Source organism: Nocardiopsis xinjiangensis YIM 90004 (assembly GCF_000341145.1).
Taxonomy (GTDB): domain Bacteria; phylum Actinomycetota; class Actinomycetes; order Streptosporangiales; family Streptosporangiaceae; genus Nocardiopsis; species Nocardiopsis xinjiangensis.
Genome location: NZ_ANBE01000004.1, coordinates 56,729 through 114,399, shown reverse-complemented (window position 1 = coordinate 114,399; position 57,671 = coordinate 56,729). Strand labels below are relative to the sequence as shown.

The following is a 57,671-nucleotide window of genomic DNA, read 5'->3' as shown; positions in this document are numbered from 1 at the left end:
TCCCTGGGTGGAACCACCTACCCTCTGCCCTCGCCCTTCATCGTCATCGCCACCCAGAACCCGGTGGAGTCCGAGGGTGTCTACCCTCTCCCCGAGGCCCAACGCGACCGCTTCCTCATGAAGGTCGACGTCGGCCACCCACGCGCCCACGAGGAGATGGAGATCCTGCGGCGGATGTCGACCACACCGCCCACCGCCCACCAGGTCCTGGACCCGGTGACTCTGAACGAGTTGCAGGCCGACGCCCGGAAAGTGCACGTACACCAGCTCATCTCCGACTACGTGGTCCGCCTGGTCATGGCCACACGCGAACCGGAGAACCACCAGATGCCGGACCTGCGCCAGGTGCTGGAGGTGGGCGCCAGCCCGCGCGCCAGTCTGGGTCTGGTGTCCGCTGCACGGGCGCTGGCGCTGCTGCGCGGGCGCGACTACGTCCTTCCCGACGACGTTCGCACGCTCGCACGCGATGTGATCGCCCACCGCCTGGTGCTGACCTTCGACGCCCTGGCCGACGGCATCACCGCCGGTCAGGTGGTCGAACGCATCTTGTCGACCGTGTTGGCGCCACGGGTGATCTGGGACGAGCCACCCAGCGGGGAGAGCGCCTCCTTCGCACCATCGAGGTGAGCGGCGTGAGACCACCGGCGGTCGGCACCGACCCAAGGCTGCGCGCGGCGCTGCGCCGGCTGGACCTGAAGATCGTGCACCGGTTGGACGGGCTGCTGCACGGGGAGCACCTGGGGTTGCGGCTGGGCCCGGGTTCGGAGGCGGCCGAGGCACGCCTGTACCAGCCCGGTGAGGACGACGTGCGGAACATGGACTGGGCGGTGACCGCACGCACCGACGCTCCTCATGTGCGCGATCTGGTCGCCGACCGGGAATTGGAGAGCTGGACCCTGCTGGACCTGTCGCCGAGCATGGACTTCGGCACGGGTACCCGTTCCAAGCGCGAAGTGGCCGTGGGGGCGATGGTGGCCGCCAACCTGTTGACCCAGCGGGTGGGCGACCGGTTCGGGGCACATTTCCTGCACCGGGGCGCGATCCGGCGCTGGCCGGCCCGTTCGGGCAAGGAGGCGCTGTTGTCGTTGCTGGCGACGGTGGCGGCCGCGCCCACGGGAGACGTGCACGAGCCCGACCCCAGGCAGGCCACACTGGCCGAGGCGCTCACCGACCTGGCGCGCACGCGGCGCAGGCGGGGGCTGCGGGTAGTCATCTCCGATTTCCTGGACACCCCGGCCTTTGGCGGTGAGGTGGCGTGGGAGCGTCCGTTGCGGCAGCTGTCCTCGCGCCATCAGGTGTTGGTCGTGGAGGTCCTGGACCCTCGGGAGTTGGACCTGCCCGAGGTGGGGGACCTACCGTTGCGCGATCCCCGCACGGGACGGGTGCGCGACGTGCGGCTGACCCGTGCGGTGCGGCGGCGCTACCAGGAGGCGGCCGCGGCCCAGCGTGAGGCTGTCAGTGGTGCGCTGCGGCGCTGCGGGGTTCACCACATGCAGCTGCGCACCGACCGGGACTGGGTCCTGGACATCGCACGTTTTGTCCGCCATCAGCGGCGCACCGCTCACCATTTGGCCCGGCACACCCCGGGGGCGCCGCGGTGACCGCTGGTGGGACGAGCACGACCCGAACGAAGCACGGGGGGCTCCGGTCATGACCTTTCTCGAACCCCAGCGGCTGTGGTGGCTGCTGATCGTGGTCGCGGTGGTGGCCGCTTACGTGCTGGCCCAGCGCCAGCGGCGTCGGTACACGGTGCGGTTCACCAATCTGGAACTGCTCGACCAGGTGGTCCCGCACCGGCCCGACGTGCGGCGCCACGTTCCGCCGGCGCTGTTCGCGGCGGCGCTTGGGGTGCTGGTGGTGGCGCTGGCCCAGCCGGCGATGCCGGTGGAGCAGCCGCGGGAGCGGGCCACGATCATGGTGGCGGTGGACGTGTCGCTGTCGATGGCGGCCAACGACATCGAGCCGGACCGGTTGGCCGCGGCCAAGGAGTCGGCGCAGGGGTTCGTGGACACGCTGCCCGAACGGTTCAACGTGGGGCTGGTGTCCTTCTCCTCCACGGCGACGGTGGTCTCCTCCCCCACCCATGACCACCAGGCGGTGCTCTCCTCGGTCGAGAACCTGCGTCTGGGGCCGGGCACGGCGATCGGTGAGGGGGTGTTCGCGTCCTTGGAGTCGATCCGGGGCTTCGACGAGGACTCTCAGGAGGATCCTCCGCCGTCGGCGATCGTGTTGCTCTCGGACGGGGAGAACACCAGTGGCCGCGACATCGCGCAGGCCTCGGCGGTGGCGGCCGAGGAGGAGGTCCCGGTCTCCACGATCGCCTTCGGTTCGGGGGCGGCGATGATCGAGATCGATGGCTACCAGGTGCCTGCCGACATCGACAAGGAGGCGTTGCAGGGGCTGGCCGAGGACACCGGCGGGCACTTCTACGAGGCCGAGAGCGAGAAGGAGCTCAACCAGGTCTATGAGGACATCGGCTCGTCGCTGGGCACCGAGGTCGTGCACGAGGAGGTCGTCACCCGTTTTGTGGTGGCCGCGATCCTGTTGTTCCTGAGCACCGCGGTGACCTCGCTGCTGTGGTTCCAGCGCATGCCCTGACCAGCAGATCCGACCACGGTCGCGGCACGGATAGGCTGCCCCGCGGGAGGCGGGTGCGGGCCGAACAGGTCCTCACCGTCCGCCCCGTGCCACCGTCGAGCTGAGCACCACACCGACTCGGACCGGCCCGGCGGCCCCTCCCCGGTCTGCTCCCGTGTCCGGCCGTGGTCGGGGGCGAAGGCCCGTCGAGAGGATTCTCACCACGAGCCGCCCAGGGCCTGTGCCCCTCGGCCCGGCCGCTCCCTGGGAACAAAGCGGATCGGGCACCGATGAGCAGGGCTTTCGCCTGCTCCGGCGGATACCCGGGAAGCGTCCGGCATGCGTTGTGTACTAGCGTTGCAATGTTTTGTCCTGCCCATCCATAGAGGAACGATGCCGAACAACCCCGCACCCCCGGCAGCGATCTGCTTCGACCTGGACGACACTCTCATCGACGACGCGAGCGCGTCCTCGGCGGGACTGCGCGCGGTCATGGAGCGGATCGGCCACCCCGACTTCGGTGCCGCACGCACCCTGTGGGACGTCCAGACCGAGGTCTCCTTCGGTGCTTTTCTGCGCGGAGAGCTGAGCCTGGACCAACAGCGCAGGGAACGGATCCGGGCCCTGGCCGTCCAGGCCGGGCACTCGGAGATCTCCGACCACCACTGCGACGAGCTCTACCGTCTCTACCTGGAGACTCACCAGAGCTCCTGGCAAGCCTTCCCCGACGCCCATCCCGCCCTGCAAGCCCTGGGCTCGGCAGGTCTCCGCCTGGGCGTGGTGACCAACGGCCCCGAGCAACTGCAGCACCCCAAGCTGCAGAGCTTGGAGTTGATCGGTTACTTCCACACCGTGGTGTGCGCCGACACTGCGGGCGCGGGCAAGCCCGAGCCCCGCATCTTCGAGCTCGCCGCCCAGCGCCTGGGTGTGGACCCTGCCGACTGCTGGCACGTGGGTGACCAGGTCTCGGCCGACGCTGTGGGTGCCGTGGCCTCGGGGATGCGCCCGGTCCTCATCGACCGCCTGCGCCGCCCCGTGCCCGAGGGCCTGACCACCATCGGTTCGCTCGATGAGCTGGTCTCCATGCTCGGGGTCGCCGGCCCCGCCCCCGCGGGGACACTGTGACGTCCCACCCCCACGGGGGGACGGCGCGGCGGGTGACCGCACACCTGATCACCGCGGGCACGCACGGACCCGAGCTGCGCGGCGAGCGTGTGTTGTTCGGCCAGGACCCGGCCACGCTGGTGCGCGAGCGCAACGGTCTCGCGCACCAGGCCCCGTTGACCACGGTGGACGTGATCACCGAAGTGGTGCCGCGTCCGGGTGGGCATCGGTTGCACATCGACCGGATCGTCTTCGCCGAGCCCGCCCATCGCCACGCCTGGGCCGAGCTGGCCGGGTCGGCGGACCTGCTGCCCGGGCCGGCTGAACTGATCGCCGAGGAGGAGATCGAGGCCGACGGGAGCGGGCGTCCGCGCCTGCGCCGTTTCGCTTCCTACGGCATCGTCACCGACCCGGCCGGGCGCATCATGCTCAGCCGGATCGCCGAGGGTTTTCCTGCGGCCGGCACCTGGCATCTGCCCGGCGGAGGGGTCGACGACGGCGAGGACGCCCGCACGGCCCTGCGCCGCGAGGTACTGGAGGAGACCGGGCAGCAGGGCGTGGTCGGTGAACTGATCACCGTGGCCAGCCACCGGCGGGCCGTGCAGGCCGGGACCGACATCTACGCCGTCTGGGTGTTCTCGCACGTGTTCGTGCCCGAGCCGGTTCCCGCACAGGTGCTGGAGAGCGGTGGTTCCACCTGCGAGTGCGGGTGGTTCTCCCCCGAGGAACTCTCGGAGTTGCGCCTGTCCACGACCGCGCGGCGCGGGCTGGAGTTCTTGGTCGGCCACCGCCCCTGAGCGGGGCCGCGCAGCCTCAGTTCGGACGGTGGCCGAGGCGGTCACGCACCCACCACAGGCCCATTCCGCTGCCCAGGAGCACTGCCCCCAGCCCGATCACGGGCAGGGGCAGGCTGCAGACCAGCACCACACAGCCCACGAGTCCGCCCAGGGGGGCCATCAGGGGCGGGCGGTTCTCCTCCGGGCCCAGGCGCAGCGCCGAGGCGTTGGTGATGGCGTAGTAGACCAGCACCCCGAAGGCCGAGAAGGCGATGGCCGAGGTCAGGTCACCGACCAGGACCAGGGCGATGACCACCCCTGCCACGGCGAACTCGGCGCGGTGGGGTACCCCGAAGCGCTCGTGCACCCTTCCCAGGGCGCGGGGCAGGTGCCCGTCGGCTGCCATGGCGGCGGTGGTGCGTGAGATCCCCAGCAGTAGTGACAGCAGTGCGCCCAGGCTGGCCGCGGCGGCGCCGGCGACCATGACCGGTGCCAGCACGGGCAGGCCCGAGACGAGGACGGCGTCGACCAGCGGGGCCTGGCTGGTGATGAGGCTCTCCCGACCGAGCACGATGAGCAGTCCGGTACCCACGACCATGTAGACCGCGAGCACGGTGGTCAGGGACAGGTTGATGGCGCGGGGGATGGTGGTGCGCGGTTCACGGACCTCCGCGCCCAGGGTGGCCACACGTGCGTAGCCGGCGAAGGCGAAGAAGATGAGCGCGGCCGAGCCCAGGAGCCCGAAGGAGCCGGGCCAGGGTCCCAGTCCCTCGACCTCGGCCACGGCGGCCAGGCGTCCGCTGAACAGCATGGCGACCACGGCCGACGCCAGGGTCGCCAGCACGGCCAGCACCAGGATCTTGACCACCAGTGTGGAACGCCGGATACCTCGGTAGTTGAGCGCGGCCATGACCACGACCGCGGCCACCGCGGCGGGTTTCTCCCAGCCGGGCAGCACGTAGTGGGCGAAGGTCAGGGCCATGGCGGCGCAGGAGGCGACCTTACCCACCACGAACGCCCATCCGGCCAGGAATCCCCACATTTCACCCAGGCGTTCGGTGCCGTAGACGTAGGCCCCGCCCCACTCGGGGTGGCGGGCGGCGAGCCGCGCCGAGGAGACGGCGTTGCAGTAGGCGACCAGTCCGGCGATGGCGATGGCGACCGGGAGCCAGGCCCCGGCGCCGACCGCGGCCGGTGCGAACACCGAGAACACCCCGGCACCGAGCATCGCGCCCGCACCGATGGCGGCGGCGTCGATGGTGCCCAGGCTCCGGTGCGGTCTGGCCTGCGGTCCGGAAGAGGTGGTCAACGGGGTCTCCTTGTGTGGTCAACCCCGGGGCGTGCCTCCGGGGCGGCAACGCACTCACGCCCGTTCCGGCCGGGCCGGTCGGGGCCGTGTGGTGCCTCGTGCCCGTGGGTGGGTGTGGCGGGTCCGTCTTCCGAGTGTGCCCGATGGCGGTGACCAGCAGGTGCTGCCACCGGGTCCTGCAGGTGTCGGGGGTCGGACGCCGACGGCGTGGGTCCAGGCCATGGACATGGTGGGAGGGTCCCCCGCCTCCACTGGGGCGGGGCACCCTCCCGGTGCCGTGTGCGCACCCGGCGCGCTCAGGTGGGGCGCCAGGGGTTGCCGGTGTTGTCGTTGATGTCCTCGGCTGCGACCTGACGGAGCTGTCGTGACAGGTCGGACAGTGCACGTGAGACGGCCAGTTCCTCACCGATCTCGGGTGCGTCGAAGTCGTACGGGTGCTTGCGTGCCATCCCGTGCCCGCGCAGTGCGGTGCCGTCGTCGGCGACGATGCCGACCTCGGCCCAGGTGTGCGCGCTCTCACCCTCGTTCTCCTCGGCGACGACGACGTCGACATCCCAGCGCTTCATCGTCTGCATGGCATCGGCCCCCTCACGCGTAGCGGACTGCTCTTACCCCCATCTTCCTCATAATCATGGACATTCCATCCTTATTGGCAGTTCGTTTCCGCACCGCTGTGAGGTTTTTGCCAGGGGTGCTCCACCGGCTTCTGCTGATAGCGTCACGGCGTGGCCCAGCACTACTTCGATCCCGACCCCGACAGCGCCAGCCGGCCCTCGACCGCCGACCTGGTCCTGCCCGATGTGCACATGCGTCTGTACACCGACCGCGGGGTCTTCTCCCCCGAAAAGGTCGACCTCGGCACCCGCGTCCTGTTGGAGAGCGTGCCCGCCCCGCCCGCGGACGGGCGCCTGCTCGACCTGGGCTGCGGCTACGGCCCCATCGCCCTGACCATGGCCTCCCGGGCTCCGCGGGCCCAGGTCCTGGGTGTGGACGTCAACGCCCGCGCCGTGGCACTGGCCCGCCACAACGCCGTTGAGCACGGGCTCGACCACACGCGTTTCGCCGTCGTGGCCCCCGAGGCCGGGCTCGCCCTGGAGCAGGGCCCGCTGCCCGAGGCCGTTCCCGAGCCCACCGCCGAGGAACTCCAGGGCCCTTTCGACGCCTTGTGGTCCAACCCGCCCATCCGCGTGGGAAAGGCCGTGCTGCACGGGATGCTGCGCACCTGGCTGGGCCGGCTGTCGGAGGAAGGCACCGCGTACCTGGTCGTCCAACGCCACCTGGGTGCGGACTCCCTGCACAAGTGGCTGACCGAGCAGGCCTGGCACGTGGAACGCACCGCCTCACGCGCCGGCTACCGCGTACTGGCCGTCCGACACGGCACATCCTGACCGGGGCGGCATCGCATCTGATGTGTCCGGCATCATAGATGCACGTCAGCCACCCGCCCGGTAATCTGTTTCGCACAATTTCGTCGCCGGCACCGCCGGCACCTGATCCATCGAGGAAGCGTTGAGCTCGCAGCTGCGTCCCACGGACGTCAAACGCCTGAACCGCCAATGGCGCAGGCGCACCGAGGGGCGGCTCGCCCTTCTGGTCGAATCCGTCACCCAACCCTTCAACCTGGGATCCATCCTGCGTACCTGCGCCACTTTGGGCGTGGACCACCTCTGGCTCACCGGCAACAGCGCCGATCCCGAGGACCCCAAGGTCGGCAAGACCGCGCTGGGCACCTCCGCCAAGATCGACCACACCCGCCTGGCCACCACCGGGCAGGCGCTCGAGGCCGCCCGCGCCGACGGGTTCGAGGTCGTGGCCCTGGAGCTGGCCAAGAACGCCGTGCCCCTGCACGCGGCCCCGTTCGAGGGCGATGTGTGCCTGGCGGTGGGCGCGGAGGACCACGGCTGCTCCCCAGCCCTGTTGTCGGGGGCCGATGCCATCACCTACATTCCCCAGATCGGCCGGGTCGGATCGCTCAACGTGGCAGTGGCCACCGCGATCGCCCTGGCCGAGATCCGCCGCCGCGAATGGGCCGGTTTCGGCGACGAGGCCGACGCCCCCGTCGGCACCTGAGGGGCGGACGGGAACTTTTCGCCCGTCCCTGACGTCTTTGACTTCACATGGACCACTCCAGACACACACCCGACGCGCTACAGCGCAGAGAGAGGCATAGTGGACCCGTCTCGAAGTATCGGCAGCATCCCGCAGGGATGCTGCGACCCCGAGTCCGACGAGCCCCCTTCTCGGAGGGGCACGCACCGAGACCCTGACCCCGCCGGATGCGGGGCCCTCCCCCGTATGGCGGTGCGTGCCCGATGATGAGCACCATTCTGTACATGCTGCTGGGAATCGTCGTCGTACTGCTGCTCATCGCAGCAAACGGTTACTTCGTCGCCCAGGAATTCGGCTACGTGGCTGTCGACCGATCCCGCCTCCGCGCGAAAGCAGCGGCAGGGGACAAGGGCGCCGAACGAGCCCTGGACGTCACCAAACGCACATCGTTCATGCTCTCCGGTGCCCAACTCGGCATCACTGTCACAGGGCTGCTGGTCGGCTACGTGGCCGAGCCCATGCTCGGACGGGGCATCGGGGAACTGCTCGGCGTCGCCGGCGTACCGCTGGGTACCGGCGTGGCCATCGGCACCGTCACCGCGCTCCTGGCCTCCACAGCCGTGCAGATGGTCTTCGGAGAACTCTTTCCGAAGAACCTGGCCATCGCGCGGCCCGAACCGGTTGCCTACGCTCTGGCCCTCTCCACCCGTCTCTACCTCAAGCTCTTCGGACCCATCATCTGGTTGTTCGACCAGTCGGCGATCCTGCTGCTCAAATCAGTACGCATCACGCCGGTGGAAGACGTCCAACACGCTGCCACACCGCGTGACTTGGAGAGCATCATCGCCGAGTCACGGCAGTCCGGTGACCTGACCGACGAGTTGTCCACGCTTTTGGACCGCACGCTGGACTTTCATGAGCGCACCGCCGAGCACGCCATGATCCCGCGCCCGGAAGTCACCACCGTGGAGGGCCGCGAGCCGGTCGACCACGTGGTGGAGCTCATGGCCTCCGACCACTCCCGTTTCCCGGTCATGGGCGAGGGGGTCGACGACATCGTGGGCGTGATCTGCTTGCGCGACGTCCTGGCCTCGGGAGAGCGGGGCCTGGCAGGGGTCCAGGTCCGGCAAATCGCTCGGGAGACCGTCATGGTCCCCACCTCCCTGCCCCTGCCCGTGGTCCTGGACCAGCTGCGTGAGGCCGGTGAGGAGTTCGCGTGCGTGGTCGACGAGTACGGCGGCCTGGCCGGGGTCATCACGACCGAAGACCTGGCGGAGGAGTTGGTCGGGGAGATCGCCGACGAACACACCCCCGACGAGGAGACCGCCGCACCCCTGGAGCGGGAGGGCAGCTACCTCATTCCGGGGGCACTGCACGTCGACGAGGTCGAGCGCCTCATCGGACACGACCTGCCCGAGGGCGACTACGAGACCATCGGCGGTCTGGTCATCCATGCTCTGCACCGCCTGCCACAGGTCGGTGACCGCGTCGACCTGGCACTACCGCGTCCAACCAGTGCTCACGAGGGTGACCCGGACATGGCCTTGCGGATGCTCGTCAACGCGGTCCAGCGCCACGTGCCCCACACGGTGGAGCTGCGCTTGCACGAGATCGAGAACGGTTCCCAGGAGGTGCACGCATGAGCGAGATGAACATCTGGGTGGCGCTCTTCCTGACCGTGCTCATCATCGCTCTGAGCGCCTTCTTCGTGGCCATCGAGTTCGCCCTCGTGGCCGCACGCCGCTACCGGTTGGAAGACTCGGCCCGAGACAGCTTCGCGGCCAACGCGGCTCTGAAGAGCGCCAGGGAACTGTCGCTTCTGCTGGCCGGTTCACAGTTGGGCATCACCCTGTGCACCCTGGCTCTGGGGGCCGTGTCCAAACCTGCCTTCCATCAACTGTTGGAACCGCTGTTCGGACCGCTTCCCAGCGCATTGGGGTACACGCTCTCCTTCGTGCTCTCACTGGTCCTCGTCACCTTCCTGCACCTGGTGGTGGGGGAGATGGCTCCCAAGTCCTGGGCGATCTCTCACCCGGAGAAGTCGGCGACGCTGCTTGCGGTGCCCATGCGGATCTTCATGTGGTTCACCAGACCGGCCCTGAAGATACTCAACGGCTGGGCCAACTGGTTGCTGCACCGGTTCGGGGTCGGGGTCGTCGACGAGCTCACCAGCGGGCACGCCCCGGAAGACGTGCGCGAGCTGGTCGACCACTCGGCCAAGGCCGGGGCGCTGACCCCCGAACGCCGCGACCAGCTGGCCACGGCTCTGGAGGTCAACTCCCGGCCCTTGAGCGAGATCATCACCCCGCGCGAGGAAATCGCATGGGTACACCCCGACGACGACGTGGAGCGCATCAAACGGGTCTCGCGTGAGTCCACGCACTTGCGTCTGGTGGTGACCGAACCGCACGAGAGCGTCCCCGTGGGGGTCCTGCACGTGCGGGAGGCGCTGACCAGCCCGGCGGGCACCACGGCCGCGGACCTGATGCGCCCGGTACTGACGCTGCCGGCGACCACACCGATGTACTCGGCGATGAGCATCATGCGTGACAGCCGCAGTCACCTGTCGTTGGTGGAGCAGGAGGGCGACCTCATCGGTCTGGTCACCCTGCAGGACATCCTCGACCGGCTGTTGCTGTTGGAGACCGCGGTCTGAGGTAGGAGGCTTCTCCGGGAACAGGGGGCGGAGGGGGCCGTACGGCTCTCCTCCGCCCCTTTCTCCCGGTCGGGGCACGTGCCCCGCCCGGGCAGAGCGCTCCGAGTCGGTCCCGCCCTGCAGGGCCCGGGCACGGCGAAGGGCCGGACACGCACCAGGCGTGCCCGGCCCTTGGACCGACAGGGCTCTCCTAGGCGGCCTTGGCCGTCAGGTTCACCTCGATGTTGCCGCGCGTGGCGCGGGAGTACGGGCAGTTCTGGTGAGCGTTCTCCACCAGCTTCTCGGCGGTGGCCTGGTCCACGCCGCCGATGGTCACGGTCAGGTCCACGGCGATGTCCAGCCCGTCATCGGACTTGCCCAGGCCGACCTGGGCATCGACGGTGGACTCGCCGATCTCGGTCTTGGACTCACGGGCGACCTTGCGCAGGGCCCCGTGGAAGCAGGCGCCGTAACCCACGGCGAAGAGCTGCTCCGGGTTGGTGCCGGGACCGTCGTCGCCGCCCAAGCCCTTGGGCACGGACAGGTCGACCTCGAGGCGGCCGTCGTCGGTCTTGCCGTGGCCCTTGCGGCCCTCGCCGGTGACGGTGGCGTTCGCGGTGTACAGGGTCTGTGCCATCAGTGCCTCTCTCAGCCCTCTGCGGGGCCTTGTCTCATCGGTGTGTTGCCGTCCTGTGCGGGCCGGGCGCGTTCTGCCCGGCCCTCCACCGCCCGGGTGAGCGCATCCAGGCTCTCCTGCAGGACACGGGCCCGTTCGGTGGACAGTTCAGTGGCGCACAGCAGGGCATCGGGAACGCTGTGCGCGTGCTCGCGCAGGCGGGCTCCGTCCTCGGTCACGGCGACCATGACCACCCGTTCGTCCTCGGCGGCGCGCTCGCGGGTGAGCAACCCTGCCCCCTGCAGACGGCGCAGCAGGGGCGAGAGCGTGCCCGAGTCCAAGTGCAGGGCGCGGCCGAGTTCCTTGACGGTCAGGGAGCCGCGTTCCCAGAGCACGAGCATGACCAAGTACTGGGGATAAGTCAGCCCCAGCTCCTCCAGAAGCTCCCGGTAGAGCCCGGTCAGGGCCCTGGAGGCGGTGTAGAGGGAGAAGCACAGCTGGTTGTCCAGCGCGAGCCGGTCGGTCCCGGTGTCCTCGTCCACGGATTCCCCCTCTCCCCGGTCTTCCTTCACGCTAACAAAGACTGGTTGCACGCAACAAGGTTGCGGGCAACTTGATTGGGGCGGCGGGTCCCCCGCCCCCTCGGCGAAGGACCCGGTGGCCCGGTCAGAGGAAGCGCACCCCCTGGGCCAGGGGCAGCTCACCCCCGTAGTTGACCGTGTTGGTGGCCCGGCGCATGTAGGCCTTCCAGGCGTCCGACCCCGATTCGCGCCCGCCGCCGGTCTCCTTCTCACCCCCGAAGGCACCGCCGATCTCGGCGCCCGAGGTGCCGATGTTGACGTTGACGATGCCGCAGTCCGAACCGGAGGCCGCCAGGAAACGCTCGGCCTCGGCCTGGTCCTGGGTGAAAACGGCCGAGGACAACCCCTGGGGCACGTCGTTGTGCAACCGCACCGCCTCCTCGAAGGTGCGGTAGGTCAGCACGTACAGGATCGGCGCGAAGGTCTCCCGGCGCACGATGTCGGTCTGCTCGGGCATACGCACCACGGCCGGCTCGACGTAGTAGGCATCGGCGGCCTCCTTCTCCAGACACCGCGCCCCGCCGGCCAGGACCCGGCCGCCCTCGGCCTCGGCCTGTTCCAGGGCCGACCGCATCGCGCTGTGGGCGCGCTCTGCCACCAGCGGGCCCACCAGGGTCTCCTCCTGGTAGGGGTCACCGATGCGCTCACGCAACTGCCCGTAGGCGTTCACCACACGCTCCACGAGCTGATCGACGACGTCCTCGTGCACGATGAGCCGCCGGAGCGTGGTGCAGCGCTGCCCTGCTGTACCGGCCGCGGCGAACACACTGCCGCGCGCGGCCAGGTCCAGGTCGGCCGAGGGGGTGACCACCGCCGCGTTGTTGCCGCCCAGCTCCAACAGGTACCGGCCCATACGCTCGGCCACCTTCGGCGCCACCGTGCGGCCCATCTCGGTGGAACCGGTCGCCGACAGCAGTCCCACCCGCTCATCGTCGACCAGGGCTTCACCGACCTGGGCGTCGCCCAGCACCAGACGGTGCACATCGGCGGGGGCACCCACGTCCTCGGCGGCACGCTGGAGCAGAGTGTGGCAGCCCAGCGCAGTCAACGGGGTCAGCTCCGAGGGTTTCCACACCACCGTGTTGCCGCACACCAGCGCCACACAGGTGTTCCACGACCACACCGCCACGGGGAAGTTGAAGGCCGTGATCACACCGACCACACCCAGCGGGTGCCAGGTCTCCATGAGCCGGTGGCCGGGCCGCTCCGAGGGCATGGTGCGCCCGTACAGCTGCCGGGACAGCCCCAGGGCGAACTCGCAGATGTCGATCATCTCCTGGACCTCGCCCAGCGCCTCGGAGCGGATCTTGCCGACCTCGATCGTGACCAGCTCGGCCAGATCGGCCTTGTGCTCGCGCAGAAGCTCACCGAAGCGGCGCACGAGTTGGCCGCGCTCGGGAGCAGGGGTCTCGCGCCAGGTGGAGGCGAAGGTGTCCTGGGCCGTGCCCACGGCACGCCCGGCCGACTCGGGGGTGTCGCGCTCGACGGGGAACAGGTACTGCCCGGTGATGGGGGTACGGGCCATGCCGGCCGCTCCGACCGGTTCGGGCAGCCGCTCCAGGCCGCACCGCTCCAGGGCGGTACGCGCCCGCTGCGCCAGGACCTCGGTCTCGGGGAGGGCACCAGTCTGCATGTGTTTCTCTCTCCGTTGAGAGGGACGGTGGTCACACCACACCCTGCCAAGTCCGGGCCCGCCGGTCCAGACCTGGACCCCGCGCGATCGAAGCTCCCCTCTTCCCGCCCGGGGCCGCGTTCAACCGCGCTCCGGGGCCGCGGCGGCGTTAGGCTGGCCGGACGGACCTCGAGGGCCACCCGCGCCCCGGCCAACCCCCGATCCCGCCCCCGACACCAGTCTGCGACCCCGTGCACCACGACACCACGACCGAAGAGGCCCGCGCCGATCTGCCCGAACCCCGTCGGCTGTTGGCCCGTTCCGGTTTCGCTGCGGCCGAGCCCCTGTTCACCGCCGATCTGAGGGACGCCCAGGACCCGGACCAGGCCCGCGAGGTGGTGGCCGCGCACGGGTCGCGCCTGTGGACCGAGGCCACCCGCACCGGCGTGGACGGACTCGATGACCGTCCCCTGTACTGGGCCCGCCTGGTTCTGGCCTCGCGGCTGCGCGCCTGGCGGCCCTCCTTCCCGCTGGAGGCCGACCGGCGCGCGGAGCTCATGCGGGTTCTGGAGGTGGAGTCGCGCGGGATCACCGACCTGGACTTCCCACCCGGCGAGCGGTGGGTGCGTGTGGTCGTGACCGGGTTCGATCCCTTCCACCTGGAGGATGACCCGGCCTGTTCCAACCCTTCCGGGGCCGCGGCCCTGGACCTGAACGGGTGGACCTTTCCCGTGGGACGGCACACCGCGGTGGTGCGTACGGCGATCTTCCCGGTGCGCTGGGGCGATTTCGACGAGGGTCTGGTGGAGGAGGCCCTGGCCGGCCAGCACGAGCGCGCCGAAGCGGTCCTCACCCTGAGCCGTGGACGGTCGGGCCGTTTCGACCTGGAGGTGTGGAACGGGGCCCGGCGCGGCGGCGGGGCCGACAACCTGGGGGTACGGCGCAGCGGACCGATCCCGGTTCCGGACGGTCCGGAGTGGACCCGCACGTCGCTGCCCACCGGAAACATCGCCGAGGCCGCCCCGGGACCCTTCCCTGTGGTGGTCAACACCCACGTGACCGAGGGCGAGCCCGCGGTCGAGCGACCCGAGGGCCCGACCCCGGGGTCGGTGGCGGTGCGCGGTGGCGGCGGCGACTACCTGTCCAACGAGATCGCCTACCGCAACACTCTCCTGCGTGACCGCGGCGGCCACGACCTGCCGGCCGGGCACGTGCACCTGCCCAAGGAGCAGGGCCCGGAGGTGCTGGCCCAGACCCGCGCTCTGGTGGCGGCGGTGGCCGAGGCGGCCCTGCCCCAGTGACACGCGGGGCCTCCGGGTCCGCGGCACGTATCGACACGCGGTCCTGTTCCGGGAGTGGACCGGGAACGATGCCGGTTCCGGGTGCCTCGTCCACGGGACGGGGCCTGCGCACCGCGCGGAATCCGGGGTTCGGGTATATCTGACAATCCGGAAATTTCTCAGGCAATAGACAACCCAGAGTAGCCAAACGGTTGCGTACGATTCACACTCGCCGCCCCTGCTCCGGTATGGTCCCCCCGTGATTGACACCTCACTGCGCCGAAAGTTGTCCGTCACCGTTGCCGTCGGCCTGCTCCTGACCTCGGGTTGCCAGGGACCGGAGGAGGCCCCGGCACCCACAGATGCGATCCGGATACCGCTGGATTCCTTCGCCGGGGTCGCGGTCGAGTCCATGACGATCGAGGCCGGGCACAGCACCGTGAGCTACAGCTACCCGCGCGTGGCCGCCTCGCACCCGCTGATGTCGGAGATGCGCACCCGGATGGCCGAGCGCCGGACGGAGTTCCTGGAAGCACTGCCCGACAAGGGCAGTCCCGAGTTGCGACAGGACGCGAGTTTCCTGGCCGTCTCATCACAGGTGGTGGGCGCCCGGATCACCTCCGAGGTTTCCTCGGGTGTGCAGAAGGATTCGGAGAACCGGACCCTGTGGTACGACGCGTCTTCGCAGGAGGTACTGCCCTGGACGTCCCTGTTCACCGACGAGGCCGCACTGGAACAGGCCCACTTGGCCGTGGTCCGTGTCCTGCAGGAGGAGCACGACGTTCCCCTCCAGCAGTTGCCCGGACTGCTCGGTGAGGTCGCTTCCCGCGCCGACGGTGCGCAGGCCACCGAGGAGGCCGCCACCGAGGAAGGCGGCTCCTCCTCCGGGGAGAACCAGGAGGTCTCCTCCCTCGAGGAAGAATCCCGCGACCTGTCCGATCCCGAGCAGGCCGCCGAGGTCGCCCAGGACTGGGCCGGGTCCCCTCTGGAGGACCTGGCCTTCAGCGCTGCCGGCGGCCTGGCCGTGAACATGGCCCCGGGCGAGGTTCCCCAGGCCTCCGGCGGGGAGGAGGTCGTGCTGTCGGTGGAGGCCGGGTCCGTCGAGGGGTTCGTCTCCGAACTGGGTTTCACCGCACGCGACGCCGCGCTGGGCAACCATGCCGAGGACGGGGCGGAGTTCCCGCTGGAGGACTCCTTGCCGGAGGAGGGCATCGGTATGGACTGCGCGCGCCTGAAGTGTGTGGCGCTGACCTTCGACGACGGCCCGGGCGAACACACCGGCCGCCTCATGGACATCCTGGCCGAGTACGATGCCCGGGCCACCTTCTACGTGCTGGGCCGACTGGTGGGCGAGTTCCCCGAGATTCTGCAGCGCATGGACGCCGAGGGCCACGAGCTGGGCAACCACACGTGGAAGCACGACGACCTGGCCGACATGTCGGCCGAGCAGGTACGCGCGGACATCACCCGCACCAACGAGGCCGTGCGGGAGGTGACCGGCTCCGAGCCGCCCACGATCCGCCCGCCCTACGGGTCGTTGAACGACACCGTCAGCGGGGCGGTCGAGCAGCCGCTCATCCTGTGGGACGTCGACACCCAGGACTGGCAGAGCAGGGACAGCGGCAAGGTCGCCGACCACGCGCTGGCGCACTCCGAGACCGGAAGCGTCGTGCTGCTCCACGACATCCACGAGCAGTCGGTGGAGGCCGTCCCGGAGGTCTTGGAGGGCCTGCACGAGCAGGGCTACCACTTCGTGACCGTCACCGAGCTGTTCGGGCTGGACGGCATGGACTCGGGTGAGGTGCTCACCGACGCACGGATGGGTTGAACCGATCCGCGAAGCGCCCGCGATCCGCACTCGGCTCGCGGGCGTTTCGTGTGTTCGCCCCGGCCAGGGTTGAGTGGCGAGGGTGTCGCGCTTCCCACTCCGCGGACGTGGGACCGGTCACCACGCATGGGGTTCGCGTGACCTACAGTACAAACGTGAACGTTACAACATCGATACCCAGAATTGGGTTTGCTGCTACTTCAACTGTGTTGCTCGCCGGTGGCCTGCTCCTGGCCGGTCCCGGTGCCGCCTCCGCGGACACATCCGCGGACGCGCCCGAAGGGCCCGATTGCTCCGTGGACAAGTGCATCGCGCTGACCTTCGACGACGGGCCCGGAGCCTACACCGACCTGCTCCTGGACACCCTGAACGAGCATGAGGCCGCAGCGACCTTCTACGTGCTCGGCTCCAAGGTCGCCGACAACACCGGGACTTTGCAGAGGATGTCCGCGGAAGGTCATGAGATCGGCAACCACACTTGGGACCACCAGGACCTGACCGAACTGTCCTCTCAGGAGATCCAGAGCGAGCTCCAGCGCACCGACCAAGCCATCACCCGGGCCACCGGGGAGGAGCCCGGGACCGTGCGCCCGCCCTACGGCGCCCTGGACCAGACCGTGCGCCAGAGCGTGAACCAGCCCATGCTCCTGTGGGACGTGGACACCCGCGACTGGGAGAGCCTGGATTCCGCTCAGGTCACCGACGCGGCCGTGCAGGAAGCTGCCGAGGGCAGCGTCCTGCTCTTCCACGACATCCACGCCAGCACGGTCGAGGCGATCCCCGGCGTGCTCCAGGAGCTGGAGAAGGACGGATACGAGTTCGTGACCGTCGAGCAGCTCTTCGACGGACACTCCATGGAGTCGGGCTCGGCCTACAGCAACGCCCGCGGACCCTTCACCGAGGACCCGGCGCCGCAGACCGGGGCCCCGGCACCCCGGACCGAAGAGCCGACGGCGCAGGCCGAGGACACGGCACCGAACCTGCAGGAACCGAGACCCCGGCCCGAGGGGCCTGCACCGCAGACACAGACCGAGGCGCCGGTCCGGTGAGGGAGCCGTCTCAGAGCATCTTGCGCAGCAGTTTCTCCTTGAGGTCGTTGATGGGCGCGTAGGCCAGACGCATGGTGTCCATGGCCAGCGACTTGTCCAGCACCGACTTCATGTTGGAGAAGGTGTCGATGGAGGCGTTGGAGTGGTAATCGCCCATACCGCTCTCGCCCACACCGCCGAAGGGCAGATCGGGCACGGCCAGGTGCGCGATCGGCAGGCCGAAGGCCAGTCCGCCCGAGGAGGTCTCGGTGGTCAGGCGGCGCTTGGTCTCGGCCGAGTCGGTGAAGGCGTACAGCGCCAGGGGCTTGTCGCGCTCGTTGACGAAACGGATCGCCGCGTCCAGGTCGGGCACGCGGATCACCGGCAGGACGGGCCCGAAGATCTCCTCTGCCATGACGGGGGTGTCGGGTTCGACGCCCCCGAGCACGGTCGGTGCGATGTAGAGGTCCTCGCGGTCGGTCTGTCCGCCGGTGACGACCGTTCCGCTGCCCAACAGCACGTTGAGACGCTCGAAGTGGCGCTCGTTGACGATGCGGCCGAAATCGGGGCTCTTCTGGGGCTGGTCGCCGAACATCTCGGTGATGGCGGCCGCCAGTTCCCGCTCCAGAGCATCAGCGGTCCCGCCGACGGCCAGCACGTAGTCGGGGGCCACGCAGGTCTGGCCGGCGTTGGTGTACTTGCCCCAGGCCAGGCGGCGTGCGGTGGTGGCCAGATCCACGCCGGGTTCGACGATGGCCGGGCTCTTGCCGCCCAGTTCCAGGGTCACGGGGGTCAGGTGCTTGACCGCCGCCGACATGACGATGCGGGCCACCGCGCTGTTGCCGGTGTAGAAGATGTGGTCGAAGCGTTCCTCCAACAGCGCGGTGCTCTCAGGGATACCGCCCTCGACCACGGCGATGGCCTCGGAGTCGAGGTAGCGCGGCAGCAGCTCGGCCAGAGCGCCGGAGGTGGCCGGGGAGAGCTCGCTGGGTTTGAGCACGGCGGTGTTTCCGGCAGCGATCGCCCCCACCAGGGGCGCCAGCGACAGGTTCACCGGGTAGTTCCACGGCGCGATGACGAGCACGGTACCCAGGGGTTCGCGGACCGTGCGGGCCTTGGCCGGGGCCAGGGCCATGGGCACACCCACACGTTTGGGGCGCAGCCACGAGGCCAGGTGGCGCAGCGTGTGGTCGATCTCGTTGATGACAAAACCGATCTCGGTGGTGTGCGCCTCCACCGGGCTCTTGCCCAGATCCTGCTTCAGGGCACGCTCCAGGACCGGGCGCTCCTCCACCAGCATGCGGCGCATCTGGCGCAGTTGGGCGCGGCGCCATCCGAGGGGTTTGGTGTGGCCGGAGGCGAAGGTGGCGCGCAGGCGGGCCACGGTCGGCGGAATGTCGGTGGCCAGTGTCAGTGGCTCGCTGGGGGCATCTGCTCGAGTCATGAACCGATGGTAAACGAAAGTGTTTCGTTTCCAACCCCCCGCAGGGACACGCATAAGATTTCCCCTTGACTTCCTCCCCACGCCTCAAAGCAGGGGATTGCGGGAAACACCTACCGGTGGTTCGAGGCTTGCGCCTCCTCACGGGTCGCCCCGTGGCCTTCCTGCTTCGACACCGACCGCCCCGTCCGGGAGGACTCCCGTTGAGGTCTCATACCGGCTCCACAGGCAGATACCGCCAGCCCGGCGGCCTTGATGTTGATCGCCGCGTTCACATCACGATCATGGGTGATACCGCAGCCGCACGTCCATTCGCGCACGTTCAGCGCCAGCGTGCTGTGAAGAGCACCGCACGCCGAGCACAACTTGGAGGAGGGAAAGAACCGGTCCACGGTGACCAGCTCCCGCCCGTACCAGGCGCACTTGTACTCCAGCATCGTGCGCAGCTCGGCCCAGGAGGCGTCCGAGATCGCACGGGCGAGCTTGCCGTTCTTGACCATGTTGCGCACGGTCAGGTCCTCGATCACGACCACTTGGTTTTCGCGGACGAGTCGAGTGGTGAGCTTGTGCAGGAAGTCCTTCCTGCGGTCGGTGATACGGGCATACACCCGGGCCGCCTTGACCCGGGCCTTGTCCCGGTTCGCGCCGGCCTTCTGCTTGCGCGCCAAGGAGCGCTGGGCCCGGGCCAGCCTCTTTCGGTCGCGGCGCTCGTGCCGGGGGTTGCTCACCTTCTCCCCCGTGGACAGGGTCACCAACGAGGCGATGCCGGCATCCACACCCACCGCACTCTCGGCCGGGGTGTGGGGGTCGATGGTCTCTTCGCACAGGATCGACACGTGCCAACGTCCGGCGGAGTCCTGGGACACCGTCACCGTCGAGGGCACCGCGCCCTCGGGCAGCGGCCGCGACCACACGATGTCCAACGGCTCCGACATCTTCGCCAAGGTCAGCTGCCCCTGCCGATACTTGAACCCCGACCGGGAGTACTCCGCCGAGGCCTTGGACTTCTTGCGGGACTTGAACCGCGGATACCTGGCCCGCTGGTCGAAGAAGTTGCGGAACGCGGTTTGCAGATGCCGCAACCCCTGCTGCAGCGGAACGCTGGAGATCTCGTTCAAAAACGCCAGGTCGGGGTCTTTCTTCCACTCCGTCAGCGCGGCCGAGGCCTGGTTGTAGTTGATTCGCCGCTGCTCGGTGAACCACGCAGACGTCCTGGCCGCGAGGGCGCGGTTGTAGACCAGGCGCACGCATCCGAAGGTGCGCGACAGCTCCGCCGCCTGCGCATCCGTGGGGTAGAAGCGGTACTTGAACGCCCGCTTCACCGTGTTCCCAGTCATACTCACATTCTACAGTACGTTTTTGTAACCCACATCAGGAAGGAGAAGGGCGTTTCCTTCCCACGGCTGAAGCCGGGGGCTCCACGCCCAACAACACGATGACCACCGAGCACCTCCCGGAGGCCGACCCCGTCTCCACCCGGGGACGGCCGCGCGACACCACGCGCGACCGCGCGCTGATGGAGGCCACCCTCGCCGTCCTGCAGACCCACGGTTACAGCGGTCTGACCACCGCTGCCGTGGCCAAGGAGGCCGGGGTCTCCACCGCGACCCTGTACCGGCGCTGGCGCTCCAAGGAACACCTGGTCGTGGGCGCCGCCCGGACCTGGACCGAGGACCTGGGCCCCGACCACGACACCGGAAGCCTGCGCGGCGACCTGGCAACCCTGCTGCACGACAAGGCACGCGCCCTGCAGGGCCCCTCCGGGCGCCTGCTGCGTGCCGTGCTCGGCGAGGCCGCCCACAACCAGGCCCTGGCCGACGTGCTCTTCGCCGACTTCGTGCTGCCCCTGCAGGAACGTGTCTCGGCCCTGTTGCAACGGGCCGCCCAACGCGGTGAGATCGCTCCGGTGGAAGAACCGGACGTGGTCGGAGAGATGATCATCGGCCCCATGGTCAGCCACACCTACCTCATCCCCCACACCCCCGGCCCGGGCCCCGGCCCCGGGCCGCAGATGGCCGACAAACTCCTGCCCTACCTCCTGCGCGCCCTGGGCGCCCACGTCTGAGAGCCTTCCCCCGCTTCCGGACACGGTGGCCACGCCCCGGCCCGACCGTTGACCGCGCCCCCGGTCGCTGGCAGCGTGACCGGCGTGGGCCGGCCACGACGACCGAACGGGGACCACCGTGCACGATGAGCGGCGGCTGAACGAAGCACGACTGGACCGGGTACTGACCGAGCGCATCTGGCCCGCGGTGCACACCCGAACGGCTCCCCTGGACGTAGCGCGCTGGGACGCGCCCGGCGAACCGGTCCCCGCCGCCGAAGGGATCGCCGCCTCCTACACACCCGCCCGCGTCGGCCAGGCGTGGGGCCCGGCCTGGGGCACGACCTGGTTCCGCCTGCGCGGGCGCGTGCCCGAGACCTGGGCCGGGCAGAGGGTGGAGGCTCTGGTCGACCTCGGCTTCACCCCCGCCACCCCCGGCTTCCAGGCCGAAGGGCTCGTCCGGCGCCCCGACGGCACCGTCGTCAAAGGGCTCAACCCCCGCAACGCCTGGGTGCCCGTCACCGGCCGGGCCCACGGCGGCGAGGACCTGACCCTGCATGTGGAGGCCGCCGCCAACCCGCTCATCCTGGGCCATCCTCCCTTCCGTCCCACCGACCGGGGTTCCGGGCGCGGGCCCGAGGACGAACCGCTCTACCGGCTCGCCCGCGCCGACCTGGCCGTCTTCGAGCACCAAGTGTGGGAACTGGCCCTGGATCTGCAGGTCGCCGGCGACCTCATGCGCGAACTCGAGATCGGCGACCCTCGCCGCTGGGACCTGCTGCGCGCCCTCGAACGCACCCTGGACGCCCTGGACCTGCAGGACGTACCCGCCACCGCCCGGCGTGCCCGCGCGCTCCTGGCCCCGGCCCTGGCTTCTCCCGCCGCGGCCGGCGCCCACCGCGTCTCGGCCGTCGGGCACGCCCACATCGATTCCGCCTGGCTCTGGCCGCTGCGCGAGACCGTGCGCAAGGTCGTGCGCACCAGCGCCAACGCCCTCTCCCTGGCCCGCGAGCACCCCGGGTTCGTGTTCGCGATGAGCCAGGCCCAGCAGTGGTCCTGGCTCAAGGACCACGAACCCGACCTGTTCGCCCAGGTCGCACAGGCCGCCCGCGAGGGACGACTCGTCCCTGTCGGCGGCATGTGGGTGGAGTCGGACACCAACATGCCGGGCTCTGAGGCCCTGGCCCGCCAATTCAGTTTCGGAAAACGCTTCTTCCGCGACGAACTGGGCGTGGACACCCAGGAGGTGTGGCTGCCCGACTCCTTCGGCTACTCCGCTGCCCTGCCCCAACTGGTGCGCCTGTCCGGCTCGCGCTGGTTCCTGACCCAGAAGATCTCCTGGAACCGGACCAACGCCTTTCCCCACCACACGTTCTGGTGGGAGGGCCTGGACGGCTCGCGCGTGTTCACCCACTTCCCACCGGTGGACACCTACAACGCCGAACTCACCGGCGCCGAGCTCGCCCACGCCTCACGCACCTTCCGCGACAAGGGCGGCTCCTCCCACTCCCTGGTGCCCTTCGGCCACGGCGACGGCGGCGGCGGGCCCACCCGCGAGATGCTGGGCCGGGCCGCGCGCCTGCGCGACCTGGAGGGCTCGCCCCGGGTGCACATCGAACGCCCCGAGGCCTTCTTCGCCCGCGCCCACGAGGAGTACCCGCAGGCACCGGTGTGGTGGGGCGAGCTGTACCTGGAGTTGCACCGGGGCACCTACACCAGCCAGGCCGCCACCAAGCAGGGCAACCGCCGCTGCGAGCACCTGCTGCGCGAGGCCGAACTGTGGGCGGCCACCGCAGCGGTACGCACCGGTGCGGCCTACCCCTACGAGCAGCTCGAGGAGCTGTGGCGCACGGTGCTGCTCAACCAGTTCCACGACATCCTGCCCGGCACTTCCATCGCCTGGGTGCACCGGGAGGCCGCCCGGTCCTACGCGCGGGCCGCCGAGGAGCTGACCGCTCTGGTCACCGCAGCCCAAGATGCTCTGGGCCGAGGCGCCGGTGAGGACCAGGAGGTCCTGTTCAACCCCTGCCCGCACCCGCGCGAGGGCGTCCCGGCGCTGGGTGCCCTGCCCCTGGACCGGGCCCGTCCGGCCGTCCCGGTCCAGGTCGCCGAGTCCGAGGAGGGCTTCCTCCTCGACAACGGGCTCCTGCGCGTGCGGGTGGACGGGCGGGGCCTGCTCACCTCGGTGCTGGATCTGGTCCAGGGACGCCAGGCACTGGCGCCGGGCCAAGTGGGCAACCTGCTCCAACTGCACCAGGATGTGCCCAACCAGTGGGACGCCTGGGACGTGGACGCCTTCTACCGCAACACCGCCGTGGACCTGGCCGAGGCCGACTCCGTCGAAGCGGTACGCGCCGAGGGGGACGAGCACGCCGGCGCCGTGCGTGTGAGACGGTCCTTCGGCCGCTCGCACCTGAGCCAGGTGCTCACGTTGCAGGCGGGCGCACGGCGCCTGGACGTGGAGACGGTCGTGCACTGGTACGAGCGGGAGAAACTGCTCAAGGCGGCCTTCCCCTTGGACGTGCGCGCGCACGAGTCCTCCTGCGAGATCCAGTTCGGGCACGTCAAACGTCCCACGCACACCAATACCTCTTGGGACGCGGCCCAGTTCGAGATCTGCGCGCACCGGTGGGTGCACGTGGCCGAGCCGGGATACGGGCTGGCGGTGCTCAACGACTCCACCTACGGCCACGACGTGACCCGCGACGTGCGCGAGGACGGCGGGACCACCACGACGGTGCGGCTGTCGCTGCTGCGCGCCCCGCGCTTTCCCGACCCCGACACCGACCAGGGCGAGCACCGGTTCGGCTACGCGCTGGCCCCGGGCGCCGGCATCGAGGACGCGGTCCGCGAGGGCTATCGGATCAACCTGCCCCGGCGGCGGGCCACCGGCGGTGCCGTGGAGCCGCTGGTGAGTGTGGACGATCCCGGGGTGGTGGTGGAGTCGGTCAAGCTCGCCGACGACCGCTCCGGCCACGTGGTGGTGCGCCTGTACGAGGCGCGGGGCGGGCGCGCGAGTGCGACGCTGCGGGCCCATGTGCCCGTGAGCGGTATCGAGGCGGTGAACCTGCTCGAGGAAGGATACGAGCAGGCCCCGGAACTGGACGTGGACCTGCCCGGCGGTCCCGGCGCCCCTCAGGGCGGGACCGCGGTGTTCTCCCTGCGGCCCTTCCAGATCCTGACCCTGCGCCTGAGGCGCTGACCATGCGGGTGTCCGGACCTGCGGGCGACGCGCCGACAGCGCTCCGCCGCCACTGTGCGGGCGCGCCCGACACGGATGATGGTGGAGCACAGGCCCCGACCGCCGAGACCGTGAGGGAACCCGCATGCCCAAGCATGATCCGCAGCGCCCGCTGACCCTGCACATCGGCCGGGACGAACTGGTCCTGCGCCGGCGCTACGAGGTCCTCAGCATCGCCAACGACATCCTGATCGCGCTCTGGTTCATCGTCGGCAGCATCCTGTTCTTCTCCCCCGACCTGACCACCGCCGGAACCTGGTGCTTCCTGGCGGGCAGTGTGGAGCTGCTGATCCGCCCGATGATCCGGCTCACCCGTCAGGTCCATGTCCGGCGTGTCCAGGACAAGGGCTCCGGTTCCGGGCTCGCTCCGGGCTCCTCCCAGGATTTCTGAGCGGCTCGGGCGGGCGCCCGATGGGGGCTCGGCGCGGGGTCTGCTCGCCCGCAGGGCCGGCGTGCCAAGGCGTTACGCTTCCTGCGGTTGCCCCGACCTGCCTGGAGAGAGCATGTTCACCGGCCTGAGTGCCTTCCCCTTGACCCCGTTGGAGGAGGACCGTTTCGACGAGCGCGCCTACGCCGGTCTCATCACCCGCCTGGTCGAGGCGGGTGTCGACTCGATCGGCGCGCTGGGATCGACCGGTTCCTACGCCTATCTCGACCGCCAGGAGCGTTTCCGAGTGGCCCGGGCCACCGTGCGTTCGGCGGCGGGGACGCCGGTGATCGTGGGCATCGGGGCCTTGCGTACCTCTCAGGTGCGGGCCTTGGCCGAGGACTCCCAGGAGGCCGGCGCCGCCGGCGTGCTGCTGGCCCCGATGAGTTACCAGGCGCTCACCGAGGACGAGGTGTTCGGGCTCTATAAGGACGTCACCGCGGACCTGTCGGTGCCACTGGTGGTCTACGACAATCCGGGCACGACGCACTTCACGTTCTCTCTCGAGCTGTATGCGCGTATTGCGGAGCTGCCGAACGTGGCCGCGATCAAGATTCCTCCGGTCCCGCTGGATCCGGCCGCCGCCCGCGACCACGTGGCCGCGATCGCCCGGGTGGTCCCCGAGCACGTGCGTATCGGTGTCTCCGGTGACGGCAGCGCCGCCACCGGGCTGAACGCCGGCTGCCGGACCTGGTTCTCCGTCGTGGGCGGCACTGTGCCCGGCGCCGCGGTACCTCTGGTCCGTGCCGCCCAGCAGGGCGCGGCCCGGAGTGCCGTGGCCGAGTCGGTGCGGCTGCAACCGCTGTGGGACCTGTTCGCCGCCCACGGGAGCCTGCGCGTGACGGCGGCGATCGCCGAACACCTGGGGCTGGTCGCCGCGCGCTGCCTGCCCCGCCCGGTCCAAGGGCTCACCACGGTCCAGCGCTCACGGGTGGTCCGTGTCTTGGAGGAGTTGCACCTGACTCCGCGCTGTTCGTGAACACACCCATCTTTCATAATCGCCATACTGAGATACCATCGCCATATGGTGATGAATAATGCGAGCGGATGCGTTGCCCCGCCCGAAGGAAACAGCGCTGCCGAAGCCCTCTTCCACAGCCTCTCCGACGGCACCAGACTGACCATCGTGCGCCGCCTGGCCGAGGGTGAGGCACGAGTGGCCGACCTGATGGCCCAGCTCGGGCTGGCCCAATCCACGGTCTCCAAGCACGTGGCGTGCCTGCGCGACTGCGGCCTGGTCAACGGCCGCCCCGAGGGACGGCAGGTGTTCTACTCCCTGGCTCGGCCCGAACTGCTGGACGTGCTTTCGGCCGCCGAGACGGTCCTGGCCGCGACCGGCAACGCGGTCGCGCTGTGCCCCAACTACGGGACCGACAGCCGAACCGCGACGACGAGGCAGGAGCGGCGCGGTGAGTGAGGCGTGCGGCTGCAGCGGCGGCGAGCCCAGCACAGGAGAAGAAGACGAAAGACACGAGCCGGAAACGCTGTGGCAGGTGGGCGAGATCCGATTCGCCGCCGTGGCAGCACTGCTTCTGCTGGCCGGCTACGGCGCAGGCTGGGCCGGGGCCCCCGACCTGGCAGAGCTGGTGCTGCAGGCCGCCGCACTGGCCGTCGCGGGATGGACGTTCATCCCCTCCGCCGTGCACAGCTCGGCCCAGGGCCGGATCGGCGTGGGCACCCTGATGAGCATCGCCGCCATCGGTGCCGTGCTCCTCGGGGAGGTGGGCGAGGCCGCGATGCTGGCCGTGCTCTACACCATCGCCGAAGGGCTGGAAGAGTACTCCGTGGCCCGCACCCGGCGTGGCCTGCGCGCTCTGCTCGACCTGGTCCCCGACCAAGCCGGTGTGCTGCGCGAGGGTACCGAGCAGCGCATCGACCCGGCCGGCCTGGTCGTGGGCGACACGCTGGTGTTGCGTCCCGGTGAGCGTCTGGCCACCGACGGCCGTATCGCCTCCGGGCACACCAGCCTGGACACCTCCGCCATCACCGGCGAGTCCGTTCCCCTCGAGGCCGGCCCGGGTGAGGAGGTGTTCGCCGGATCCGTCAACGGCACCGGCGTCCTGGAGATCACGGTCACCAGCACCGCGGCCGACAATTCCCTGGCCCGCATCGTCTCCATCGTGGAGGCCGAGCAGGCCCGCAAGGGCGCCGGCCAGCGCCTGGCCGACCGTGTCGCCAAACCCCTGGTGCCCGGTGTGATGGTCACCGCCGCGCTCATCGCCGCTCTGGGAGCCCTGTTCGGTGACCCGCTGACCTGGGTCGAACGCGCCCTGGTCGTACTGGTGGCCGCCTCCCCGTGCGCCTTGGCCATCTCCGTTCCCGTCACCGTGGTGGCCGCTGTCGGCGCCGCCTCCAAGCACGGCATCCTGGTCAAGGGAGGCGCCGCGCTGGAAGCCATGGGCCGCATCAGGACCATCGCACTGGACAAGACCGGCACCCTGACCCGCAACCGTCCGGCCGTCATCGAGACGGCACCGGCTCCCGGGGCCTCGACCGAGGAGGTGCTGGCGGTGGCCGCCGCGCTGGAGGAGCGCAGCGAACACCCGTTGGCCCGTGCCGTCCTTGCCGCAGCCCCCGTTCCGGAACGGGCCGAGCAGGTCGAAGCGCTCCCGGGTGCCGGTCTCACCGGTAGGCTGCACGGTCGCCGCGTGCGACTGGGCCGACCGGGGTGGATCGCCCCCGGCCCCCTGGCCGAGGACGTGGAACGGATACAGCACACCGGCGCCACCGCCGTCCTGGTCGAAGACGACGGCGCGCTGTTGGGCGTCATCGCGGTGCGCGACGAACTGCGCCCCGAAGCAGGCGAGGTCCTCACCTCCCTGCGCAGCGCGGGCCACCGGGTCGTGATGCTCACCGGAGACCATCAGGCCACCGCCACGGCCCTGGCCACCGAGGCGGGCATCGACCCGGACGACGTGCACGCCGAACTGCGCCCCGAGGACAAGTCCCGCATCGTCGGCCGGCTGCGCGCGCACGGCCCGGTGGCGATGGTCGGCGACGGGGTCAACGACGCTCCGGCCCTGGCCACCGCCGACCTGGGGATCGCCATGGGAGCGATGGGCACGGACGTGGCCATCGAGACCGCCGATGTGGCGCTGATGGGCGAGGACCTGCGCCACTTGCCCCGGGTCCTGGCGCACGCCCGGCGCTGCCGGGCGATCATGTGGCAGAGCGTGGGGTTGTCTCTGGCCCTCATCATCGGTCTGATGCCCCTGGCGCTGCTGGGGGTTCTCGGGCTGGCCGCGGTCGTTCTGGTGCACGAGGTGGCCGAGGTCGTGGTCATCGGCAACGGCATCCGTGCCGGACGCACCCGCAAACTGGGGGTGGACGTAACCAGCACGCCCGCAGCACCCGAGCCGCAGCGCTCGACGGCATGAGAGGGGACGGGGGGAGAGGAAGGGTCCTCCTCCGAAGCGAAGGTCCTCCCGAGGGGCTTCGGAGGGCACGGCGATCAGCAGGCTTCGGCACGCGCGGGCCGGTGGCCGGGCGCGAGAAGCGCCCGCACCGGTCCTCCGATGCGGGCGCTCGTGGTCACGGGCGAAGAAACACCGCGCCGACAGGAGCTGGCGTGGTCCCGAACGGGGCCCTGCTCCTCACCCCCGGCCGGCTCAACGGGCGGGCAGGATCCGCCCGTGCACCCGGCCGAAGTGCACCCGGGCCCCGTCCGGACCGGGCGCGGTCGCGGTGATGGTGACCTCGTCACCGTCCTCCAGGAACGTGCGCTCGCTCCCGTCGGGCAGCGTGATGGGGTCCTTGCCGCTCCACGTCAGTTCCAGGAGACACCCGCGCTGCTCGGGTTCGGGGCCGCTGACCGTGCCGGAGGCGAACACGTCGCCGGTGCGCAGGCAGGCCCCGTTGACGGTCATGTGCGCCAGCTGCTGGGCCGCGGTCCAATACATCGCCGAGAACGGCGGGCTCGCCACCCGGTGCCCGTTCAGGTGCACCTCCAACTGCAGGTCCAGCCCCCAAGGCTGGGAAGCCCTCAGGTACGGCAGCGGCTCGGGGTCCTGCGCGGGCTGGGCCACCCGGGCTGCTTCCAGGGCCGCCACCGGCACGATCCACGGCGAGACCGAGGTCGCGAACGACTTGCCCAGGAAGGGCCCCAGCGGTACGTACTCCCAGGCCTGCAGGTCGCGCGAGGACCAGTCGTTGAGCAGGAACACCCCGAAGACGTGCTCGGCGAAGGAGTCCACCGGGACCGACTCACCCATCGGGCTGGGCGTGCCCACCACGAAGCCGACCTCGGCCTCGATGTCCAGGCGCGCCGACGCACCGAAGACCGGCGCGTCGGTGCCCGGGGGTCTGCGCTGGCCGCTGGGGCGCACCACCTCGGTGCCCGAGACCACCACGGTTCCGGCCCGGCCGTGGTAGCCGATCGGCAGGTGCTTCCAGTTGGGGGTCAGCGGCTCCTGCTCGGGCCGGAAGATGCGTCCCACGTTGGAGGCGTGGTACTCGGAGGCGTAGAAGTCCACGTAGTCGGCGACGGTGAAGGGCAGATGCAGCCTCACCGAGGAACGCTCCACCAGGTGCGGGCGCACCGTCTCCTCGAAGCCGGGGTCGGTCAGCCAGGTCTGCAGGGCCCTGCGCACCTGGTCCCAGACCGGGCGCCCGGCCCCCATGAGCGTGTCCAGGGAGGGGCCCTGGACCAGGTCGGCGAAGGGTGCGCCCGCGGCGCGGGCGGCAGCGCCCAGGTCGAGCACGTAGGTACCGATCGCCACACCGGTGCGGCGGTCGCTGCCCTGGATGTCGGTGCTGAACACACCGTAGGGCAGGGTGGCCAGGCCGAACTCGGCGTCCGGCGCCAGGTCGAGCCAGCTTTCGGGCATCAGGATGTCGCTTTCGTGTGTGGGTGCTCAGGGTGTGGTCGTCGGCAGCGCGCCGAGGACCACCAGGTCCTCCAGCGGCTCGGTGATGCTGCACGTGCCGAAGGAGTGGAAGGTGGCCCGCACCTGCTCGGCCCGCTCCCCGGTGATGCGGGAAGCAGCGCCGGCCAGGACCGGCCCGTCGCGTTCGGCGAGCACCGCCTCGGCCTCGGCGGCCGTGGCCCCCTCCAGCAGGGCGGAGGTGGCCAGCAGCACGTTGAGGAACCCGTGCTGCTCGAACCCCTCGGGGGTGGTGTGGCGTACGGCGTGGTGCAGCCCGGCGGTGCACTTGAAGGAGGCTCCGGCACCGACGGTGGCGTGCAGGTTCGCGGCGAGTTCGGCCTCGCCCGGATGGGCCTGTGCGACGACACCACCGGTGCGGAACTTGGCGTGGTGGCCGGTGCCGGCGAGTTCGGCCAGGTCGTGGGGGACCTGGCCCTGGCGGGAGATCTCCACGTAGGCGCTCGCCCCCGCGGGCAGGTGGCGGGCCAGCGCCTCGGTCACGTCGCCGACCCCGCCGGGCGCGGCGGCCACTTCCAGCCCGACCAGGCGCAGGCGCGCGTCGTCGGCGGCGGCCACGGCCTCAGGGACGGCCTCGGCCCCGCCGGGGACGGTGACCACGGTCTCCAGCGGCTCGTGCTCGCCCTCCTCCCGGTCCAGCAGTGTGCGCAACTCGGCCACACGCGCGTCGGAGACCAGGAAGGGGCCCACGTACCGGGCGCGGTGCCCGGTCCGGTGTTCGCGGTGGGCGGGCAGGGCCTGTCCCAGGGGCGCGTTGCCGGGCGGAAAGAGCGCGGCGTCGTCGAAGAGGCCCCGGTACAGCAGCGCACTCATCGGTTCTTGTTCCCTCCGGCCCAGGTCCATGCGTAGGCCCCGTCGTCGACGGCCCGGCCCCCCTCGCCCAGGTCCAGCGGGCGGAAGGTGTCGACCATGACGGCGAGCTCGTCGAAGGCCTCGGCTCCGATGCTGCGCTCGTAGGCGCCGGGCTGGGGGCCGTGGGAGTGCCCTCCCGGGTGCAGGGAGATCGAGCCCTGCCCGATACCCGAACCCTTGCGGGCCGAGTAGTCGCCGCCGCAGTAGAACATCACCTCGTCGGAGTCGACGTTGGAGTGGTAGTAGGGCACCGGGATCGCATCCGGGTGGTAATCGACCTTGCGGGGCACGAAGTTGCAGATGACGAAGTTGTGGCCCTCGAAGACCTGGTGGACCGGCGGCGGCTGGTGCACCCTGCCGGTGATGGGCTGGAAGTCCTCGACGTTGAACACGTACGGGTACAGGCACCCGTCCCAGCCCACGACGTCGAAGGGGTGGGTGGGGTAGGTGTAGCGGGTTCCTGCGATACCGCCGGGGCCCTGGCCGCGGTGCTTGATGAGTACATCGACCATCTCGCCCTCGGCCAGGAGGGGTTCGGTGGGCCCGCGCAGGTCGCGTTCGCAGTAGGGGGCGTGCTCCAGGAACTGGCCGTAGCGCGACAGGTAGCGCTTGGGCGGGGCGATGTGGCTGCTCGCCTCGATCGCGTAGGCGCGCAGGGGCTCCTCGCCTGTGGGCACCCACCGGTGGGTGGTGGCCCGCGGGAGGAGGACGTAGTCGCCGGGGCCGGCCTCCAGCACCCCGAAGACGGTTTCCACACGGGCCCGGCCGGACTCGATGTAGACGCATTCGTCGCCGGTGCCGTTGCGGTACAGCTGCGAGGGCGCCCCGGCGGCCACGTAGGAGATGCGCACGTCCTCGTTGCCCAGCACCAGGCGCCGCGACTGCACGGCGTCGGCCGACTTCCACTCCTGGCCGGAGAAGAGGTCGTGCAGTTTCAGATGGCGCGGGATCAGCGGATCGTTGGGGGTGCGGGTCTGCTCGGGTACCTGCCACTGGGCGGCGTCGGCGATGGCCGAGGGGATCGCCTTGTGGTACAGCAGCGAGGAGTCGCTGGAAAAGCCCTCCTCCCCCATGAGCTCCTCGTAGTAGAGCCCGCCCTCGGGGTTGGGGTGCTGGGTGTGTCGGGTCCGGGGCACGTTCCCGACCTGGCGGTAATAGGCCATGGTTGCCTTTCTTCCTCGTGCCGTGAGCGCTTTTCAGGAGGTGGTGGTGCGGGCACCGGCGGTGCCCTCGGCGGGGGAGCTCTGCGGCGGAACGGGGACCGTTCCCAGAGCGGTGCGCACGGCGGTGTGTACGGCCGCTGGGTCGGTTCCCCGGACCACGGCGGCGATGTGGGCGTCGGGGCGCACCAGCCACACCTGCCCGGTGCGCGGTTGCAAGGCACGGTCCAGGGCGCCGTCGGTGTCCAGGTCGCTGATGCGGTATGCGGCCACGGGGGCGGAGGTGGCCCGCTCGGCGGCGGTGCGTACCACCTCGGTGAAACGCTGCCCGGTGGTGCCTTCGGGGGTGGGGCCCAGCAGGAGGGTCAGGCCCTCGCGCAGCAGCGGGCGCAGCCGTCCGGGTCCCCGGTCCGTACTCACGGGTACGTCGGGCACCAGTACACCGGGGCAGGGCGTGGGCATCTGCCCGCGCGGGGGCCGGCCGCCGAAGGGCCGGTCGGGGCAGGGGGTGGTCAGGCCGGAGTCGGTGTACCAGAAGGGTTCGGCCAGGCGTCCGGAATCGACCCGGTGGTGGTAGGCGGGGTCGGTCACCGCACGTTCCAGGACGGTGGTGCGCACCCGCTGTTCCTCCTCGTCGCCGGGCACGAGGAAACGCATGGTGGCGCTGGTGACGTCGGCGTTCTCCAGCGCGGCGGCGTGGCGTTCGGTGTGGTAGCTCTCCAGCAGGTTCTCCCCGCCCCACCCGCCTTTCACGTAGGCGATCTTCCAGGCGGCGTTCTCGGCGTCGCAGACCCCGGAGTTGAGGCCGCGCGCGCCGAAGGGCGCCACCAGGTGGGCGTTGTCGCCCAGCAGCAGGACCCGGCCCACCCGCATGCGGTCGGCAACCCGGGTGTGGAAGCTGTAGACCGAGCGCCAGACGACCTCGTAGGGGACCTGGCCGATGATCTGGCGGATGCGTGCGTCCAGGCGTCCGTCCTCCTCCTCGGCCTTCAGGTCGAAGTCGGCCGGGACCTGCCAGTCGATGCGGTAGACCGAGCCGGGGCAGGGATGGATGAGTACCTGCCGTCCCGGGTTCCACTCGGGGTCGAAGTAGAAGCGGCGTTCGTGCTGCCAGCGCCCCAGGTCGGCCCGGATGTCGCAGATGAGGAAACGGTCGTCGAAACTGGTGCCCTCGAAACCGACCCCCAGTGCCTCGCGCACCACGCCGCCGTGTGCGCCCAGGCAGGACAATGCGTGGGAGCCGCGCAGGCGCACCGGCCCCCGGGGGCCCCGGCAGGTGACCTCGACGCCGTCACCGTCCTGGTCCAGGGCGGTGACGGCGTGGTTCCACAGCACTTGCACCCCGGCCTGTGCCAGGAGCGGGTCCAGGACCTCTTCGGTGCGCGACTGGGAGATGTTGACGAACGGGGGCAGGTGGGAGGCGCCGGGGTCGCTCAGGCGCAGGCTGAACAGTTCGTGGTCGCGATAGAAGGTGCGGGCGGTGTCCCAGGTCAGGCCTTCCCGGGCGATGCGGCCGGCGCCGAGCCACTCCCACACGTCCAGGACGTCGCGCTGTTGGCAGATGGCTTTGGATCCCACGGCCTCGCGGCCGGGGCGTTCGTCCACGACCACGACGGAGAGACCGCGCCGGGCCAGCAGCAGGGCGGCCGTCTGGCCGACCGGTCCTGCGCCCAGCACCAGGACGGGGTCGGTGGTGTGGGGGGCGGTGGATGGAGCGGGGGGTTCCATGGTGGGCTCCGTTCGGCGGGGGCGCCCCGTACGGGCGCGGACGGACGCTGAAGACAGGTCAGCTCTGGAGCTGCTCCCAGACCTGGCGGTCGCGCTCGGCGGTCCAGATGGCGGGCCGCTCGATGCCGGAGAACTCGTCCCAGAGCCGGGAGACGTCGAAGGGCAGGCAGTGCTCGAAGATGGGCCAGTGGCCGTAGTCGCCGACCAGGGCCGCGTGGGTGGCGTCGAAGGCTTCCTTGAGGGTGCCGCCGCGCTCGTGGACGGCACCGACCCGGTCGATCATCACGTTCAGGAAGTTGCGGGTCTGTTCGATGGCGGCGTCGACCTCGGCGCGGCCGCGGCTGACGGCCCCGCGTCCGCCCACGAGCATCTGCGCGCCCAGGGCCTTGACGCGGTCCAGGGTGTGCCCAGCCCAGTCGTGGTGGAAGGCGTCGCCGGTGTAGAGGGCGGCCTGGGCCTCGACGAGGTCGCCGGCGAAGAGGATCTTCTGTCGGGGCAGCCAGGCCACGATGTCGCCCTCGGTGTGGCCGCGGCCCAGGTACTGCAGGACGAGTTCGCCCCGCTCGCCCCCCAGGTCGATGGTGGTGCGGTCGGCGAAGGTCTGGGTGGGCCAGGTCAGGCCGGGTACGGAGTCGGCGTCCTTGGCCAGGCGGGGCATGCGTCCGAACTCGCTCTCCCAGTCCTCCTTGCCGCGTTCGCGGATGAGGTCGTGGGTCTTCTCGTGGGCCAGGACGATGTCGGCGTCGAAGGCGCTGGCGCCCAGCACACGCACGGCGTGGTAGTGGGACAGGACCAGGTAGCGGATGGGTTTGTCGGTGTGTTTGCGCAGTTCGGTGAGCCACTCGCGGGCGGCGACAGGGGTTGCCAGGGCCTCGAAGGCGACCAGGAAGTCCTCCCCCTCGATGGCACCGATGTTGGGGTCGCCCTCGGCGGTGAGCGCGTAGACGCCGTCGGCGAGCACTTCGAGGCTCTGTTGTTTGGTGTCGGTGTCGGCGGAGGAGGCGAACGGCTTGGTGGCCATGGTCGAAGGACCTCTCACTCGTCGCGGGCGGCTGCCGCCACCCAAATGATCAAATGTTTGATGAATCTGACCGTAACGTGGGCCACGCCACACGACCAAGAGGCCCGACCAGGTACTTCCGTGATACAGATCACACAATAGCGAGGCAAGGCGGAACACTCGGGCCGGCGACGCGCCCCGGCCGCACATGGGTGCAGGAACGGGGACCCCTCGTCACCACCCCGGCCACGAACCGCCTCCCTCGGCCCGCACCGTCCCCCCGGCAACAGAGCCTTGCGGCTTTAAGGTGAACCGGTGACCCACGAGAGCGCTCCCCCGGACGAACTGACCTTCTGGTCATTCGTGGACTTCGCCGTGCGCAAGGCCCGACAGGAATTGCCCGCGGTCGACACCGACGCCATGCGCATGGCCCTGACCCTGAGCCGGGCCAGCAGCATGGTCATCTACGACCTGGAGTCCACCGTCCACCGACCCCGCGGGCTCACCTGGCCGGGCTTCCGTGTCATCTTCGCGCTCTGGCTCGCCGGGCCCATGGAGGCCAAGACCACCGCCGATATCTCCGGAACGAGCCGGGCCGCTCTGTCCGCGCTGCTCAACACCCTCGAACGCGACGGTCTCGTGGTGCGCGAACGCGCCAGCCACGACCGGCGCGCCCTGCAACTGAGCCTGACCGAAGAGGGCTACGGAGCCATCCTCGGCGGGTTCCGGGCCCACAACCGCCGCGAGAGCGCCTGGGCCGAAGCCCTGGAACCGCACGAACGCACCGAACTGGTACGCCTGCTCAACAAACTCATGGCCGGCTCCACCGACGCCAAGGCCAAGTTCCGCAGCTGACCCCCGGGGCCCGCCCCGGCCACGGCAGGACCTTGAGCCCCCACACGAGGCTTGCGACGATGCTGCCCATGCACCCAGCTCTGCACCGGGCCCGCGCCCACTTCACCCCGCGCGGCACTTACCTCGACACCGCTTCCCACGGCCTGCTGCCCCGGGCCGCCCGACAGGTCCTGGACGAACACACCGAAGCCGTGGCCACCGGAACCTTCCGGACCGCCGACGGGGACGCCCCCACCGAGGAAGTCCGCGCCACCTACGCCCGCCTGACCGGGGTCGAACCCGACCAGGTGGCCCTGAGCACACACGTGTCCCAACTCGTGGGCACCATCGCCGCCTCCCTGCCGCAAGGGGCCCGGGTACTCGCACCCGAACGCGAGTTCGCCTCCGCCGTGCAGCCCTTCTCCCGCCACCCCGGCCTGACCGTGCACGAGGCGCGCCCCTGCACGAACTGGCCGAACACGTGGGCCCGGCCACCGCACTGGTGAGCGTCTCGGCCGTGCAGTCTTCCGACGGCGCCCTGGCCCCCTTGGCGGACCTGGCCCGGGCCTGCCGCGAGCACGGGGCCCGCCTGCTGGTGGACACCACCCAGTCCGCCGGATGGCTGCCCCTGCCGCAGGTGCCGATCGACTACACCGTCTGCTCCACCTACAAGTGGCTGCTGGCCCCGCGCGGCACCGCCCTGCTCACCGGCACCCGCGAGGCCCTGGCACAGCTGCGACCCCTGGCCCCCTCCTGGTACGCGGCCGAGCACCCCTGGAAGAGCCTCTACGGTGCCGGCGCACCGCCGGCCACCGACGCCCGCCGTCTGGACCAGGCCCCCGTCTGGGGCGCGGCCCTGGCCCTGGCCCAGAGCCTGCGGGTGATCGAGGAGACCGGACCGGCCGTGATCGGCGCCCACAACGTTGCCTTGGCCGACCGGTTGCGCACCGCCCTGGACCTGGAACCGGCCGACTCGGCGATCGTCTCGCTACCGGTCTCGGAGCGGGCCGCCACCCGGGTCGCCGAGGCCGGTATCGCCACGGCCTCACGCAATGGGCGCATGCGCGTGGCCTTCCACCTGTACAACACCGACCAGGACGTCGATCACCTGCTCACGGCGTTGCGGTGACCCTCCGGGGGCCGATCGCGCGAACAAGCGCCCGGCCCCGGATCGATGTCCGACTCAGAAGATCAGACCGCAGATTGCCGGATCGGACCGCGACAAGGCGGTGTCCAGGCGCGTGACCGTGCCGGGGGTGTGCTCGGAGATCAACCCCGCGCGCAACGGGCCCAGGAGCGGGCGCTGCCCCAGGTGGGCCGCGCCCAGATGGGACACGTCCAGCGACACGTCCGGGGCGGCCTCGGTGGTGTCTACTTGCGCGCCGTCGGGCCCGCCCTTGACGTGCCAGGTCCCCGCGTTCCAGGGGGCGTAGCGGTCGGTGACCTCCAGGACGGCTTCGAAGGGCACCGCGTAGGTACGTTCGGACAGCGCCGCAGGCACGTCCACCAGTCGGACCCACAGAGAGTCCACCAGTGTGGTCTCCAGACTCTGGTGGTCCAGGACCAAGTGCTCGAGCGGGTCGTCCTGAGCCAGCCAGTCGAACTCCACCCGGGTGATGAGGTCGAAGGAGAACAGGTGCTCGTACAGGGCCGTGTGCGCGGCCGGGGTGAGGGCCACCGCCTCCTGCACGTGCAGCACACTCCTGGAACCGTGGACGGACCAACGGCGTTCGGCCCGGTGCAGCGCATAGCCCACCGGCCCGTCGGCCCCCTGGACCACCGAGACTCGCAGCGGTCCCTTGCCGCCGCGCTCGGCCGGATCATCCTTCAGGAGCCGGTCCCACCACGCCTGGTCCCGGGCGAACCGGCCCAGCTGGGTCCGGGCCACTCGGCCGAAGACCTCCTCCACCGGGGCGCGGGCCGCCTCGGGACGTTCCAGCTCGACCCACAGACCAGGGTCCCTGGGCGCGTCGGCGCGTAGCCCCGCGTGGTGCAGATCGATCGCGCCCTGGACCTCGGTGACGGCGAGCCCGAACCCGTAACGCCCGTAGATCCCGCTCTCGGAGGCCCACAACGCGGCATAATGCTCACCTGTGGACCTCAGGTCGGCCAATTGGCGGCGCATCAGCGCGCTGAGCACCCCTTGCCGCCGACGCGTGGGCCAGACCCCCACCCCGGTGACGCCGGCGACGCGGCGCACCCCACCGGGCAGGGCCATGTCGAAGGCGTGGGAACGGGTGCTGCCCACGATGGCGCCGTGTTCGTCAACGGCAGCCAGGATACGGCCGTACCCGTTGCGTTCGGGGAAGTGGCGCAATCGTGCGCCGACCTCCTCGGGCAATTCCGGGGCGATCATGGCGGCCAACACCACCTCCGCCACATCGGGGAGTTCGTCGCGGTCGATGCCGCGCACGGTCCAGGGACCGGCCGTTTCGGGTGTGGGCATGGTGGTTTCGGTGCCCGCGCGGGCACCGGCCTCCTCGTCTCTACGGGGGCGGGGTGTGCTCAAGGGTCGGTGCCACAGCAGGGGCGGCCGGCGTGGAGCGGTGTCGGAACACCCGACGGTACCGGGCCCGTGGAGGCGACCACGGAGCGATGGAACCAGGTCGGGTCCCGGGGCGGCCACCGATTTTTCCGCCCGGGCCCGGACCGGTCAGGCATAACGGGCCCGTGCCGGGGAAGACACCGGCCTGTGACGAACCCACACCCCTCCCCCTCCCCCTCCGGCCCACTCGTCCTGGGCGTGGACGCGGGCGGCACCAGGACCCGCGCCCTGGTCGCCACCCTCTCGGGCCACCGCCTGGGCGAGGCCTTCTCCGAGGGCGCCAATCCCAACTCCCACGGTGTAGAGCCGGCGGCCCAACGCATGACCGAGGCCGTGGCCGGGGCCTTGGACCGGGCCGGCCCCGGAGCGCGCCAGGCCTTGGCGGCAACCGCGGTCGGTCTGGCCGGGGTCTCGGCCCTGGCCGAGGAAGCGGTACGCGCCCGCATGGAAACCGCCCTGGGGCAGGCAGGAGTGGAAGCCGATGCGGTCTTCACCGGCGACGACGAGGTGGCCTTCGCCTCGGGCACCTGCGAACCGGACGGGGTGGTACTCATCGCCGGGACCGGAGCGATCGCCGCCCGCATGCAGGAACGTGCGCGCACCCGCGTCGCCGACGGCCTGGGCTGGCTGGTGGGCGATGCAGGGTCGGGGTTCTGGATCGGGCACCGGGCCGCCCGCGCCGGCGCCCGGCAGTTGATGGCCGGGCACGAGGCGGGGCCCCTGACCCGGGCGGTGGTGGCCCACGCCCTGCCCGAAGGCGAGGCTCTGGCCCCGCGCGAGCGTGCGCGCGCCCTGGCGCGGGCGTTGACGGCCGCACCGCCCATCGACCTGGCAGAGCTGGCACCCCTGGTGAGCCGGGCCTGCGAACAGGGTGATGCCTCGGCCGCACACATCGTGGCCCGGGCCGCCGAGCACCTGGCCGGCTCGGTGCGGTCGGTGCGCGAGAGCGGTGAGCGCACCCCGGTGGTCCTGGCCGGCGGGGTCCTGGCCCACTCGGGGCCGGTACGCGCGGCGCTGGTGCGCGAGCTCTCCCCCGAGGCACCGGTGGTCACAGCCGGGTGCACGGCCGGAGGAGCGGCCTGGACAGCGGCCCTGCGCGCGGGTCTTTCGCCCGGCGACCGACACACACACGCGGCCTTCACCCAACCGAGCTCCCCCGAGCACGGCCCCGTGTGAACGCCCCGGCCCCGGCCCCGGTGACACGAGAGGGATGGTTTGCCGGGTGCCCTTTCAACGCCTACGGTGTACTTGGTTAGGCTAACCTAACCATGAGCCTGGAGAAGGGAACGCCGTGGCCGAGCAGAAGCCGCGCAAGAGGACCGTCCACACCGGAACGGTCGAGTCCACCGAGCGGCTGACCCCGCACATGGTGCGCATCGTCCTGGGCGGCAGGGGCCTGGACCGGTTCGACACCGGCGGCCACAGCGACAGCTACGTCAAGCTCTTCTTCCCCGAGACCGGGGACCTGAGCACCGCCGACCTGGAACACACCCTCAACCACGGCCCCCGCGCGCAGTGGCCCACCACCCGCACCTACACCGTCCGCCACTGGGACCGCCGGCAGCGCCTGCTCACCCTCGACTTCGTCACCCACGGCGACACCGGCCTGGCCGGGCCCTGGGCCGAGGCCGCACGCCCCGGCCACACCCTGCACTTCACCGGCCCCGGCGGCGACTACACTCCCTCCCCCGAGGCCGACTGGCACCTGCTCGCCGGCGACGAGAGCGCCCTGCCCGCCATCGCCGCCGCCCTGGAGAACCTGCCCCGGGGCGCCGCCGCCCACGTCTACCTCGAGGTCGCCGGCCCCGAGGAGGAACAGGCCCTGAGCACCGGCGAAGGCGTCCACCTGCACTGGCTCCACCGCGGCAGCGGCGTCGTCGGCTCCGCCCTCGTACCGGCCGTACGCGCCCTGGACTTCCCCACCGGGCGCGTACACGCCTTCGTGCACGGAGAAGCCAACGCCATCCGCGACCTGCGCCGCCTGCTGCGCATCGAACACGCCCTGCCCAAGGAATGGCTCTCGGTATCGGGATACTGGCGCCTGGGCCGCGACGAGGACACCTGGCAGTCCACCAAGAGCGAATGGAACCGCAGCATCGAGGACGAGGAGCAGGCCGCCCTGGCCGCCACCGCCGACTGAGCCCACCGGCGCAGCACACGCCCGCCGCCCCTGCCCCGGGAACCGGCGGGCGCCGCGCCCTCCTCAAAGATCCAACTGGTCCAGCGCCGACAGGTACCCCTCGGAGAAGGTCGGGAACTGGAACACCGCGTTGCGCAGCGTCTGCACCGGGATCTGCGCCCGGATCGCCAACGCAGCGGTGTGGATCCACTCCGAGGACAACGGCGCGAACGCCCACGCTCCCACCAGCACACCCGAGGAGCGGTCCGCGACCAGCCCCATCCTGGCCCTGGGCTCGGAAGCGTAGGTCCAGGGACGGGCCAACTCCTCGGTCAGGTCCACCTCCGCCACCACCGGGTCCAGCCCCCGCTCACGCGCAGCGGCCTCGGTCAGACCCGCCGCGGCCACCTCCGGGAAGCTGAAGACCACCCGGGGTATCCCCGTGTAGTCGGCCCGGTGCTCACGGCCGAACATGTTGTCGGTCACCACCCGCGCCTGGTACTTGGCCACGTGCGTGAACATCGCCTGCCCGGTCAGGTCACCGACCGCCCACAGGCCCGGCGCCAGACGGCAGTGCTCGTCCACCACCGGAAGGCCCCCGCCGGTGTCCACCCCCACCTCGTCCAGACCCAGCCCCTCGGCCCGGGGACGGCGCCCGGCGGCCAGCACCACCACATCGGTCTCCACCCGGGTGCCGTCGTCCAGGTGCGCGACCACCCCGTGCCCCTGGCGGGCCACCGAGGAGACCTGCGTTCCGGTACGCACGTCGATCCCCTCGTGTGCGAACTGGTCGGCGATCAGCTCACACAGACGCGGGTCCTCACGGTCCAGCAGACGCTCGCCGCGCTGGACGACGGTGACCCGGGCGCCCAACGCCGCCAGGAACTGGCTCAGTTCCACACCCACCGCGCTGCCGCCGACCACCACCGCCCGCTCGGGGATGGACTCCAGCGTGGTCGCCTCACGGTTGGTCCACACCACGTCCGGGCCCAACTCCGACAACCCCTCGATCGGGGGCAGCACCGGCTCGGACCCGGTCGCCAGCACCACGTGGTCCGCGCTCAACTCGGTGCCGTTGACCACGACACGCCAGGGGTCGCGCCCCACCAGACGGGCCCGGCCCTTGAAGACCCGCACACCCAGGTTCCGGTAGTCGGCCACCTGCGCCGAGTCGTCCAAGTGGCGGATCATGCCGTCGCGGTAACCGCGCAGACCGTCCCAGTCCAGTTCGGGCCGGGAGAGTCCGGCCGCCCCGGCCGCTTCCCGTTGCGCCTCCGGGGCCCGCAACAGCACCTTGGAAGGGATACACGCGTAGTAACCGCACTCGCCCCCGATCAGGTTGCTCTCGACCACCGCCACGTGTTGGCCCTCACCCAACAACCGCGAGGCCACCGACTCACCACCGGGCCCCATGCCCACCACGATCGTGTCCAGGTGTTCCATCGCCTGCCCCCTCGCATGTTCCGTGTGCCGCGCTGCCGATCGATGGTCTCCTGCCCGGCCTTGGGACCAGGAATGCGACACGGGCCCCGCCCGCCCCCTCCACCCCGCGCCCGGCCCCCTCCGGCAGGACGCACCCTCTCCTTCAGCGGCGTTCACATCTGCGGGCATGGTGTACTTGGCGCTGATCGCCCTTGTCGTGTCGTTGGAGAAAAAGAGGGGGGAGCGCCGCCCCGGCCCAGACGCATGTCCACTCAGAACATCATCCTCGTCCTCGACCTGATGGGTGTCTTCGCGTTCGCGCTGGACGGAGCCCTCACAGGAATCCGCACCGCGCGCGTGGACCTCGTCGGCGTCATGGTGCTGGGCGTGACCACCGCTCTGGGCGGGGGCATCATCCGCGATCTCCTGCTCGGCCAGACCCCCGCCACCTTCCAGGACTGGCGCTACATCATCGTCGCCCTGGTCGGCGCCACCCTGGCCTTCTTCCTCAGCAGCCAACTACGGCACCTGGCCACACCGATCCAGCTCTTCGACGCCGCCGGCCTGAGCCTGTTCGCCGTCATCGGCGCCACCAAGGCCATCGAGGTCGGCTTCGGCCCCCTGCAGGCCGTCCTGCTGGGCACGATCACCGGTGTGGGCGGCGGCACCATCCGCGACGTGCTCCTGAACCGGATCCCCGTGGTGCTCAGCGCCAACTCACGCCTGTACGCCATCCCGGCGTTGCTGGGCGCCGGCGTGGTGGTGCTCTCCGACACCGTCGGCCCGGGCTCGATCTGGTTCGCCGTCGTCGGCGCCCTGGTGTGCTTCAGCGTGCGCGTTCTCTCCCTGCGCTTTCGCTGGAACGCCCCGCCCCCGCCCGGAGCCACGCCGGTCTGAGCCCCGCCGGGGTGAGTGGTGTTCGTCGGCGAGAGCGGAACAGCCCGGGCCAAGGGGCGGACCGCACACCTCGAGGCGCCCCACCCCAACCCAGGCCATTGGGCTTTTCCCATACGGTGAGGGGCTCTGCTGTTCCAGTGGGGCACCCCGAAGTTTTCCGGGGCACGAAGTTTTCCGGACCATCCACCGCCTGCCCCGCCACGACCGGGAACCGGCCCGCGTCGACGGCCTAACCCGGCCCCGGCGCCCGGGCGGCGACCTCGCGCAGCGTCGCGACCATCGCCGGGACCGGTTCGGGCGGACGGCGCCGGTGCACCGCGTAGATCTCCCGGGCCGGTGAGACGTCACTGAGCGGGCAGCTGACCCACCCCCCGCCCCGGGCCGCCCCCAGGATCGACTGCGGCACCAGCGCCACCCCCACACCGGCCTCGATCAGGGCCAGCGCCACCTCGTAGTCACGGGTCTCATAAGCCACCGACAGACGCACCCCCGCCTCGGCCGCGGCGGTGTCCAGACTGATGCGGTTGTGGATCCCGGGCGCCCCGCAGATCCACTCCTCCTCGGCCAGATCGGCCAACGACAGCCGGCCGTCCGCCAAGGCATGGCCCTGGGGCGCCACTGCCAACAAGGGATCGACCAGGACACGTTCACGGTGCAGCCCCGAGGCGGACGGCAACGGTACCCCCGGATAGCGGTGGGTGATGAGCAGGTCCAGCTCACCGGAGGTGACCTGACCGTGCCCGCCGGGCGGTTCGACGTCGAACAAGGACAGGCGCACGTGCGGGTGCTCGTTACCGAACAACGCCAACGTCTGCGGAAGCAGGACCTTGCCCGCACTGGCGAAGGCCCCCAACGAGAGCTGGCTGGGTTCCCGACCGCCCACCGCGCGCACGGCCCGTTCGGCATCGCGCAATTCGCCCAGCACCCGTTCACCGCGCTCGAGCAGCACCTGCCCGGCCTCGGTCAGGGTCGCCCCGGTACGCCCGCGCTCCACCAGCAGGGCCCCCACTTCCCGCTCCAGCTTGGTCAGCTGCTGCGAGAGCGCAGGCGGGGTGTAGGACAGGCGTTCGGCGGCCGCGGCGATGGATCCGGCATGGGCGACCTCCACCAGCACACGCAACCGGTTGGCGTCGATCACAGCAGCCCTCCGACAAACAAACCTTGATGCAAAGCAAAGCTTAATGAAGTTTAGTAGAGGCAACTTTATGTTAATCATCAGTAGCGGCACAGTGGAAGCATGAGCCCCGAGACCGCACCCACCATGCTTGCGCCCACAGCCACCGACGTGCGCGCCGCCGCCGAACGCATCGCCCCCTATGCCCGCCGCACCCCCGTGATGCGCACCGAGATCGACGGCCGTCCGCTCACCCTCAAGCTCGAACACCTGCAGCTGACCGGTGCCTTCAAACTGCGCGGAGCCCTCAACGCCCTGCTCGGCGGCCCCCGGACCGACCACGTCATCACCGCCTCCGGCGGCAACCACGGCCTGGGCGTGGCCACCGCCGCACGACTGCTGGGCAAACACGCCACCGTCTACGTGCCCGAGACCGTGCCCGAGGCCAAGGCCGTCCCCCTGGCCGAGACCGGCGCCCACATCGTGCGTGTGGGCGAGCACTACGCCGAGGCCGCCGAGGCCGCCCGCGCTCACGCCCAACGCGAGAACGTGCGCTACCTGCACGCCTTCAACGACCCGTTGGTCGTGGCCGGTCAGGGCACCATCGGCCTGGAGGTGGCCGCCGACGCACCCGAGTGCGACACCGTGGCCGTGGCCGTGGGCGGGGGCGGGCTCGCCGCCGGGGTCCGTCTGGGCGCCGGCCGGCGCCAGGTCGTGGGTGCCGAACCCGAGGGCTGCCAGAGTCTGCACGCGGCCCTGTCCCACGGCCATCCCGTGCAGACCCCCGTGGACTCGGTGGCCTCCTCCGCCCTGGGTGCGGCCACTCTGGGCGAGGTGCCCTTCCAGGTCCTGCGCGAACACCCCATCACCCCGACCCTGGTCAGTGACGCCGAGATCGTGCACGCCCAGCAGCGCCTGTGGTCGGACCTGCGCATCGCCACCGAAGCAGCCGCCGCCGTTCCCTTCGCCGCCTGGCTGGCCGGCCGGGTCCCCGGAGAGAACCCCTGCCTGGTGGTGTGCGGGGCCAACGCCGACTGGCGCCCCACCGACTGAACCGCGCCCACGGATCGGCCCTTGCCGCGCCCTTTCCACCGGACCACCACGGCCCACGCCGGTGGTGATCGGTCCCACGGTGTTTCAACCCGGGAAAAAGAGCACAGGGACCAGTAGAGGGGGCCGGCATCATCGGTTCGGGCGACAGAAGCCCGACCAGCGCGTTTCGAACCGCACACACGCGTTTCCCGGCCTCCCCGCAGAGGGGGGTTCCCGTGACCAAGAACATTTTTGTCCTCGGCCTCGACGACCACAACCACGCAGCGCTGCACGCACTGCCCGGGGACCACCGCTTCCACCCGCTGCTCGACCTGGAGCAGCTGACCCGGGGAGAGCTGGACATGCCCGCGCTGCTCGCCCAGGCCGAGCACCAACTGGACACCTTCGACGGCACCGTCGACGCCGTCATCGGCTACTGGGACTTTCCCGTCAGTTCCCTGGTGCCCCTGCTGTGCGAACCACGCGGGCTGCCCCACGCCCCGCTGGAGGCCATCGTCCGGTGCGAACACAAGTACTGGAGCCGGCTGGAACAGCGCATGGTGGTGCCCGAGGTCGTCCCGGGCTTCGCCGAGGTCGACCCCGGCTCCCCGCACATCCCCGAGGGGCTCACCTACCCGTTGTGGTTGAAGCCGGTGAAGGCCTTCTCCTCCGAACTGGCCTTCCGTGTCACCGACGACGACGGGTTCCGCGAGGCGATGGAGGAGATCCGCCAGGGGGCCGGCCGCGTCGGAGAGCCCTTCCAATGGGTCATGGACCGGGTGCGACTGCCCGCGAAGGTGGCCGAGGCCGGCGGGACGTCCGGGCTGGCCGAGGAAGAGGCCCAGGGGCGCCAGCTCACCGTGGAGGGCTACGTCCACGGGTCCAAGCCCTACATCTACGGCGTCATCGACTCCGACTGCTACCCGGGCACCTCCAGCTTCCTGTGCTACGAGTACCCCTCCAGGCAGCCCAACGAGGTCCGCGAGCGCCTGATCGACTTCACCGCACGGGTCATCTCCCACGTGGGACTGGACAACACCGCCTTCAACGTCGAGTACTTCTACGACCGGCAGAAGGACTCCCTCATCCTGCTGGAGATCAACCCCCGCCACTCCCAGTCGCACTCGGCCCTGTTCGAGAGCGTGGACGGCAGAGCCAACCACGATGCGGTCCTGCGCATCGCGCTGGGCGAGGAGCCCGTGCACAGCCGCAACGGACAGTACGCGTTCGCGGCCAAATGGTTCCTGCGCCACTTCACCGACGGCTTCGTGCGTTCGGTCCCCTCCCAGGAAGAGATCGAACGCATCCGGCAACAGATCCCCGGGCTGCACGTGGAGATCACCGCCCGGCCGGGCCAGTGGCTCTCCGACCTGCCCGGACAGGACAGCTACAGTTTCGAGCTCGCCGACGTCTTCGTGGGCGCGAGCGGCCCCGAAGAAGCCGAGCGCATGTACCAGGAGTGCAAGGAAGCGCTCCGCTTCGACATCCAGTACGCCGACCACAACTGAGCACGAGGGGGCCCGACCATGCGAACCGTGGACACACTCCCGCGCCAGATCCGCGAGGACGAGTACATCCGCATCCCGATGAGCGACGGGACCCATCTGGCCGCACGTATATGGCGCCCGGTGGACAGCGAACAGGCCCCGGTACCAGCGATCCTGGAGTTCATCCCCTACCGGCGCCGCGACCTGACCGCACAGCGCGACTCCATCCACCACCCCTACATGGCCGGTCACGGCTACGCCTGCGCACGCGTGGACCTGCGCGGCACCGGTGACTCCGAAGGGGTGCTGGAGGACGAGTACCTCGAACAGGAACTCACCGACGCCGAGGACGTCCTGGCCTGGCTCGCCGACCAGCCCTGGTGCGACGGCAACACCGCGATGATGGGCATCTCCTGGGGCGGGTTCAACGCCCTGCAGGTGGCCGCGCGCCGACCCCAGAGCCTGGGCGCGATCGTCACCGCCTCCTCCACCGACGACCGCTACTCCGACGACGTGCACTACATGGGCGGATGCCTGCTGGCCGACAACCTCTCCTGGGCCTCCACCATGTTCGCCTACAACTCCAGCCCGCCCGATCCCGAACTGGTGGGTGAGCGCTGGCGGCAGATGTGGCACGAGCGGTTGGAGCACAGTGGCCTGTGGCTGGACGCGTGGCTGCGCCACCAGCGCCGCGACGGCTTCTGGAAACACGGCTCGGTCGCCGAGGACCTGGGCGCCATCGACGTACCCGTCATGGCTGTCAGCGGGTGGGCCGACGGCTACTCCAACTCCGTCTTCCGTCTGATGGCCGGCCTGGACGTGCCCCGACTGGGCCTGCTGGGCCCCTGGTCGCACAAATACCCGCACCTGGGCAAGCCCGGTCCCGCCATCGGCTTCCTGCAAGAGCTGGTGCGCTGGTGGGACCGCTGGCTCAAGGGCATCGACAACGGCGTCATGGACGCGCCGATGCTGCGCGCGTGGATGCAGGACAGCGTCGCTCCCTCCACCGAGTACGAAGAACGCCCGGGCCGCTGGGTGGGCGAGAACACCTGGCCCTCCCCCAGCGTGGAACCGTTCGTGCGCTTCCTCGAGCACGGATACATCCTGCAGGAGGGCGCAGAACCCGAGCTCGACCGCGGCCCCATGACCCTGTCCTCACCGCTGTCGACGGGACAGTACGCGGGCAAGTGGTGCTCCTACAACGCCCCGCCCGACCTGCCCGCCGATCAGCGCGAGGAGGACGGCGGCTCGATGGTCTTCGACAGCGCGCCTCTGACCGAGAGGGTGGAGATCCTGGGCTCGCCCGTGGTCGACCTGGATCTGTCCGTGGACCGGCCCGACGCCATGGTCGCGGTCCGCCTGTCCGACGTCGCACCCGACGGCGAAGCCACACGTGTGACCTACGGACTACTCAACCTCACCCACGCCGACAGCGACGAATTCCCGCAACACCTCGAGCCCGGGCGCCGCTACCGTGTCTCGGTCTCCCTCAACGGGGTCGCCCAGGCCTTTCCGCCCGGGCACCGCATCAGGGTCGCGGTCTCCACCTCCTACTGGCCCCTGGCCTGGCCCTCGCCCGAACCGGTCATGCTCTCCGTGCACCCCGGAGAGCACACCCAGATGCTGCTGCCTGTGCGCTCGAACGCACAGGCCTCGGGCCCCGAACCCGAACCCTTCGAAGAACCCGAGGGCACCGAACCCCTCAGTACCCGCACGGTCCTGCCGGGCGAGCAGCGCTGGGACATCTCCCACGACCTGGTCCACTACCGTTCCTCGTTGAACGTGGTCAAGGATCTGGGCACGGTGTACTTCGACGACATCGACCTGCAGGTGACCAGGCGCGCGGTCGAGGACTACAGCTGGATCGGCAACCGCTACGACTCCGTACGCGGAGAGACCGTCTGGACCATGGGATTCGAACGGGGCCCCTGGTCGGTACGCACCATCACCCGCACGGTCCTGACCTCGACCACGACCCACTTCCATCTGCACGCCACCTTGGACGCCTACGAAGGGGGTGAGCGCGTGGCCTCCAAGATCTACTCCTCGGACATCCCCAGGGACCACGTCTGAGTTGCAGGGTGAGCTGTGGCACTTCCTGTGTGCCAGGTCATCGTTACCGGCCGGTCACCCTTACATTGGTTTGGATCACCACGACCAGCCCAAGGGGGACATGTGCTCTACGGTGCGCTGCGCCGGACCGCGGCGACCCTCGCCCGGACGGCCTGCCGACCGACCGTCCGGGGCCGGGAGAACGTCCCCGCCCAAGGGCCGGTCCTGCTGGCCAGCAACCATCTGTCCTTCGTCGACAGTGTCGTCATTCCCCTGTCGCTGCCCCAGCGTCCCGTGCGCTTTCTGGCCAAGAGCGACTACTTCGAGGGCCGCGGCCTCAAAGGGTGGGCAACCCGCACCACCTTCGGCACCCTGGGCGCCATGCCGGTACGCCGCGACAGCGCACGCGATGCCATGCTCACCCTGCAGATGATGCAGGAGCGCCTGGCCGAGGGCGAGGCCTGCGTGGTCTACCCCGAAGGCACCCGCTCACGCGATGGCCGCCTGTACCGAGGGCGCACCGGTATCGCCCACCTGGCCATGGAATCCAAGGCCCCGGTGGTACCGGTCGCCCTCTCCGGCACCCAACAGGTTCAGCCCATCGGCGCGAACGTGCCGCGCCCCCACCACTTCGAGGTGGCCTTCGGCCGGCCCTTGGACTTCACCACCGGCTACGACCACCTCGCCCCCGGCAAGGCCCGCCGCCTCATCACCGACGAGGTCATGGACGCCATCGCCGGCCTGTCCGGGCAAGAACGCGCCCCGGGATACAACGACTCCGGCTCCGAGAGCTGAGAAAGCCCCCTACGGGCCCGTCTCGACCAGGAACCGGTCCGGCGTCAACGGAAGCTCACGCACCCGCACCCCCGTGGCGTGATGGGCGGCGTTGGCCACCGCAGCGGCCGTACCCACGATCCCGATCTCTCCTGCCCCGCGCGAACCCATCGGTGTGGCACGGGTATCGGACTGCTCCAACCACTCGGCCTGTACACCGGCCACATCGGCGTTGGCAGCCACGTGGTACTGGGCCAGGTCCTGGTTGACCACCAGCCCCCGCCGCTCGTCCACCACACTGTGTTCGTGCAGGGCCATCGACAGCCCCATCACCATGCCGCCGATCAACTGCGAGCGGACAGTGCGGGGGTTGATCACCCGCCCTACCGAGAACAGCCCGTACATGCGCGGCACCCGCACCTCACCGGTGTCGTCGTTGACCCACGCCTCCGCGAAGTGGGCACCGAAGGAGTAGACCGCATGGTCCTCGGCCACCGTCTCCTCCGGGGTGGTGGCTGCGGCCCGGGCCCCCTCACCCGGAGCCGCACCGTGTTCCTCCGTGAAGGCCCGGGCCGCAGCCACCACCGCCGACCCCCACGAAGAGGTCCCACTGGAGCCGCCGGCGACCGAGGCCTGCGGCAAGGAACTGTCACCGATCTCCACACGGACCCGCTCGACCGGCACCTCCAAGGCGTCGGCGGCGATCTGCCCCAGTACGGTCCGTGCGCCCGTTCCGATGTCGGCCGCACCGATACGCAAGGTGTAGCAACCCGAGGCGTACTCGATCCGGGCCTGCGACCCCGGAATGACCACGTGCGGGTAGAACGCGGCGGCCACACCGGTGCCCACCCACCAATCACCCTCACGGCGGGCCCGAGGACGCCGGTCCCGCCCGTGCCAACCGAACCGCTCGGCCCCCTCCCGCAGACACCGCAACAGCGACCGGTCCGACCAGGGCCGACCCGACTGGGGGTCGCGCTCGGGCTCGTTGCGCTCCCGCAACTCGATCGGGTCCATGTCCAGCTCGTGGGCGAGCTCGTCCATGGCCGACTCGGATGCGTACATGCCAGGGCACTCCCCCGGCGCACGCATCCAGAAAGGGATGGGCACGTCCAGAGCGGTCAACCGGTGCGTACTACGCCGGTGCGGGGCCGCATACATCGTGCGCGAACACACCGCGCTCTGCTCGGCGAACTCCTTGACCGTGGAAGTGTGCTCCTCCGAGTCGTGCACCACCGCCCGCAACCTGCCGTCCCGGTCCGCGCCCAACCGCAACCGCTGGATCGTGGGACTGCGGTGGCCCACCAGAGAGAACGTCTGCTGGCGGGTGAGCGCGAACTTGACCCCGTGCCCCGGCAGCGCCCGCGCGGCCACCACGGCCAACACGTTGTGCGCGTGCGGCGAGCCCTTGGAACCGAACCCCCCGCCCACGTGCGGGGAGACCACACGCACCTGGCCGGGATCCAACCCGAACACCCCACTCAGGGTCTCCCGCACCGTGTGCGGGCCCTGAGTGGAGTCGTACAGGGTCAGATGCCCCTGTCCCGAGTCCTCCCACAGCGCGATGCTGGTGTGCGGCTCCATGGGATTGTTGTGCTCCATGGGCGTGCGGTAGGTGCGATCCAGCACCACCTCGGCCCTCTCCAGCTCCGCATCGGGCTCACCCTGCTCGCTGTCGGCCCCGGGCGCGGCCTCCTCCCCCGGCCGGTACAGGCGCGGGTGCCCCTGGGTCAGGACCACGTCGTGCTCCTCGGCCCGTTCCTGTACACGCACCAGCGAGGCGGCGTAGCGGGCCTCCTCCGGGGTCTCGGCCACCACCGCGGCCACGATCTGCCCGCGGAAGGCGATCACGGGCTCCTGCAGGACAGCGAACTCACGATCCCCGGTCCGAGCCAGACGCTCGGCGTTCTCGTGCGTCAGAACAACACGCACCCCGGGCCGCTCCTGGGCCTCAGCGGTCTCCACCGCCACGACACGGCCACGCGCCACCGTCGACAACACCGGATGCAGATACACAGGATCGCGCACCGGCTGCTCATAGGCGTAGGGCGCGTGCCCGGCGACCTTGGCCTCACCCTCGGTACGGGGCAGAGGCCGCCCGACCGCACCGGCCGGCGATGTCGTGCTCATCGGTCCTCCTGTGTGGTGAGCGAACGCAGGGTCGCACAGATCGTATTCACGGCCAGCGGGACCTTGAAGGCGTTGTCGGCACCCGGGCGGGCCTGGGCCAACTCGGCGTCTGCGGCCGCGCGGAAGGCCTCCTCGGTGGCCGGCTCCCCGCGCAGGACCTGCTCGGCGTGGTGGGCGCGCCAGGGCGCATGCGCCACCCCGCCCAGGGCCAGACGCACATCGGCCACCACTCCCTCCCGTATCTGCAGAGCCGCTGCCACCGACACCAGGGCGAAGGCGTAGGAAGCGCGCTCACGCACCTTGCGGTAGGTCGAACGGGCCGCCAGAGGAAGCGCGGGCAGGTCCACGGCGGTGATCAGATCGCCGTGCTCCAGAACGGTGTCGTGCTCGGGCCGGTGCCCGGGCAGACGGTGCAGACCCGGCATGGGCACACCGCGCTCACCCTCCGGACCCAGCACACGGACCTCCGCGCCCAGCGCGGTCAGGGCCACCGCCATGTCGGAAGGATGGGTGGCCACGCACTCCTGGGACACACCCAGCACGGCGTTGTCGCGCCCATGGCCCTCCCGGGCCGAACAACCACTGCCGGGCTCGCGCTTGTTGCACGGGGTGGTGGTGTTCTGGAAATAAGGGCAGCGGGTACGTTGCAGCAGGTTCCCGCCGGTGGTGGCCGCGTTGCGCAACTGCCCCGACGCCCCGGCCAGCAGGGCGGCCGAGAGCAGTGGATAACGCGAACGCACCAACGGGTGGGCGGCCAGGGCGCTGTTGGACACGGCCGCGCCCACCCTGATCCGTCCGTCTTCGAGTTCGGTGACCGTCTCATCCAGGGCCCCGCGCACATCCACCACGTGCTCTGGTGCAGCCACCCCGAGTTTGAGATGGTCGACCAGGTTGGTGCCCCCGGCCAAGTAGCGGGCACCGGGCTCCTCGGCCACGGTCTGCACCGCCGAGGCGGGGTCGTGGGCGCGGGTGTAGTCGAAGGGTTTCACTGGGCGGCCTCCCGCACGGCCGCCACGATGGCCGGGTAGGCACCGCACCGGCACAGGTTGCCGCTCATTCGTTCACGGATCTCGGCGTCGGTGGTCCGCACCGGCGCGTCGGGGTGGTCGGTGGCGTGGCTGGGCATACCCGCCTCCAGCTCGGAGAGCGCCCCCACCGCCGAACAGATCTGCCCCGGCGTGCAGTACCCGCACTGGTAGGCGTCGTGCTCCAAGAAAGCGCGGGTGACCCGGTGGGGGCCGCCCCCACCTTGGGCCAACCCGGCGGCGGTGGTCACGTGCGCACCGTCCTGGGCCACCGCCAGAGCCAGACAGGACAGGATGCGGCGCCCATCGGCCAGGACCGTGCAGGCCCCGCACTGGCCGTGGTCACAACCCTTCTTCGGTGAGTACTCGCCCAACCGGTCGCGCAACGCGTCCAGCAGGGTGGTGCGAGTGTCGACGGTCAGTTCCCGCCGATACCCGTCCACATGCAGAGTGATCGTGGCTTCCACCGGTGGCGCCCCTCGTCGTCGGCCTCGATGTCGCAGTCAGTCTGTTCCACTGCCCTGACACCACGAAGCCGACACGTCGGGGAACGCCGCTGCTACGGGCCGGTGGCCGGTTCAGGGCCGCCGACCGGTCAGCGCGATCAAACGGTCCTGGGTACTGGCGCCCTCATCGACCTCCACGGGCTCATCGAAGATGCCCGCGAAGGAGTTGGACTCACCGAAGCCCTGCTTCTGCGCCCACGCGTACACGTGCTCGACCAGATCCGGGTCCAGCTCCTCCTGGCTGCCCAGGGCACGGGCCAGGTCCCAGGCATGCACGGTCAGGTCGAAGGTCATCTGCCACAGGTACACCTCGCCCGGTGCATCACCGAAGGACAGGTGCACGGTCGCCTCCGAGGAGGAGGGCGCCAGCCAAGCGGTCCGGGCCTCACGGGCGGCCAGTTCCCACGTGGCGACCGGCTCCTCACCCAGGTTGTCGCCGTCGAAACGGTCACCGATCTCCTCCATGCGCGTACCGGCGACCAGGTGGGGCACCCACAGCTGTTCGGTGGTCAGATGGTTGACCAGATCGTGCACGTCCCAATCGGTGCAAGGGGTGGGCAGCGCCCAGTCGGTGAGCGAGACGGCCTTGACCCGCCGGTCGAACTCTCCCATGGCCGTGCCGTGCAGATCGATCAGTGCACTCATGTGCGCACCCCCCGGTGACGAAGTATGTGGTGACAGGCCCGAGCGCCCAGCTGCGGGCCGCCCGGCCCGGGCCAACGTACACCAGCGGCCCCGGGCTACGGTGCGCCCGGGGCCGCGTGAGAAGCGCTCCGGTCAGTGCACCGGAGCCTGTTCCTGCTGCTCGGTGTTGGTGCGGCGTACGAAGAAGGCCGCACCGAAGGCCAGCACGGCGGCGACCGCACCGATGGTGAAGGCGGTGTTGATACCGGCCGCCTGCGCAGCGACCTCACCCATGCCGTCCGTGGCCAGCCCCGCGGCGGTCACCGTCATGACGGTGGTGAAGGTGGCCGTACCCGCGGCCCCGGCCACCTGTTGGATGGTGCCGACCACGGCGCTGCCGTGGGAATAGAGCTTCTTGTCCAGTGATCCCAGGGCGCCGGTCAACAGCGGTGTGAACATCAGCCCCAGACCCACGCTCATGAACACGTGCGTGGCCACCACCACCGCGGGCGCGGTCTCGGTGTCGAAGATCAACACCATCGACCACATCACCACCGCAACCAGTGCGGCACCGGGGATCAGCAGCGGACGCGGACCGAACCGGTCGTACAGGCGCCCCACGAACGGGGCCAGCAGCCCCATGACCAGACCGCCCGGCAGCATCACCAACCCGGTGGCCAGGGTGTCCAGTCCCAGCACGTACTGCATGTACACCGGCAGCAGGATCAGCGTGCCGAACAGGGCAAGGAAACTGACCGCCACCAGGCCGATGGAGATGGAGAACTGGCGCGAACGGAACACGCGCAGGTCCAGCAGGGCACGCTCCTGACGCTGCAGACGCAGCTGGCGCAGCACGAACACCACCAGAGCCACCGCGCCCACAGCGATGGCGAGCCACGGCGGCACCACGGCCCCGGTCTCCTCACCCAGACTGGAGAAACCGTAGACCAACCCGCCGAAGGCCGGCGCCGAGAACAGCACCGAGAGAATGTCGATGCTGGCCGCGCGCGGCTCGGTGACGTTACGGATGAACAGCGCACCCAGCAGCAGCCCGCCGAGGGCGATGGGCAGCACCAGACCGAACAGCCAACGCCAGTCCAGTACGTTCAGGACCAGACCGGACAAGGTCGGGCCCACGGCCGGAGCCACCGAGATCACGATGGAGATGTTGCCCATGGTGCGTCCGCGCCGCTCGGCGGCGACCATGTTCAGCACGGTGGTCATCAGCAGCGGCATCATGATGGCCGTACCGGAGGCCTGCACGATGCGTCCCAGCAGCAACAGGGTGAAACCCGGCGCCAGGAAACAGATGAGCGTACCCACCGAGAACAGGCTCATCGCGGTGATGAAGACCTGCCTGATGTGGAAACGCTGCAGCAGGTAACCGGTGATGGGAATGACCACGGCCATGACGAGCATGAATGCCGAGGTCAACCACTGCCCGGTCGAGACCGAGATCCCCAGGTCCCGGTTCAGGGACGGCAGTGCCACAGCCATGATCGTCTCGTTGAGGATGACGACGAAAGCCGACACCAAAAGCAAGGGGATGACAAATTTATCGGCGCTCGGAGCGCGCTGAGCTTCGTTCGCCTCGGCGGCGTCTGGAGTGGGCTGCCCGGTCACAGGTGTCCTCGGTCGTGTCGTGATGGTCGGGGTCGTCGGTCTGCCGGGAGGGTGATTTTTGCAGACCGTGCAATGCAACCCGTCATGGTAATCAGACATTCCTTGCCCGCAACAGCGATTTTCCGCCGGACCGGACGTGAGACGTACCTCAGGCCACGAGCGTGAGCAAGCGGCTCGAACAGCACACCGGCGCCCGTGCACACGCCCAGCACCGGCTCATCCGCAGAGCCCCGTCGGCACCGGGCCGGAGTGGCACGTCCCACCCACGCCACCAGCCGATACATCCCCGAACCACCCCTAAACTCGACCCCCGTGCCCCGAAGCGGCACACGAAGAGCACTCCGGCCTGCCCGAGCCCGCCCCGATCCGAGAGAGCCAGCCGCGCACGACGCGCAGGAGCCAGGGCCGCCGTCTTCGTACCGACGCCCCCCCGCACCCGCACCTTCCGCGGCAGGGCGCCGGTCTTCGCTTTCCCGCACCGCAGCACACACCTGTGCGCTCAGCAGCGTGCGTTCCCGACCGAGAAGAGTCACCTTTTCCATGTTCTCCAGCCTGCGAACACGTGTGTCCTCCCGCGGCGGACACCCCGATACCTGGGTCATCGCCGTCACAGGCGGCACACTCGTAGCGTTCGTGGCCGCCGCCCTGGCCGCGCCCGAAGCGGTCAGTTCCGCCATCGACACCGCCTTCGGCTGGTCCGCCGCCTGGTTCGGCGCCTACTGGCAACTCCTGCTCGTGGCCACCTTCGCCGTCATGACCGTGCTCGCGCTGTCCCGCTACGGTCGCGTACGCATGGGCGGAGACGTCGCCCCCGCCTTCACCTGGTTCCGCTGGGTCGCGATGATCCTGACCACCCTGCTGGCCGCCGGAGGGGTCTTCTGGGCCGCCTCCGAACCCATCGCCCACTACGTCGACGCACCACCCCAGTACGCCGACTCCGCCGGCGGCATGGAAGGCGCCGCCCTGGCCATGGCCCAATCCTTCACCCACTGGGGCTTCGGCGCCTGGGCCATCGGCGGCTCCTTGGCCACTCTCGTCATGATGCGCGGCGTGGAGAAGGGCCTGCCCCTGCGCCCGCGCACCCTGCTCTGGCCCCTGATGGGCGAGCGCGTACGCACCCACTGGGTCGGCACCCTCGCCGACATCGCCTGCGTCCTGGCCGTGGTCGCCGGCACCGTCGGCCCCATCGGTTTCCTGGGCCTGCAGGTCTCCTACATCGCCGGTGAGGCCTTCGGCCTGCCCAACGGCTACGCCACCCAGGCCGTGGTCATCATCGGCCTGGCCCTGGTCGCCACGGTCTCGGTCCTGACCGGCCTGACCCGCGGCATCGAACTACTGAGCCGCATCAACATCTACGGCGCCATCGCCATGGTCCTGGCCATCGTCGCCCTGGCCTCGGCGCCCTTCGTCGTCGACCTGTACCTGCAGGCCGGCGCGGTGCACCTGCGCGAACTGGCACCCATGATGCTCTTCCGCGGCGACGCCGCATGGCTCGGCTCCTGGACCGTCTTCTTCGCCGGCTGGTTCATCGGTTACGGCCCACTCATGGCCATCTTCATCGCCCGCATCTCCCGCGGACGCACCGTCCGCCAGATCTACGTCGGCGCCACCCTGCTACCGACCGTGGTCTCCTCCGTGTGGTTCACCGCCCTGGGCGGCAGCGGCCTGTGGTTGGAGATCCAGAACCCGGGCACCGTCTCCGACGCCTACGCCCAGGACGGCCTGCCCGCCACCGCCCTGGCCATCGTCCAGGCCCTGCCCATGAGCGCGGTCATGGCCGTGCTCATGGTCGTGGTGACGCTGGTCTTCTTCGCCTCGACCATGGACACCATGTCCTACTCCATCTCCCTCTCCAGCGTCCACTCCGGCGAGCCCTCCCTGCTGGTACGCGCCTTCTGGTGCATGGGTATGGGCGTGGCAGCCGCCGTGCTGCTGCTCATCGGCGACGGGGGCGTGGAGGCCCTGCAGTCCTTCATCGTCGTCAGCGCCGTCCCCGTCGGCCTGGTGCTGTTGCCCTCCGTGTGGGGCGCGCCCCGCCTGGTGCGGCAGATGGCCGTGGAACAGGGTGTGGTGAACCAGCCCGCGCCCAAGCCCACCGCGCAGGTCGCCGACCAGGGCGGTCTGGAGTCCGTGTCCGTCGGCGCCGGCAAGGACTGATCCCGACCCACACCCCGACGGGGGCCGCGCCATCCACGGATGGCGCGGCCCCCGTTCGCATCCGGCCCCTGGCAACGACCACTCCGCGGCGAGTGAGCACACCACCCGCCGCAGCCGGGGAACGCTCAGACACGCACGCCCTGAGCGTGCAGCACCGCCGCCAACAGACCGGGAAAACACGCGTCCAACTCCTCGGTGCGCAACCGGCTCATCCGGGAGGTGCCCTCGTAGTACTGGCGGATGATGCCCGCCTCGCGCAGCACGCGGAAGTGGTGGGTGGAGGTGGACTTGCTCACCGGGAGCTCGAAGGAGATGCAGGCCATGTCCTGGTGCCCGCGCGCCAGGTCGGAGACGATCCGCAACCGGACGGGGTCGGCCAGGGCGCTGAGCACCGTTTCCAGGCGGATCTGCCCGCTCTCGGGGTGCTCGGGCTGCCGCCCGGGGGAAATGCGGCCGGTGTGGGACATGGGCTGGTCCTTCGTCGGGGTGTGTTGCCCTCAAAGTACGAAGACCAGCATGGTTTGACAATCTTCGTACTACGAAAGCTATCGTACGACCGGTACGCACAGCCGCACCACCCACCCATCCACACCCCACCCGAGGACACCACGTGAGCACCCTGTTCACCCCACTGACCCTGCGCTCCCTGACCATCCCCAACCGCGTGTGGATGGCACCCATGTGCATGTACTCCGCCGCCGGCCAAGGACCCCACGCCGGCGCACCCACCGACTTCCACCTCACCCACCTGGCCTCCCGCGCCGCCGGCGGCACCGGCCTGGTCATGACCGAAGCCACCGCCGTACGCCCCGACGGCCGCATCAGCCCCTGGGACCTGGGCCTGTGGAACGACCAGCAACAACAAGCCTTCACCCGCATCACCCAGGCCATCCGCGCCCATGGCTCCGTCCCCGCCATCCAACTCGCCCACGCAGGCCGAAAAGCCGCCACCGACCGCCCCTGGCACGGCGGCCGGGCCCTGACCCCCGACCAAGGCGGCTGGACCCCCGTCGCACCCAGCCCCCACGCCTTCGAAGGCCTCCACCAGCCCCACGAGCTCACCACCGACGAGATCACCCGACTCGTCGCCGACTTCACCGCCTCCGCCGAACGCGCCCGCGACGCCGGCTTCCAGGTCGCCGAGATCCACGGCGCCCAC

49 protein-coding genes and 1 pseudogene (2 of these 50 running past the window's edge) are annotated in these 57,671 nt (G+C 70.3%); 29 read left to right on the top strand and 21 right to left on the bottom strand.

From position 1 onward, the window contains the following. The 5 genes from D473_RS0103055 to D473_RS0103035 all read left to right on the top strand — a co-directional run. Window positions 1-627: the 3' portion of an AAA family ATPase gene (locus D473_RS0103055; protein ID WP_017607629.1), read on the top strand. It extends 435 nt beyond the left edge of the window; 627 of the gene's 1,062 nt are visible here — the last part of the coding sequence; its start codon lies off the left edge, out of view; its stop codon occupies window positions 625-627. Window positions 628-632: 5 nt separating this feature from the next. Then, window positions 633-1,601, top strand: coding sequence for a DUF58 domain-containing protein (locus tag D473_RS0103050; RefSeq protein WP_026126547.1), 969 nt, complete (start codon window positions 633-635; stop codon window positions 1,599-1,601). A gap of 49 nt (window positions 1,602-1,650) precedes the next feature. Continuing rightward, window positions 1,651-2,598 (top strand): VWA domain-containing protein, encoded by a 948-nt coding sequence (locus tag D473_RS0103045; protein ID WP_026126546.1) that lies wholly within the window; start codon window positions 1,651-1,653, stop codon window positions 2,596-2,598. A gap of 372 nt (window positions 2,599-2,970) precedes the next feature. Next, a complete protein-coding gene (locus D473_RS0103040; RefSeq protein ID WP_017607626.1) occupies window positions 2,971-3,702 on the top strand; it encodes an HAD family hydrolase in 732 nt (243 codons plus the stop codon). Window positions 3,703-3,734: 32 nt separating this feature from the next. Further along, the gene (locus D473_RS0103035) at window positions 3,735-4,478 is read left to right on the top strand and encodes an NUDIX hydrolase (RefSeq protein ID WP_017607625.1); all 744 of its coding nucleotides are present in this window, start codon (window positions 3,735-3,737) and stop codon (window positions 4,476-4,478) included. A gap of 16 nt (window positions 4,479-4,494) precedes the next feature. On the opposite strand, the gene D473_RS0103030 is transcribed toward D473_RS0103035, so the two are convergent. Next, window positions 4,495-5,766, bottom strand: a complete 1,272-nt coding sequence (locus D473_RS0103030) for an APC family permease (protein WP_017607624.1) — start codon at window positions 5,764-5,766, stop codon at window positions 4,495-4,497. Window positions 5,767-6,062: 296 nt separating this feature from the next. Then, a complete protein-coding gene (locus D473_RS0103025; RefSeq protein ID WP_017607623.1) occupies window positions 6,063-6,341 on the bottom strand; it encodes a dsRBD fold-containing protein in 279 nt (92 codons plus the stop codon). A gap of 150 nt (window positions 6,342-6,491) precedes the next feature. Between D473_RS0103025 and D473_RS0103020 the strand changes: the two genes are divergently transcribed. From D473_RS0103020 to D473_RS0103005, 4 genes are all read left to right on the top strand, one after another. Further along, a complete protein-coding gene (locus tag D473_RS0103020) occupies window positions 6,492-7,154 on the top strand; it encodes a class I SAM-dependent methyltransferase (RefSeq protein WP_017607622.1) in 663 nt (220 codons plus the stop codon). A 121-nt stretch (window positions 7,155-7,275) separates the two neighbouring features. Further along, window positions 7,276-7,836: a TrmH family RNA methyltransferase gene (locus D473_RS0103015; RefSeq protein WP_017607621.1), complete on the top strand. Its 561-nt coding sequence runs from the start codon at window positions 7,276-7,278 to the stop codon at window positions 7,834-7,836. Window positions 7,837-8,078: 242 nt separating this feature from the next. Beyond that, entirely contained in the window at window positions 8,079-9,458 is a 1,380-nt protein-coding gene (locus D473_RS0103010; protein WP_017607620.1) for a hemolysin family protein, read from the top strand. Further along, window positions 9,455-10,471: a hemolysin family protein gene (locus tag D473_RS0103005; protein ID WP_017607619.1), complete on the top strand. Its 1,017-nt coding sequence runs from the start codon at window positions 9,455-9,457 to the stop codon at window positions 10,469-10,471. The genes D473_RS0103010 and D473_RS0103005 overlap by 4 nt, the downstream gene beginning before the upstream one ends. 190 nt (window positions 10,472-10,661) lie before the next feature. Here the strand turns inward: D473_RS0103005 and D473_RS0103000 are convergent, their stop codons facing one another. From D473_RS0103000 to amaB, 3 genes are all read right to left on the bottom strand, one after another. Next, the gene (locus D473_RS0103000; RefSeq protein ID WP_017607618.1) at window positions 10,662-11,087 is read right to left on the bottom strand and encodes an organic hydroperoxide resistance protein; all 426 of its coding nucleotides are present in this window, start codon (window positions 11,085-11,087) and stop codon (window positions 10,662-10,664) included. An 11-nt stretch (window positions 11,088-11,098) separates the two neighbouring features. Then, window positions 11,099-11,608 carry a MarR family winged helix-turn-helix transcriptional regulator gene (locus D473_RS0102995; RefSeq protein ID WP_017607617.1) on the bottom strand — a complete coding sequence of 170 codons (510 nt, stop codon included), beginning with the start codon at window positions 11,606-11,608 and terminating at the stop codon, window positions 11,099-11,101. A 124-nt stretch (window positions 11,609-11,732) separates the two neighbouring features. Further along, window positions 11,733-13,280, bottom strand: a complete 1,548-nt coding sequence (amaB, locus tag D473_RS0102990) for an L-piperidine-6-carboxylate dehydrogenase (RefSeq protein WP_017607616.1) — start codon at window positions 13,278-13,280, stop codon at window positions 11,733-11,735. Window positions 13,281-13,510: 230 nt separating this feature from the next. Here amaB and D473_RS0102985 point away from each other — a divergent pair, with 230 nt between their 5' ends. From D473_RS0102985 to D473_RS0102975, 3 genes are all read left to right on the top strand, one after another. Further along, a complete protein-coding gene (locus tag D473_RS0102985; RefSeq protein WP_017607615.1) occupies window positions 13,511-14,560 on the top strand; it encodes a hypothetical protein in 1,050 nt (349 codons plus the stop codon). Between the two features lie 238 nt (window positions 14,561-14,798). Beyond that, window positions 14,799-16,367: a polysaccharide deacetylase family protein gene (locus D473_RS0102980; RefSeq protein ID WP_026126545.1), complete on the top strand. Its 1,569-nt coding sequence runs from the start codon at window positions 14,799-14,801 to the stop codon at window positions 16,365-16,367. Window positions 16,368-16,663: 296 nt separating this feature from the next. Beyond that, window positions 16,664-17,416 (top strand): polysaccharide deacetylase family protein, encoded by a 753-nt coding sequence (locus tag D473_RS0102975; RefSeq protein ID WP_241474695.1) that lies wholly within the window; start codon window positions 16,664-16,666, stop codon window positions 17,414-17,416. A 10-nt stretch (window positions 17,417-17,426) separates the two neighbouring features. Here the strand turns inward: D473_RS0102975 and D473_RS0102970 are convergent, their stop codons facing one another. Both D473_RS0102970 and D473_RS0102965 read right to left on the bottom strand, forming a co-directional pair. Next, on the bottom strand, window positions 17,427-18,839 hold the full coding sequence (locus tag D473_RS0102970) for an aldehyde dehydrogenase family protein (RefSeq protein ID WP_026126544.1): 1,413 nt from the start codon (window positions 18,837-18,839) through the stop codon (window positions 17,427-17,429). A gap of 110 nt (window positions 18,840-18,949) precedes the next feature. Next, on the bottom strand, window positions 18,950-20,173 hold the full coding sequence (locus tag D473_RS0102965; RefSeq protein ID WP_026126543.1) for an RNA-guided endonuclease InsQ/TnpB family protein: 1,224 nt from the start codon (window positions 20,171-20,173) through the stop codon (window positions 18,950-18,952). Between the two features lie 98 nt (window positions 20,174-20,271). On the opposite strand from D473_RS0102965, the gene D473_RS0102960 reads away from it, so the two are divergent. From D473_RS0102960 to D473_RS0102935, 6 genes are all read left to right on the top strand, one after another. Next, window positions 20,272-20,901, top strand: a complete 630-nt coding sequence (locus D473_RS0102960) for a TetR/AcrR family transcriptional regulator (RefSeq protein ID WP_017607610.1) — start codon at window positions 20,272-20,274, stop codon at window positions 20,899-20,901. Window positions 20,902-21,019: 118 nt separating this feature from the next. Continuing rightward, window positions 21,020-24,082 (top strand): alpha-mannosidase, encoded by a 3,063-nt coding sequence (locus tag D473_RS0102955; RefSeq protein ID WP_017607609.1) that lies wholly within the window; start codon window positions 21,020-21,022, stop codon window positions 24,080-24,082. Window positions 24,083-24,206: 124 nt separating this feature from the next. Continuing rightward, window positions 24,207-24,512: a YrhK family protein gene (locus tag D473_RS0102950; RefSeq protein ID WP_017607608.1), complete on the top strand. Its 306-nt coding sequence runs from the start codon at window positions 24,207-24,209 to the stop codon at window positions 24,510-24,512. A 112-nt stretch (window positions 24,513-24,624) separates the two neighbouring features. Further along, window positions 24,625-25,527, top strand: coding sequence for a dihydrodipicolinate synthase family protein (locus D473_RS0102945; protein WP_017607607.1), 903 nt, complete (start codon window positions 24,625-24,627; stop codon window positions 25,525-25,527). A 45-nt stretch (window positions 25,528-25,572) separates the two neighbouring features. Continuing rightward, window positions 25,573-25,965 carry an ArsR/SmtB family transcription factor gene (locus D473_RS0102940; protein WP_017607606.1) on the top strand — a complete coding sequence of 131 codons (393 nt, stop codon included), beginning with the start codon at window positions 25,573-25,575 and terminating at the stop codon, window positions 25,963-25,965. Continuing rightward, window positions 25,958-27,925 (top strand): heavy metal translocating P-type ATPase, encoded by a 1,968-nt coding sequence (locus D473_RS0102935; protein ID WP_026126542.1) that lies wholly within the window; start codon window positions 25,958-25,960, stop codon window positions 27,923-27,925. The genes D473_RS0102940 and D473_RS0102935 overlap by 8 nt, the downstream gene beginning before the upstream one ends. Before the next feature lie 231 nt (window positions 27,926-28,156). Here D473_RS0102935 and fahA read toward each other — a convergent pair whose 3' ends face one another. Genes fahA through D473_RS0102910 form a run of 5 tightly spaced genes read right to left on the bottom strand, consistent with a single transcriptional unit; the run spans window position 28,157 to window position 34,192 of the window. Continuing rightward, window positions 28,157-29,374, bottom strand: coding sequence for a fumarylacetoacetase (gene fahA / locus D473_RS0102930; protein WP_017607604.1), 1,218 nt, complete (start codon window positions 29,372-29,374; stop codon window positions 28,157-28,159). Window positions 29,375-29,401: 27 nt separating this feature from the next. After that, window positions 29,402-30,244: a hypothetical protein gene (locus D473_RS0102925; protein ID WP_017607603.1), complete on the bottom strand. Its 843-nt coding sequence runs from the start codon at window positions 30,242-30,244 to the stop codon at window positions 29,402-29,404. After that, window positions 30,241-31,446 carry a homogentisate 1,2-dioxygenase gene (locus tag D473_RS0102920; protein ID WP_017607602.1) on the bottom strand — a complete coding sequence of 402 codons (1,206 nt, stop codon included), beginning with the start codon at window positions 31,444-31,446 and terminating at the stop codon, window positions 30,241-30,243. Before D473_RS0102920 ends, D473_RS0102925 begins: the two co-directional genes overlap by 4 nt. Before the next feature lie 33 nt (window positions 31,447-31,479). Then, complete coding sequence (locus tag D473_RS24065; protein WP_017607601.1) at window positions 31,480-33,171, bottom strand: FAD-dependent monooxygenase; 1,692 nt, start codon at window positions 33,169-33,171, stop codon at window positions 31,480-31,482. Between the two features lie 58 nt (window positions 33,172-33,229). Continuing rightward, window positions 33,230-34,192 (bottom strand): MBL fold metallo-hydrolase, encoded by a 963-nt coding sequence (locus tag D473_RS0102910; RefSeq protein WP_017607600.1) that lies wholly within the window; start codon window positions 34,190-34,192, stop codon window positions 33,230-33,232. A gap of 294 nt (window positions 34,193-34,486) precedes the next feature. Between D473_RS0102910 and D473_RS0102905 the strand changes: the two genes are divergently transcribed. Both D473_RS0102905 and D473_RS25445 read left to right on the top strand, forming a co-directional pair. After that, window positions 34,487-35,026, top strand: a complete 540-nt coding sequence (locus tag D473_RS0102905; RefSeq protein WP_017607599.1) for a MarR family winged helix-turn-helix transcriptional regulator — start codon at window positions 34,487-34,489, stop codon at window positions 35,024-35,026. A 59-nt stretch (window positions 35,027-35,085) separates the two neighbouring features. After that, window positions 35,086-36,134, top strand: a pseudogene (locus D473_RS25445) (aminotransferase class V-fold PLP-dependent enzyme). A 54-nt stretch (window positions 36,135-36,188) separates the two neighbouring features. On the opposite strand, the gene D473_RS0102895 reads toward D473_RS25445, so the two are convergent. Beyond that, window positions 36,189-37,451 (bottom strand): GNAT family N-acetyltransferase, encoded by a 1,263-nt coding sequence (locus D473_RS0102895; protein ID WP_017607597.1) that lies wholly within the window; start codon window positions 37,449-37,451, stop codon window positions 36,189-36,191. A 246-nt stretch (window positions 37,452-37,697) separates the two neighbouring features. On the opposite strand from D473_RS0102895, the gene D473_RS0102890 reads away from it, so the two are divergent. Both D473_RS0102890 and D473_RS0102885 read left to right on the top strand, forming a co-directional pair. Beyond that, a complete protein-coding gene (locus D473_RS0102890) occupies window positions 37,698-38,726 on the top strand; it encodes an N-acetylglucosamine kinase (protein WP_017607596.1) in 1,029 nt (342 codons plus the stop codon). A 115-nt stretch (window positions 38,727-38,841) separates the two neighbouring features. Continuing rightward, on the top strand, window positions 38,842-39,690 hold the full coding sequence (locus D473_RS0102885) for a siderophore-interacting protein (RefSeq protein WP_017607595.1): 849 nt from the start codon (window positions 38,842-38,844) through the stop codon (window positions 39,688-39,690). Between the two features lie 63 nt (window positions 39,691-39,753). Here the strand turns inward: D473_RS0102885 and D473_RS0102880 are convergent, their stop codons facing one another. After that, window positions 39,754-41,112, bottom strand: coding sequence for a dihydrolipoyl dehydrogenase family protein (locus D473_RS0102880; protein ID WP_017607594.1), 1,359 nt, complete (start codon window positions 41,110-41,112; stop codon window positions 39,754-39,756). Between the two features lie 243 nt (window positions 41,113-41,355). Here D473_RS0102880 and D473_RS0102875 point away from each other — a divergent pair, with 243 nt between their 5' ends. Then, entirely contained in the window at window positions 41,356-41,988 is a 633-nt protein-coding gene (locus tag D473_RS0102875; RefSeq protein ID WP_017607593.1) for a trimeric intracellular cation channel family protein, read from the top strand. A gap of 229 nt (window positions 41,989-42,217) precedes the next feature. Here the strand turns inward: D473_RS0102875 and D473_RS0102870 are convergent, their stop codons facing one another. Continuing rightward, a complete protein-coding gene (locus D473_RS0102870) occupies window positions 42,218-43,126 on the bottom strand; it encodes a LysR family transcriptional regulator (protein WP_017607592.1) in 909 nt (302 codons plus the stop codon). A gap of 99 nt (window positions 43,127-43,225) precedes the next feature. Here D473_RS0102870 and D473_RS0102865 point away from each other — a divergent pair, with 99 nt between their 5' ends. From D473_RS0102865 to D473_RS0102850, 4 genes are all read left to right on the top strand, one after another. Further along, window positions 43,226-44,155, top strand: a complete 930-nt coding sequence (locus D473_RS0102865) for a serine/threonine dehydratase (protein WP_017607591.1) — start codon at window positions 43,226-43,228, stop codon at window positions 44,153-44,155. A gap of 215 nt (window positions 44,156-44,370) precedes the next feature. Beyond that, window positions 44,371-45,642: an ATP-grasp domain-containing protein gene (locus D473_RS0102860; protein ID WP_017607590.1), complete on the top strand. Its 1,272-nt coding sequence runs from the start codon at window positions 44,371-44,373 to the stop codon at window positions 45,640-45,642. Window positions 45,643-45,660: 18 nt separating this feature from the next. Beyond that, window positions 45,661-47,694: a CocE/NonD family hydrolase gene (locus D473_RS0102855; protein WP_017607589.1), complete on the top strand. Its 2,034-nt coding sequence runs from the start codon at window positions 45,661-45,663 to the stop codon at window positions 47,692-47,694. Window positions 47,695-47,796: 102 nt separating this feature from the next. Beyond that, on the top strand, window positions 47,797-48,468 hold the full coding sequence (locus tag D473_RS0102850) for a lysophospholipid acyltransferase family protein (protein ID WP_017607588.1): 672 nt from the start codon (window positions 47,797-47,799) through the stop codon (window positions 48,466-48,468). Window positions 48,469-48,477: 9 nt separating this feature from the next. Here the strand turns inward: D473_RS0102850 and D473_RS0102845 are convergent, their stop codons facing one another. The 5 genes from D473_RS0102845 to D473_RS0102825 form a co-directional block, all read right to left on the bottom strand. Then, complete coding sequence (locus tag D473_RS0102845) at window positions 48,478-50,577, bottom strand: xanthine dehydrogenase family protein molybdopterin-binding subunit (protein WP_017607587.1); 2,100 nt, start codon at window positions 50,575-50,577, stop codon at window positions 48,478-48,480. After that, window positions 50,574-51,566, bottom strand: coding sequence for an FAD binding domain-containing protein (locus D473_RS0102840; protein ID WP_017607586.1), 993 nt, complete (start codon window positions 51,564-51,566; stop codon window positions 50,574-50,576). The genes D473_RS0102845 and D473_RS0102840 overlap by 4 nt, the downstream gene beginning before the upstream one ends. Further along, window positions 51,563-52,069 (bottom strand): 2Fe-2S iron-sulfur cluster-binding protein, encoded by a 507-nt coding sequence (locus tag D473_RS0102835; protein WP_017607585.1) that lies wholly within the window; start codon window positions 52,067-52,069, stop codon window positions 51,563-51,565. Before D473_RS0102835 ends, D473_RS0102840 begins: the two co-directional genes overlap by 4 nt. Window positions 52,070-52,180: 111 nt before the next feature. Next, complete coding sequence (locus D473_RS0102830; RefSeq protein ID WP_017607584.1) at window positions 52,181-52,753, bottom strand: TIGR03086 family metal-binding protein; 573 nt, start codon at window positions 52,751-52,753, stop codon at window positions 52,181-52,183. Between the two features lie 132 nt (window positions 52,754-52,885). Beyond that, window positions 52,886-54,355, bottom strand: a complete 1,470-nt coding sequence (locus D473_RS0102825) for an MDR family MFS transporter (RefSeq protein ID WP_026126540.1) — start codon at window positions 54,353-54,355, stop codon at window positions 52,886-52,888. A 540-nt stretch (window positions 54,356-54,895) separates the two neighbouring features. Between D473_RS0102825 and D473_RS0102820 the strand changes: the two genes are divergently transcribed. Next, window positions 54,896-56,512: a BCCT family transporter gene (locus tag D473_RS0102820; protein ID WP_017607582.1), complete on the top strand. Its 1,617-nt coding sequence runs from the start codon at window positions 54,896-54,898 to the stop codon at window positions 56,510-56,512. Window positions 56,513-56,637: 125 nt separating this feature from the next. On the opposite strand, the gene D473_RS0102815 is transcribed toward D473_RS0102820, so the two are convergent. Then, the gene (locus D473_RS0102815; protein WP_017607581.1) at window positions 56,638-56,979 is read right to left on the bottom strand and encodes an ArsR/SmtB family transcription factor; all 342 of its coding nucleotides are present in this window, start codon (window positions 56,977-56,979) and stop codon (window positions 56,638-56,640) included. Between the two features lie 143 nt (window positions 56,980-57,122). Here D473_RS0102815 and D473_RS0102810 point away from each other — a divergent pair, with 143 nt between their 5' ends. Then, window positions 57,123-57,671 carry the start of an NADH:flavin oxidoreductase/NADH oxidase gene (locus tag D473_RS0102810; RefSeq protein ID WP_017607580.1) on the top strand. 552 nt of this gene lie beyond the right edge of the window, so only the first 549 of its 1,101 coding nucleotides appear in the window; the start codon lies at window positions 57,123-57,125; the stop codon falls past the right edge of the window.

Excerpts from the sequence above, each read along its gene's own strand:
- D473_RS0103045 (WP_026126546.1), top strand. The coding sequence starts at position 1,651 with ATGACCTTTCTCGAACCCCAGCGGCTGTGGTGGCTGCTGATCGTGGTC.
- D473_RS0103040 (WP_017607626.1), top strand. The coding sequence starts at position 2,971 with ATGCCGAACAACCCCGCACCCCCGGCAGCGATCTGCTTCGACCTGGAC.
- D473_RS0103025 (WP_017607623.1), bottom strand. The coding sequence starts at position 6,341 with ATGCAGACGATGAAGCGCTGGGATGTCGACGTCGTCGTCGCCGAGGAG.
- D473_RS0103010 (WP_017607620.1), top strand. The coding sequence starts at position 8,079 with ATGATGAGCACCATTCTGTACATGCTGCTGGGAATCGTCGTCGTACTG.
- D473_RS0103005 (WP_017607619.1), top strand. The coding sequence starts at position 9,455 with ATGAGCGAGATGAACATCTGGGTGGCGCTCTTCCTGACCGTGCTCATC.
- D473_RS0103000 (WP_017607618.1), bottom strand. The coding sequence starts at position 11,087 with ATGGCACAGACCCTGTACACCGCGAACGCCACCGTCACCGGCGAGGGC.
- amaB (WP_017607616.1), bottom strand. The coding sequence starts at position 13,280 with ATGCAGACTGGTGCCCTCCCCGAGACCGAGGTCCTGGCGCAGCGGGCG.
- D473_RS0102970 (WP_026126544.1), bottom strand. The coding sequence starts at position 18,839 with ATGACTCGAGCAGATGCCCCCAGCGAGCCACTGACACTGGCCACCGAC.
- D473_RS0102965 (WP_026126543.1), bottom strand. The coding sequence starts at position 20,173 with ATGACTGGGAACACGGTGAAGCGGGCGTTCAAGTACCGCTTCTACCCC.
- D473_RS0102960 (WP_017607610.1), top strand. The coding sequence starts at position 20,272 with ATGACCACCGAGCACCTCCCGGAGGCCGACCCCGTCTCCACCCGGGGA.
- D473_RS0102950 (WP_017607608.1), top strand. The coding sequence starts at position 24,207 with ATGCCCAAGCATGATCCGCAGCGCCCGCTGACCCTGCACATCGGCCGG.
- D473_RS0102945 (WP_017607607.1), top strand. The coding sequence starts at position 24,625 with ATGTTCACCGGCCTGAGTGCCTTCCCCTTGACCCCGTTGGAGGAGGAC.
- D473_RS0102940 (WP_017607606.1), top strand. The coding sequence starts at position 25,573 with ATGGTGATGAATAATGCGAGCGGATGCGTTGCCCCGCCCGAAGGAAAC.
- fahA (WP_017607604.1), bottom strand. The coding sequence starts at position 29,374 with ATGCCCGAAAGCTGGCTCGACCTGGCGCCGGACGCCGAGTTCGGCCTG.
- D473_RS0102925 (WP_017607603.1), bottom strand. The coding sequence starts at position 30,244 with ATGAGTGCGCTGCTGTACCGGGGCCTCTTCGACGACGCCGCGCTCTTT.
- D473_RS0102920 (WP_017607602.1), bottom strand. The coding sequence starts at position 31,446 with ATGGCCTATTACCGCCAGGTCGGGAACGTGCCCCGGACCCGACACACC.
- D473_RS24065 (WP_017607601.1), bottom strand. The coding sequence starts at position 33,171 with ATGGAACCCCCCGCTCCATCCACCGCCCCCCACACCACCGACCCCGTC.
- D473_RS0102910 (WP_017607600.1), bottom strand. The coding sequence starts at position 34,192 with ATGGCCACCAAGCCGTTCGCCTCCTCCGCCGACACCGACACCAAACAA.
- D473_RS0102895 (WP_017607597.1), bottom strand. The coding sequence starts at position 37,451 with ATGCCCACACCCGAAACGGCCGGTCCCTGGACCGTGCGCGGCATCGAC.
- D473_RS0102880 (WP_017607594.1), bottom strand. The coding sequence starts at position 41,112 with ATGGAACACCTGGACACGATCGTGGTGGGCATGGGGCCCGGTGGTGAG.
- D473_RS0102875 (WP_017607593.1), top strand. The coding sequence starts at position 41,356 with ATGTCCACTCAGAACATCATCCTCGTCCTCGACCTGATGGGTGTCTTC.
- D473_RS0102865 (WP_017607591.1), top strand. The coding sequence starts at position 43,226 with ATGAGCCCCGAGACCGCACCCACCATGCTTGCGCCCACAGCCACCGAC.
- D473_RS0102855 (WP_017607589.1), top strand. The coding sequence starts at position 45,661 with ATGCGAACCGTGGACACACTCCCGCGCCAGATCCGCGAGGACGAGTAC.
- D473_RS0102845 (WP_017607587.1), bottom strand. The coding sequence starts at position 50,577 with ATGAGCACGACATCGCCGGCCGGTGCGGTCGGGCGGCCTCTGCCCCGT.
- D473_RS0102830 (WP_017607584.1), bottom strand. The coding sequence starts at position 52,753 with ATGAGTGCACTGATCGATCTGCACGGCACGGCCATGGGAGAGTTCGAC.
- D473_RS0102820 (WP_017607582.1), top strand. The coding sequence starts at position 54,896 with ATGTTCTCCAGCCTGCGAACACGTGTGTCCTCCCGCGGCGGACACCCC.
- D473_RS0102815 (WP_017607581.1), bottom strand. The coding sequence starts at position 56,979 with ATGTCCCACACCGGCCGCATTTCCCCCGGGCGGCAGCCCGAGCACCCC.